Below are 55,965 nucleotides of genomic sequence, written 5' to 3' on the forward strand. Positions count from 1 at the left end.
GAAGTCCACTACTCTTACGAACAGCCAGCCCTGGCAGCGTAGAAAACCACCAATTCCGCTGTCCGAAATCTCCGCAGCAGCTCAGTACCGCGCCGGCGATGGTCTGGCCCCTCGATGGGGCGGCAAACGCGCCCGACGGGGGAGTCCACGCAATGGCACCGGAACCGGAAGGTCTAACCCCATGAAGTCAACCCACACGATCGCGCACGCAACCGCGGCGATTCTCAGCGCAGCGCTGTTGGCGGCTGCTGCGGTGACGCCGGCCATCGCCGACGATGGCGACGCGAAGCACTCCAAGCATGTCCTGCTGCTCTCGGTGGACGGGCTGCATCAGAAGGAGCTCGATTGGTACGTAGGCGCGCATCCGACCTCGGCGTTGGCCGCACTTGTCGCACGGGGAACCAGCTACACCCACGCGCAGACTCCGGTGCCATCCGATTCGTTTCCCGGCCTCATCGGGCAGGTGACGGGGGGGGAAACCCCGGCACCACCGGTGTCTACTACGACGACACCTACAATCGAGCGGTACTCCCCGCCGGAACCACGAATTGCTCGACCGCAAAACCGGGGGCGGAAGTCGCGTTCACCGAGTCGGCCGACAAGAACCCGGACGCGCTCGACGCCGGCGCTGGCCTGAGCGGCCTGCCGGGCAGCATCCTGTCGATGACCGGCCGGCCGCAGAGCCTCCTCGACCCGGCCACCCTTCCCGTCGATCCGGCCACCTGCACGCCGATCTACCCGCACCAGTACCTGAAGGTGAATACCATCTTCGAGGTCGCCAAGAGCGCGGGCCTCACGACCGCCTGGTCGGACAAGCACCCGGCCTACGAGATTCTCAACGGCCCATCGGGCAAGGGTGTCGATGATCTCTTCACCCCCGAGATCAACAGTCAGGCAGCCGCGCCCTCCAGCGCGGGGGACTGGACCAAGGACAACGCGGCCACCCAGCAGTACGACGGCTACAAGGTGCAGGCAGTGTTGAACGAGATCGCCGGCAAGGATCACTCGGGATCCACCGCTCAGCCCGTGCCGGCGATCTTCGGGATGAACTTCCAGTCCGTGTCGACCGCCCAGAAGCTTCCGACCTCGGACGGTCTGACCGGCGGCTACCTCCCGGGCGGCGCAGTCCCCGGCCCGCTTCTGAGCAAGGCCCTCGACTTCGTGAACGCGTCGGTGGGCAAGCTGGATGCCGCGATCACCGCCGACGGCCTCGCCAAGACGACCACGATCATCCTGTCGGCCAAGCACGGCCAGTCGCCGATGGACCCCGGCGCTCTCACGCGCGTGCCGGACGGCCCCATCATCGACGGCCTGAACGCGGCGTGGAAGTCCACCCATCCGACGAGCGCGGATCTGGTCGCCTTCGCCACTGACGACGACATCATGCAGTTGTGGCTGTCCGATCACTCCCAGGTCGCCGCCGAATTCGCCAAGAGCTACCTGGCCGCGCACTCCGCCGCCGCGAACGACATCACCGGCGCCGCAAAAAGCACGCCTTCATCCGGACTCGGCACGATCTACGCCGGTGCCGCCGTCGCCTCCTACTTCGGCACGACTGCCGCGGATTCGCGCTACCCGGACATCCTCGGCATCGCTAGCTCCGGTGTGGTCTACACCGGCGGAAAGGCCAAGATCGCCGAACACGGCGGAGCCAGCGCCGAGGACCGCGATGTGCCTCTGGTAGTCGCCGGTCTCCGCACAGAACACCGCAAGACCATCGCGACACCCGTGGAGACCACACAGATCGCGCCGACCATCCTGAAGCTGCTCGGGCTCAACCCGAAGGCCCTCCAGGCCGTGCGGATCGAGGGAACACAGGTGCTGCCCCAGCATTGATCGCGGGACGACCACCCCGCCGCCGCTCTGGTGGCGGGGTGGTCGGCTCGTGATCGCCGCGTCCGTTTGCCAGTACGCATGGTCCTGGAGTTGCGGTCGGAACTCAGGGGTCAGTTGCAGATGCCGACAATCTGGCGGGAGTATCGATGGCGAGACAGTTCGGTGATGAGAAAGTCGGCCACGTCGGCTGGCGCAGGCTGGACGCTCACACGATCGCGTCAGCGACCGCGGTCCTCAGCTCAGGCACCAGGTCGGTCTCGAACCAGGGATTGCGCGCCTGCCAACGGAAGTTCAGTGGCGACGGGTGCACCACGGGAAACACATCGGGTAGGTACTCGCGGAACGCCCGGACAGTCTCGGTGAGGTTGGTCTTGGTGCTGCCGGCCAGGTAGTGATCTTGCGCGTACTTGCCGATGAGCAATGTCATTCGAATGCTGGGCAGCTGGCCCAGGATGATCGGATGCCAACGTCGCGCGAAGTCTTTGCGTGGCGGTAGGTCACCGCTGGCACCTTTGCCCGGGTAATAGAAGTCCATGGGGAGGATCGCGAACAGCGAAGGGTTTCGGAATTGATCCTCCGTGACCCCGAGCCACCGCATGAGCTTCGCACCGCTTGCGTCGTCCCAGGGGATTCCGGAGGCTTGCGCTTTCTGTCCGGGCGCCTGGCCGATGATCGCGATTCGAGCGGCAGGGTCCGCAACGAACAGGGGTCCCTCGCCGCGCTTCGCCCAATCCGCGTTCGCGGGATCGGTGTCGATGTCCTTCCGAATCGCGTCGATGATCACGCCTTCCTCCGAACTCGGCTTTTCGGGCTACAGGACGATTGCAGCATGCCGCAGACGATAACAGTAGGCGCGCCCCCGAGCCGGGCGGGGTGCCTCGGCCGCTTGTTCGTAGGGCACTGCTTGGTCTCCGTCACGAAAAGCTCGCTCGCGACTTCGGCGTTGGAGCGCCCCGCCCCTACGAACTCGAGCACGTCCATCTCCAGGGCGTTGAGGCTCACCTGCGGCGCGCGCATCCGGCTGCGCAGTCGTGCTGGATTTGGCACGGCGGACTTGACTAGGGGCCCTAGGTAAACCTAGGGTAATCCTAGGAAATGAAAGAGGGGGAGATCATGGCACGCGCGGGACTTACTCCGGCTCGCGTTATCGCCGCTGCCGCAGACTTGGCTGACGCGGACAGATTCGACAATTTGTCTATGTCCGCCGTCGCTCGGCACTTCGATGTCAAGGACGCCAGCTTGTACGCCCACGTGCGCAGCCTGCACGACCTGCGTTCCGGGGTAGCCGTCCTCTCGTTGGCCGAGCTTGCGGATCAGGTGAGTGCGGCACTTGCGGGCCGAGCCGGACGAGACGCTCTCGTGGCATTCGCCAACGCGTACCGCTCGTACGCGCTGAACTATCCCGGGCGGTATGCGTCGACACAGATGATCCTGGAGCCAGATGTTGCCGAGCAGAGCGCTGCTCGCCGCCACGCGGACATGACGAGAGCCATCTTGCGCGGCTACGCATTGCGCGAGCCCGACGAGACGGACGCCGTGCGGCTTCTGCACGCCACTTTTCACGGTTATGTCCTGCTGGAACGAGGCGGAGCGTTCAGCCACGGCACCCGCTCCACCACGGCTTCGTGGGACAGCGCCCTCAACGCGCTGCACTTCACGCTGGGTCACTGGCCATCCAGCCGAAATCAACTTTCTACGGAATAGGGACCTACCTACTGTGAAACAGCTCACCGCAGCTGACGTGCGCGCATCCTTCATCAACACCTCCCTTCGGGAACGGAAGGCCGTCACGCTGCCGCCCGAATTCGAGACCCTTGACTGGACAAACCTCGACTACCTGGGATGGAGAGATCCCAAACTCCCCACCATTGGTTATGTCGTGACCCACCTCGACGAGGGCCCGACCGGCATCATGCTGCGGCAGTCCGCCGGCCGCACCCGATCTCGCGCGCAATGCTCCTGGTGCGAGGACGTCACCCTCCCCAATGACGTTCACTACTTCACGGCTAAAAGAACAGGGCCCGCCGGTCGGGCCGGCAATACGGTGACAACCCTGGTCTGTGCCAACTTCGAGTGCTCGGCGAACGTGCGCAAGCTCCCTCCGCTGGCCTACACCGGCTTCGATCGGGAGTCGGCGCGACTCAAACGAATCGAGACACTCGAACAGCGTTCGGGGACATTCGTCGCGGACATCCGCTCCGACCTCTGATCGGGGGTTCGGTGCCGCACGGGCATCGCCCTGTCCCCGAGTCTCGATCACCACCCCTCATCGCCTGGCAATCACTGCCGCCAGGCACAGCGATGCCTCCGCCGTGCCCACGCGAACTCTTCGTTGACCAAACGTGCTCCGATCCGACCGAAGCCCTGTGGAAGGTCTGCGGGTACCGGTCGGTCCTGGGTTGTGTCGCTTAGTCGAGGATCGCGCAGGCCTCGAGTTCGACGAGCACGTCGGGTTCGAAGAGGAAATCGACGCCGATGGCCGATACCGGGGGTCGGGGAGTCGGCAGGCCGAGTTCCACCGCGACGGACTCGATGCCCGCCATGAATTCGCCGAACATCTCCGGTGTCGAGTTGGTGAGGAAGAAACGCAGGCGCACGACGTCGGCGAATGTGGCGCCGGCCGCTGTCAGTCCGAGGGCGGTGTTGCGGAGCACCTGGGCGACCTGCCCGGCGAGATCACCGGTCGCGATGCGGTTCGCGTCGCGGCGGGCGGTAGAGGCCAACTACAGGAATAGCTGCGTGAGCGGGTGGACGAAGTACCGCAATGAGTACGCCTCCCACACGGCGCCCACGATGAGCAGCACCAGCGCGGGGAGCGCCAGAAGACCGAGTTGCTTCAGGCCGTGAAGGTAGCCCCTGCGACGATTCTGCGCGCCGACACTGCGCGGGAACAGCCATCCCCGGCCCAGGCGGTACGCGCCGAGCACCACGAGGGCATAGCCCTGGAGTTCGATAACGAAGGTGAGCGAATGGGGGATGAGCGCCACCCATCCCTCGGGGGAGGTCGGCACGAGAGTGATGCCTACCTGGACTGCCCAGTATCCGAAGGACGCGAGCCCCGCGAAGGGCACTGCAAGCGAGGGCAGCACGATGGTCAGCAGGCTGAGCCGGAAGACATTCACGCCCAGGATCGTCAGCGCGAACAGCGGCGGGATACCCACCAGCCAGCTCACGAGCGCCACGGTGCCGTCGTCCTTCAACGCCTGTCCAGCCGCGGCATTGAGCGCGGGAAAGGCGAGTCCGATCAGGAACCCGATGGCGGCCAACCCATACGTGGCGAGGTTGATGATGAGGTACGCACGCTTGTTCTCGCGGATGATTGAAAAGGGGCGGCGCCAGAACGGCGTGCGTGCGGGAACCTCGGTGATATTCGTTAGGGATGTCATGAGTCCCATCCCATCTCGCGGTCCCGCTCCTGTGCAGTGGTCTGACGTCATGAGATGATGTGACACAGCGTCACTACCGTCGGCACTCCGGCGGCGCAATCGTGGAGATCATGAAAATCCTCGATCTGGCGCTCAGCGCGACCATTGTCCTCGGCGCGACCGTCTTCCTTGCCTACGTCGGGTACTTCTATTTCGATTTCGGCCTATTCAAGACACTTCCGGCGAACATCGCGGAATTGTTCCTCCGGATCGGGGCGTTGCAGTATGTGGCGCTCGGCCTGGCCAGTGCGGCGATGATTGCGAAACGCCCGGTCGGCCGGGCGATCAAGCGGCAGGAAGCCGAGGAGCGGAGCTGACCATCGATGACCGGGTGAAGGACGAGGCTCCCACCACCACGCGGATGCGTCGGGTGGCGATGGTCACGGCCGTCGCCGCGATCGCGCCCCTGAGCATCGTCGGTATCGTGCTCACCTCGACATCCTGGTGGGAGGGGTCAATCGTCGTTCTCGGGTTTCTTGTCACCCTCGCTCTGCTGCGCAAGTGGAGCCTGGACGGGTACCCGCGCCAGGCGGTGCTTGCGTTCATGTTCACCACGGCGTCGTGGATCATCGGCGCGCTGACGATCTCGAGCCCCATCGGTTTCGTGCCGATGTCGCTCATCGGCGCGCTCCTGCTCGCGCGGAGAACACGGCGGCGGTTGTGGATCGCGGCGCTCACATTCGTGGTCGCGGCGATCGGAGCGAGTTCATTGCTCTTCCACCCGGCGAGCCCAGCGCTGGCCGCCGAGTACGTCGCGCTCCCGGCCGGCGGCACACTCTTCATCGTCGCGGTGATCCTGCTCAGCGAGCAGGCCTGGCAGGTCGTTCGGCGGCTCGAACGCGCGCAGGAGACAGAGGCAGAGCTTGCCATCGCGCGCGAGCGAATGCGATTTGCGGGTGACCTTCACGACATCCAGGGCCATTCGCTCCATGTCATCAAACTCAAAGCCGCACTGGGTCGACGCGTGGTGCACACGGATCCCGACCGAGCCGAGGGGGAATTCACCGAGATCCGCCGTCTCGTCGACGAGACCATCGCGGAGACGAGAGCGCTGACGTATGCGCGCTATGAGCTGAATCTGGTCGCCGAGCTGGAGAACGCCAAGCGGCTCATCGAGGCGGCGGGCGTCGCCGTCGAGGTGACATTCGACGACGCCACCGGCACAACCGCGAATCCCCTGCTGGCGCAGGTGCTGCGGGAAGCCACCACCAACCTCCTTCGCCATGCGCGTCCGACCATCGTCACGATCACCGCGTCGCCGCGGTCCGTGGAGGTCGCCAACGATGGCGCACTCGATACCGCCGACTCCGCGCCGCGGGGGCTTGCTCGGCTGCGGGAGCGAGTGGAGAGCGTCGGCGGCGCGCTGCGGGTCGAGCGGCCGCCGGGTAGGTTCATCGTGTCGGCTCGGATCGATGCGGAGATCACGAGCAGTGGGACCGGGGGCGGCAAATGACGGAGGCGGGTCCGATCAGGATCATCCTGGCCGATGACGAGCACCTGTTGCGCGCGGCGCTGTCTGCGCTCCTGGTCCTCGACGGGACCATCGTCGTCGTGGCGCAGGCCGAGAACGGCCACGAGGCGGTGATCGCGACCCTCCGGCACCGCCCGGATGTCCTTGTCATCGACCTCGAGATGCCCGAGATGGACGGCCTGGACGCGGTCGCGTCGATCATGTCGACAAGCCCGGGACAACGCGTGCTGATGCTCACCCGGCACGCCCGTCCGGGTGTCCTCCGGCGCGCGCTCAAGCTCGGCGTGATGGGTTTCATGAGCAAGAGCGCGGACCCGGAAGAGATCGGCGAGGTCATCCATAAGGTGAATGACGGTCAGCGCTGGATCGCGCACGATGTGCTCGAGGCCTCGGTCGTCGACGACTCGCCGTTGACCGAACGCGAAGCCGATGTGCTCCGGGAGACGCGTGAGGGGTACTCGGTCAGAGACATCGCCCGGCGATTGCACCTCGCCCCAGGCACCGTTCGAAACTACCTCTCGAACGCCTCGCAGAAGACCGCGACCACGACGCGGCACGACGCGGCGAGGGCGGCCAGGGATCGCGGTTGGCTCTGACCCGTGGTCGGCGAAGCCGGTTGCGCCTGACCCGGCGTGCAATCCCATCGTGGTCGTTGTTCTGCTCGGCCGAGATTCGCGCAGAGCTGTGCGAAGGGCGGCTGCCTTCTCGGGTTGAGCCGAACGACATTCGCGACGACCACAGGTGAGGACGCCCCGTGCCGCTGACCGATTCCTTGGCGTGCGACCCCTCTGTGGCGCCGTGGTGCGACCGGCCGAGTCAGCCACATCGGAGGTAGTCCCGATTCGCACGAATTGCCACAAATCATGGCGCGACAGCGGCTGATCGCGCCATGATATGCACATGAATGGGCCCGTCAGGCCCGTGATCCGCACACCCGATCAGCGGATCCGGGTGTTCGTGAGCTCGACCCTTCGTGAGCTTGCGGATGAGCGGCGCGCGGTGCGTGCGGCGATCGAGCGACTCCGCCTCGCGCCGGTGATGTTCGAATTTGGGGCGCGTCCGCACCCACCGCGAGCCCTGTACCGCGCCTACCTGGCGCAGTCCGACGTGTTCGTCGGCATCTATGGCGACAGCTACGGCTGGGTGGCTCCCGACGAGGAGGTGTCGGGCCTCGAGGACGAGTACAACCTCGCGGCGGAATCGATGCCGAAGCTGATCTACATCAAGGCGTCTACGCATCGCGACGAACGCTTGACCACGCTGATCGACCGCATCCGATCCGACGACACCGTCGCCTATCTCTCCTTCGAGAGCGCGGCCGACCTCGAGGATCAGGTTGCCGGCGACCTCGCGGCGCTGTTCGCGGAGAGGTTCGACGAGTCATGGTCGGCGGCGACGCCGAATTGTCGGCGGCGACGCCCTCGGCGATCGAGAAGATTCCCGTCGCCTACACCGCGACGATCGGCCGCGAGGGCGACCTCGAGCGCCTGCGAGCCCTCCTGCGCCAGGGGGAGAGCCGGGTAGTCAGCTTGATCGGACCGGGCGGGATCGGCAAGAGCAGACTCGCCATCGAGACGGCGCGCGCCGCCGAGGATCTCTTTCCAGACGGCATCTATTTCGCGCTGCTCGAGGGTGTTCTCGAGCCGGGCCTGCTCGTCCCAACCATCGCCTACACCCTCGGCATCCGCGACAACGGCGAAGCCGCCCTCGAAGAGCGCATCGCACACGCGCTGGCCGGGCGCCGAGTGCTCATCGTGCTCGACAACTTCGAGCAGATCGTGGATGCCGCCCCGATGCTGGTGCGTCTCTACGCGGCGGCACCGCAGGCCACATTCCTGGTCACGAGCCGCATCGTGCTGCGGATCCGTGGCGAGCAGGTCTACGAGGTCGGAGCGCTGCCGACGCCGGAAGGCGTCGGCGCCGCCACCCTCGACCGCACGCTGCGCTCCTCCGCCTGCATGCTCTTCGTCGACCGCGCGACGGCGGTGAAGCCCGGCTTCGCGATCACCGAGGAGAATGCGCCGGACATCGCCGACATCTGCCGTCGTCTCGAGGGCCTGCCGCTGGCCATCGAATTGGCGGCGGCAAAGGTCAGGATGCTGACACCCCGCGGCATCGCCGAGCGCCTCGAGCGAAGCCTGCCGCTGCTCACCGCCTCGGTGCGCGACATGCCTGAGCGGCACAGCACCATGCGCGCGACGATCGACTGGAGCGTGAGCCTGCTGCCCGATGCCCACCGCGGTCTGCTCGAGGACCTCGGCGTGTTCGCGACGCGCTTCACGCTCGAGGCGCTCGAGGCGCTGGGTGCCGGCCGGTCGTGGGACGGGGCGGCGCTGGACTGTCTCGAGGCGCTCATCGACGCGTCGCTCGTGAACCAGACCGAGATCGACGGCCGCGTGGTCTTCTCGCTGCTCGCCCTCGTGCGCGAATATGCCTTGGACCGCCTGAAGATCGCCGGCGACGCGGATGTCATGCGAGCGGCACACGCGGACTACTACCGCGCCTTCGTCGCCCGTACCGCTCCGCAGCTGCGCGGACTCGAGCAGGCCGATGCCGTCGCGCAGCTGGGCCTCGAACTGCCCAACCTGCGCGCAGCGGTCCGCCACCTGATCTACACCAACCGCCTCGACGACGCCGGCGACTTCGCGTGGAACCTGCTCATCTACTGGTGGATCGCGGGATTCTTTGCCGAGGTGCGGGCCTGGATGCTGGAGCTGCTGGGCAAGGAGTTGCCGATCACACAGCACACCAGGGCGGTGGCGTGGTTCCTCGCCCTGTGGGGAGAGATGTGGCAGAGGCCATCGGAGGGCGTGGTGGCGGGCCTGGCCGAGTGCGTGCGCCTGTTCAGCGAGAGCGGCGATGAGGACGCTGCGGCGATGGCGCTCGCGGCGCGCGCGACGGCACGCCTGCAGCTGCCCACGCCCGACGTGACAACGGCGGAACGCGAGCTCGCTGACGCCGCCGAGCGCCAGCACGCGGTCGGCAACACGTGGGCCGAGGCGATCACCGAGGTGTCGCGTGGTCGCCTGGCCTGGTTGCGCGGCGTGCCGGACGATGCGCTGAAGCGCTTCAACCGGGCCGCCGAGATCGCTGAGGCTAGCGGGGACCTCTTCACGCTCTCGGTGGCCGGCAATCATCAGGCCCGGCTGCTGCTGGTGCGTGGAGATGTGGATGCCGCCGAGGACGCGCGTGTGCGAACGTTGCTGGTCTCGATCCGCCTGCATCACGAAGAGGGCATCGCCTACGGGCTCGAGGGACTCTGCGCCGTCGCGGCGGCACGCGGTGACGGAGAGCGAGCCGGCGCGCTCTCGGCCGCCGCGGCTGTCATCCGCCAACGCATCGGCGTCTTCGACGCGGAGGCATTTCGGGTGCACACCCCGCAGCTGGACGCGGCCCGCGAGGCCGACCCGGCCGCGGTCGCGGCCGGCGAGCGCCAGGGCGCCGACCTCACGATCGGCGAGGCCATCGCGCTCGCACTCCCCGACTCCGACATGGATGCGCTGCGGCGGTCACTCGCAGAGTGGTGAGAAACGGACCGAGGTCACGGTCTTCAGCGTTTTTGGCAGGAGCATCCGTTGACCTACACGGGTTGTTGTTCGAATCTCCCCGGGCCTGCTGTCCGCCTCATTCGGCGGCGGAGACTGAGGCGATCCAAGGTCTCGGAAGGTCGGTTCCCGGCCTCGCCAGGGTAGCGTTCAGTGTTCCGTGGGCCCCATTTGCGGCTTTCGAACTATCTAGATGCACGTCTCGATCACAACGAATTCGTGCGACCCTTGCTGCATGGACCTTGAGGTGTCGCCCGCCCTCACCATCCCCGCCTCGGAACTCCAGTGGAGGTTCTCGCGCTCGTCCGGCCCGGGCGGGCAACACGTCAACACGTCGGATAGCCGGGTGCAGCTGACGTGGAACGTGGCCGACTCGGTTGTGCTCACCGATGACCAGCGGACCATGGTGCTCACTCGACTCGGTCGGCAAATCGTGGCGGGAGCGATAACGATGACAGCGTCACAACAACGCTCCCAGTTGCGCAATCGCGAGACCGCCCTCGCCGCCCTCGCCAGTCTCGTGCGCGGTGCACTGGCACCCCCCGCAGCCGTCCGCCGCGGAACCCGGCCGACGCGCGGCTCGGCGAGGCGTCATCTCGCGGCGAAAAAGCAGCGGTCCGCGACCAAGCAGCAGCGGCAGCGGCCGACTGGCGAATAGCCCCGACGGGTTCCGGCGGCGACGTTGGCGAGCGTGGCCGGCCGCCCAGCCACACGCGGGCAGCCCATGGAGCTGGGGCGCTGACCCTCAGTCCATGACGAGAACGCTCGCGCGGGGCGCGAGGAAGTGGTCCATCACCAGCTCGGCGGCGCCCTGGGCGGCGATCTGCTCGCCCACCGCGGAACCGACGACGGTGAATGCCTCGCGCGAGACGACGAGTTCGCGGCGCACCGCATCCTCTAGCACGGGGAGGAAGGCGCCGCTAAGGCGGTTCCAGGTGGGGCCGCCCAGAACGACGCGGGGCACGTCGATGAAGTTCACGAGCACGCCGATGCCGACCGCCGCCCGGCGCGCGGCGCGGTGCAGAATGGCGGACGCCACGGCATCCCCGCCGACGGCAAGCTCGCAGAGCGCGGTGCAGGCGTCGTCGATGGCCAGGTAGTCGGTGAGGTCGGGCAGCGGCATCAGCCCCGCCTGCACCGCCTGGATGACGAGCGCCTCGGGCACGCAGGCCGCGGCGAGCCCCCCGCGTCGACCGCTCCAGCCGAGGTCTTCGGCCGCCGCATCGACCAGGATGTCGCCGATCTCGCCGATGTTGTTGCTGGCGCCACGAAGAACCTGCCCCTGGGTGACGACGGAGGCACCGACGCCCGACCCGAGATAGATGAACAGGAAGTCGGGGTCGGCGGACTTGCGCAGTTCGGCGGCGGCGGAGGCGGTGACGTCCTTGTCGAGCAGCACCGGCATGCCGGTGGCGTCGTGGAGGTCGGCGCGGAGCCGAACGTCGCGCCACATGGGAAGCTGGGGCGGGTCGAGCACGACGCCGGTGATCACGTCGAGGGGACCGGGCACCGCGATGCCCAGTCCAAGCACCCGGTCGCGGTCGATGCCCGACTCCCGGATGAGGCGGCCGGTGCTCACCGCGATGAGCGCCGTCATTTCGTCGGGGTTGGTGGCCTGCGGCGTGCGCAGCTGCTGGCGGTGACGCACCTCGCCGGCGACGTCGAGCAGCAGGATCGTGAGGCGTGCGGGGTCGACGTGCACTCCGACGGCGAAGGCACCGTTGCCGTTGACGGCAAGAGGGATGCTCGGGCGCCCGCGAACCGCGTCGCTCGGCTCGCTCTCGCGGATCATTTCGGCATCGATGAGCCGCCGGGTGATGTTGGAGATCGTCTGCGACGCGAGTCCGGAGGTGCGCTGCAGGTCCGCCCGGCTCCTGCCCGGCTCCCGACGGATGAGATCGAGGATCACCGCCTGGTTGTAGTCGGCCAGACGGAGCAGGTTGCTGCCTCGGAGCATGTCACCCCTTCTTGTCGGCCGGCCGGATGCGCTGGCCACAGTCTGACGTGCACCTGTAATTCTATCAAATAGACAAATTGTGACACTGTCGATGTGCGGGTGTGGACTGCATCGAGCCGTCGGGCGCCATGCCGGACTTTTCGATGGTTGACGCCGCCCAATCCATGTCCTAACATAGGCCTCACGCTTTATCCCATTGAATAGGCAAAGTGGCCGACGGGAGCAAGCGGGGAGAGGCACCGCAATGAAGCGCACTCGTGTGATCGCCGCCTTCGTCACCACAGTTGTCGCCGCTGCAGGGCTTAGCGCTTGCGCGGCAACCGGCAGCAGCAGTGGCGGAGCGGTCACGGTCTCCATCATGGAGACGAAGCAGATCGGCATCGACTCGGTCAAGAAGCAGATCCCCGGCTTCGAGGCCGCGATGAAGAAGCAGGGCAAGAACATCAAGGTCAAGCTGGTTGGTGACGTACTGACCGACCCGCAATTCGTCACCAAGATCACGCAGCAGTTCATCGCCGGCGAGGCACCGGATGTCATCGACCTCGGCGACAGCATGGTGCCGGGCTTCGCGGGCGCCGGCTACCTGGCTCCGCTCGACGACGACCTCGCCAAGTGGGACGGCTGGAATCACTACTTCCCGCAGATCAAGAAGGCAATGGTGCGTCAGGACGGCAAGATCTACGCCCTCGTGCACGACACGGGAGTGCAGAACTTCTTCTATCGCAAGGATCTCCTGACGCAGTACGGCGTCGACACCAAGCAGCCCGCAACGTGGGATGACATGATCGCGCGTCTCGAACAGGTCAAGGCCAAGAACGGCAACCTCCCGCCCATCGTCATCCCCGCAGGCACGGCATGGGGCGGAGGCTCGTGGGGCGAAGGCTTCCAGCCGATTCTCGCGGGCGTCGACCAGAAGTACTACAGCCTGAAGACGGGTAAGTGGGACCTCAAGAGCAGCGGATGGCTGCCCACCTTCAACCTGTACAGCGAGTTGGTAACCAAGGGCCTCGTCCCGGTGCAGGATCTGGAAAACCCGAACCCGTGGGAGCCGACAAAGTACGACAAGTTCCCGGCCGGCAAGCTCCAGGTTTCGGCCCAGGGCACGTGGGGATGGAAGTTCGACTGGGGCCCCGGCGGTGCCAAGCCGATCGCCGGCCTCGAGACGAAGGTCGACACCTGGCAGTACCCGGCGATGAAGGCCGGCGGCAAGACCTACGGCTGGAGCGGTCTCGGGTCGAGCTACGGCATCGCGGCGAAGTCGACGCACAAGGAGGCAGCCGTGCTGCTCGCCGAGTACCTGTCGTCCGGCAAGCCCCTCGCCGAACAGCTCGTCGCCTCCGGCGCAGCGCCGGTGCGCGATGACATCGCCGATGTGAAGCCGTTCTCCGGCGAGCCCAAACTGGTCCAGGCCGGTAAGGACCTCGCGTCGAGCCTCTACGTTCCGACCGGCGACGGTTCGGAGCAGATCGCCCAGGCCGTCGCCAACGCCACGGAGAAGATTCTCCAGGGCAAGGCGACCGGTCAGCAGGCCTACGACGCGTTCGTGAAGGATGCGACAGACCTGCTCGGGCCGACCCTGGTCAAGTAGTGACTTCCATCACCAGCACACCCACCCGGGCGGCGGCGGCTCAGTCGTCGTCGCCCGGGCGGCGTCGCTCCAGGCGCACGTGGCCGTTCGTTCTTCTCCTGCTCGGCCCCGGGGCCGTGCTCATCGTCGTCTTCATCATCGTGCCGGCGCTGTACGGCGCCTACCTCAGCTTCACCAATACCCAACTCACCGGGTTTGCCGCGCGCGATCCCAAGTGGGTGGGCATCGACAACTACACCTACCTGTTGTCGAGTTCGGACTTCCTCGCTTCCCTCGGACAGACCGGCCAGTTCGTGTTGTTCTCGGCCATCATCGGCCAGACCGTGCTCGGCATGGTCGCGGCCATCCTTCTGAGCCGGCCGTGGGTTCGCGGCAAGGGCCTCTGGGGTGCCGCCGTTCTGATGCCGATGATCGTGCCGGAGGTCGTCGCCTCGCTGACCTGGGCAAGCGTGCTCTCGAACAACTCCGCGGGCACCCTCAACCGGCTGACCGGACTCTTTGGAGCCGACCCCACATCCTGGCTCCAGGTGGTTCCGATGGTGTCGATCATCCTCGTGAACATCTGGCGCGGGGTCGCGTTCGCCATGATCATGTTCCAGGCGGCGCTCGAAGAGGTGCCGGCCGAACTCATCGAGGCCGCCCGGATAGACGGGGCCCGTGCCGTGCAGATCTTCCGGCACATCACTCTTCCCCTGATTCGGGGTCCGGTGTTCCTCTACCTGCTGCTGACCACCATCAGCACGGTGGGCGTCTTCGGGCTCGTCTACTTCCTCACCCAGGGTGGCCCGGGGGGCGCGACGCGCCTCGCGGCGATCTACATCTACCAGCGGGCCCTGCAGTTCGCCCAGATCGGCATCGGAAGCGCTGCCTCGATGATCCTCCTGGTGTTGGTTCTGGTTCTCGGCCTCGTGTACGTGCGGCTTTCGAAGGTCGAGGTCTGAGATGACAACGTCAGCAATACCGCAGGCGATCGCGCCGGCACGACGATACCGCCGTCGTCCGCTCAGTGCGCTGGGCGTCGTGCAGCGGGTTCTGGCCTACACGCTTCTCGTGCTGATGGTGCTGTTCTGCCTCGTGCCGTTCGCGTGGGTCGTCTTCAGCTCGGTGGACGGCCACGCGGGTCCGAACGTTCAGCTTCCGAGCCTGTCGTTCGAGAACTTCGTGCGCTTCTTCACCAGCGCGGGAACCCCGATGCTGCTGGTGAACAGCCTCATCATCGGCATCGGAGGGACGGCGCTCAACCTCGCCCTCGGAGTGGCGGGCGGCTACGCTCTCGCCCGTTTCGAGTTCCGGGGTCGTCGAGCCTTCATGTTCGGCATCCTGCTGATCAGGGTGATCCCCGCCCCCGCGACCATCGTCGCGCTCTACCTGATCATGGTGAACCTGAAGCTCACGAACACGCTCTTCGGACTGATCCTCGTCGAGGCCGTGCTTCAGCTCCCGGTGACGCTGTGGCTGCTCAAGGGCACCATCTCGTCGGTTCCCATGGAACTGGAGGAGGCGGCGTGGGTCGACGGCAACAGTCGGCTCCAGGCGATCCGGCGGATCGTTCTGCCGCTCATCGGTCCGGGGCTGGGGGCCGCGGCCATGCTGACCTTCATGGGAATCTGGGGTGACTTCCTCACCCCGCTCGTGATGCTGCAGAGCCAGGAGCTCTATCCGCTCTCGATCGGGCTGTTCCGGGCGTTCAGCGATCACAACCACGTCGACTGGGGCCTTCTTGCCGCCAGCGCGATCGTCTACGTGGCTCCTCCGGCCGTGCTCTACATATTCGTGCGCAAGCACTTGCTCCGCTCCAGCCTCGGCGGCGCGGTTAAGGGATGACCTCCACGATGATCGATTTCACGAACCATCCGAACACGCCAGGAGACCGCCTGCCGGTCGTCGTGGTGGGTGCCGGCGCAATGGGCACCGCGTGGATCCGCATGCTCGCGACGTCGCCGCACGCGGTGCCGGTCGGAGTTGTGGACCTGGACCTCGACCTCGCGGCCTCCGCGGTCGCGACACTCGGTCTCGACGGAGCGGTCGTGGGGGATTCGGTCGCCGACGTGGCGGAACGCGCCGGGGCGGCGGCGGTGGTCAATGTGACCGTGCCGCAGGCCCATCGGATCGTGAACGAGCAGGCCCTGCGCGCCGGCCTACCCGTGCTGTGCGAGAAGCCGCTGGCCCCGACTGTCGCCGAGGCACTCCGCCAGGTCGCGATAGCCGACATCACCGGCGGCCTGCTGATGGTGAGCCAGTCCCGACGCTACTTCAACCACCTGTCGGCGTTCCGCGGCGCCGTCAAGCAGCTCGGGCCACTGGCCGCGGTGCACGCGCAGTTCTTCCACTCCGATCACGAGCCGGGGTTCCGTGAGCAGATGGCGCATCCGCTGCTCGTGGACATGTCCATCCATCACTTCGACATGCTCCGCTACCTCACCGACGACGAGCCGGTGGCGGTGCGTTGCAGCTCGTGGAACCCGCCCTGGAGCTGGTTCGCCGGCGACGCCGCGGCGACGGCCGAGTTCGAACTCGACTCGGGTGCACGGTTCGTCTATTCGGGCAGTCGGTGCACGCCGGGCCTGCAGACCTCGTGGAACGCCGACTGGCACGTCTACGCCGAGCGTGGCGCCGCGGCCTGGGACGGCGACGACGTGGTGCGGGTGGACTCCGACGGGATCGGGATTGCCCTGCCCACCGGGCGAGAGGGCATCGAGGCGTCCCTGGAAGAGTTCGTGCGCTCCCTGCGCACCGGCACGACACCGCAGAACGAGGTGCGCGCGAACGTGCTCAGCCTCGCGATGGTCGAGGGAGCGATCCGCAGCAGCGAACGCGGAGGCGAGCGCGTGGTCGTCGCCGAGCTGCTGGAGGAGTCGCTCGCCCGGGCCATCGCCGACGAGCAGAGCGATGACGTCGTGGAGCGGTTGCGTTCCTGGACCAGCGCCGCGGACGGCATCGCTACCCCGGCCTGGGGATCCACCCCGGCCACTATCGCGTCTGGAGGCGCCCGATGACCAGTACAGAACCGATCCGAGTCGTCGTCTGGGGGGAGAACCGGCACGAGAAGGTGAACCCCGTCGTGCGCGGGATCTACCCCGACGGGATGCACAACACGATCGCGGACGGCATCGCCGACCTGCTCGGCGGCGACGTGACGGTGTCGACCCGGGTGCTTGACGACCCGGAGCACGGCATGACCGAAGAGACGCTCGCGGCCACCGACGTGCTGCTGTGGTGGGGGCACACCGCCCACGAGGAGGTCTCCGACGAGGTCGTCGACCGTATCCAGCGTCACGTGCTCGAGGGCATGGGCATCATCGTGCTGCACTCCGGCCATCACTCGAAGATCTTCCGACGCCTGATGGGCACCACCTGCAGTCTGCGCTGGCGCAACGATGGCGACAGCGAGCTGGTCTGGACCATCGCGCCGCGGCATCCGATCACCGAGGGCGTGGCCCAGCCGATCGTGATCCCCGGGCAGGAAATGTACGGCGAGTTCTTCGACATCCCGGAGCCCGACGAGCTGGTGTTCATCAGCAGCTTCTCCGGCGGCGAGGTGTTCCGCAGCGGAGTGACCTACCGGCGCGGCTACGGACGCGTCTTCTACTTCAGCCCCGGCGACGAGGTCTACCCGGTCTATCACCACCCGGACGTGCGGCGGGTGATCGCGAACGGAGTGCGGTGGGCGCGCCCGGAGCGGGCACGTGAGCCGTACGTGGTGACGCCGATGTACCTGAGGGGCGAGTTCGACCGTCCGGTGCTGACCTCGCCCGACGGACTTGTGGACTACTACACCCGCGAGCCCGTCACGCCGCGCGAACGCTGAGCGGGACTGGTCGATCCGCACGGATGGTCCCGGGTCTGAGGGCGGCTTCGCTGTGCTGCGATGATGGCGGTATGGGCGATTCGCTGGGGACGTGGGAACCGCTGACGCCCGCCGAGGTGGCCGACGAACTTCGCGGCATGACCTGCCGATGGTGGATCGCCGGTGGCTGGGCCATCGACCTGCACCTGGGCCGACAGAGCCGTGCGCACTCGGACGTCGACGTTCTCGTCCTTCGCGCCGACCAGTCATCGGTTCAGCGTCACCTCGCTGGGTGGGACCTTCACGCGGCGGACCCCCCGGGAACTCTTCGCCCCTGGGCCGAGGGGGAGTACCTCACTCCGGGGATCCATGACATCTGGTGTCGGCGCTCGCCGTCATCACCGTGGTCCCTGCAACTCATGATCGACGACACCGACGATGGCCAGTGGGTGTACCGCCGTGATCAACGCATCCGTCGCCCGGTCTCAGAACTGGACGGCCCGGCGACGAACTCCGATCGTCGCGTGCTCGGCCTGGAGGTGCAGCTGCTCTACAAGAGCGCCAACCCCCGCGCAAAGGACGAGGCCGACTTCGAATGCGCCCGGGGGCACCTTGACTCGACCCAAACCCGTTGGCTGAGGGAGTCGTTGACGGTGGTGTCCCCGCGTCATCCCTGGCTGGCCCGGCTCTAGGCCGCGGCGACCAGCCTCGGCAGTGCTGATTTCAGCGCGCGCCGGCGGGCCCACCGGCATCACCGAACGTGAGGACGGCGCTTCCCCTCTTGTGTCCCGTCTCCACGTGGCGATGGGACGCTGCCGCGTCCTCCATCCGGTCCGTGCGGCCGATGAAGGGGACGAGCGCGCCGGACTCGGCGAGTTCGCCCAGGAAGCCCAGGTTCTTCGCCATCTCTTCCGGCTTGGCCAGGCCCGTGAACAGGATCGCGGCCTTGCGCCGACCGAACCGGGAGGTCCACAGCATCCGGAGCAGGATGGCCGGCGAGGGCACCGTCGTGAGGTACAGGCCATCGCGGGTGAGCGCCCGTCGGGAGCGGGCGAAGGAGCTCTTGCCCACGGCATCGAAGACGACGTCGTAGCGGTCCCTGGCCGTGGTGAAGTCCTCCGCGGTGTAGTCGATCACGTCGTCGGCGCCGAGGGCCCTCACCGCGTCGACATTGCCCGTGCTGCACACCGCCGTGACGCGCGCGCCAGAGTGTTTCGCGAGCTGGACCGCCGCGGACCCGACCGCTCCGGCGGCGCCGTTGATGAGGATCGACTGACCGGGGGAGAGCCGCGCGCGGTCGCGCAGGAACGGCAGGGCGGTCATGGATCCGTCGAACACTGAGACGGTTTCGGCGTCGCTCAGGTTCGCCGGCGTCAGCGCGATCACTCCCGCCTCGGCGACCACGACGTATTCCGCGTGGGCGGCGAGACCGGCGGTGTTGACTCCGGAGACCTGGTCGCCGACGGCGAATCGGGTCACCGCCTCTCCCGCCGCCTCCACGGTGCCGGCGAAGTTCGTGCCGAGCACCGGCCACTTGGGCTTGGTGAGGCCGAAGTAGAGCCGCGCCATCAGGGGGCCGCGTCTCGCCTCGACCATCGCCGCGGTCATCACGGATGCGAAGTTGCGCACGAGCACCTCGTTCGCCCGGGGGACCGGTTTGGCGATCTCCTCGATCTCGACGCACTCCGGCGGACCGTAGCTGCGCGAGACGACGGCCCTCATACGGTCGGCGGTGTGGGTGGTTTGCATGGTTCGGGTTCCTGTTCTCTGAGTGGGCGTGACGGTGGGGGAGCGTTCAGCGCGGGTCAGTTGCGCGGGAGGCGGCGACCGCCGATGAGGAGCCAGAAGATCATCGCGGTCTCGCCGACGAATCCGAACAGGCCGAAGGTGGGCGCGAAGCCGGGGGAGAGCAGCGTGCCCACGAGGTCGGCGATGTAGCCAAGACCGGCGATGCCGATGAGGATTCCGAAGACCTTCGGCACGAAACCGGAGCGGATCGACAGATAGCCGACCAGGAGGAGGTGCACCCCGAACAACGCGAGCGCGGTGTGCCAGATCGAGGTGAACGCCGCGATGTTGGAGAGCGCCGCGTCGGGGGCGTCGAGGTGGGTGAAGGCGACGACGAGTTGGCCGAGCGCGACCATGAACCAGACGGCGAAGGCGATTCTCGTCACCCCGGCCCCCGTGGACACCGCCCGGCTGACGGGGGCGAAGACCACCGTGGTGCCGACGGCGGCGACGATGTCGAGGAGCGCAACGATGTACATGGCGGCGATGCCGGCGATCCAGAGCATCGGCGAGCCTGAGATGGCATCGGCGGTCTTGCGCGCATCGTCCACGGTCACGAGACCGTTGATGGCGACGAAGTTGGCGAACACGGCCAGGAACACCATGGCGGTGAGGGCGGTGCCCGTGACGAGGGCTCCGGTGCGCTGGGACCAGCGGACGGGGTTGAGGGCGAAGCGGGTGGCCCGAGCGGTGGGCGCGGGGAGAAGGTGAGTGGTCATTGCCCATTCCTTACGTTGTATATTGGGGGTGCTTACGCTGTAAACGTATGATGTAAGCAAGTTATATGTACGTGGTAAGGTTTGTCAACCAGGAGAGTTCAGGGGAGCGAAATGGCATCACCGAGCGAATCGGCACCCGAGGCGCGAGTGCGTCTGAACCGCGAGCGGGTGATCGCCGCCGCCGTGCGGCTCGCCGACACCGCGGGTCTCGACGCCCTCACCATGCGGCGCCTCGGCGAAGACCTGGGCGTGGAGGCGATGTCGATCTACAACCACGTCGCCAACAAAGACGACCTCATCAACGGCATGGCCGATGCGATCTTCGGGGAGATCGAGCTGCCGTCTCACAGCGACGGCTGGAAGGCGGCCATCCGCAAGCGCTCTATCTCGTTCCGCGAGGTGCTGGCCCGCCACCCCTGGGCGACCACGGTGCGCGACTCCGGCACCAATCCGGGACCGGCAACCCTCCGCCATCACGACCGGGTGATCGGCACGTTCCGCAACGGCGGTTTCTCGATCGAGAAGACGGCGCACGCGTTCTCGGCTGTCGACAGCTACATCTACGGGTTTGCGATGCAGGAGAAGAGCCTGCCGTTCACGACGCCGGAGGAGACGGCGGCGATGGCCGAGATCATGCTGGCGCAGTTGCCGCGCAGCGAATACCCGTACCTGGCCGAGCTCACCGCCGACCACGTGCTGAAGCCCGGGTACTTCTACGGTGACGAGTTCCTGGTGGGGCTGGATCTCGTGCTCGACGGGCTCGAGAGTATGCGGGACGCCGACTAGGAGCGACGCGCGATCGTTCCGTGCTACGGCGTCTACGCGGCGGGGCGGGCCCGCGATCCCGAACCCGCCCCGGTGATCGTCCCGATCAGAACTGCAACACGGGCGCGAGCGTCTTGGTGCGCGCGCCCTCATAGGCCGCGAGGATCATGCCGAGCACCTCCACACCCTCCTTCTCGGTGTGCAGCGGGCGGGTTCCGTTGATGAGGCTCTCGGCGAAGTGCCCGATCTCCGCGGAGAAGGTCTCGACATCCTCGAACTCGAAGGTCTCGACGGTGCCGGCGCGCAGCGACAGGGTCAACGAGACGCCGTCGCTCGAGAGGGAGCCGAGGTCGCCGACGGCGGAGAAGCGCTCGGTGGCCGGAGTGGGGTCGTAGGCCCAGCTCGTGGCGAGGTGGCCGACGACGTCGTTGTCGAAGCGCACGAGCACCTGCGCCGAGTCCTCGCCCTCCATGAACTTCAGACGATGGGTGGACAAGAGCGCGGTGGCCTCCACCGGCACGCCGCCGGCGAGGTGCAGCATCAGGTAGGTCGGGTGGTAGCCGGTGTCGATCAGCTCGCCGCCGCCGCTGGTCTTGGCGCTCGCTCGCCAGCCCATGTTCGCCGGGTCGAAGTGGTTGTAGAAGCTGTCGGTGGTGCGCACCTCGAAGACCGTTCCGATCGCGCCGGAATCCAGCAACTCCTTGGCCTTGGCCACCGCCGGCATGAAGAGCTGGTTGTGGGCGCACATGAGAGTCACGCCGTTCTCGGTCACGGCGGCCTGCACCTCGCGGGCCTCCTCCGGGGTCAGGCAGAGCGGCTTCTCGCAGAGGATGTGCTTGCCCGCGCGCGCCGCGGCCACAATGGCATCCTTGTGCAGGTGGTGGGGGAGGCAGATGTCGACGGCATCGACGTTCTCGTCCAGCACGAGCTCGTTGAAGTCGGTGTACGACGTGGCGTTCAGCTCCCTGCCGCGCTGCGCGGCGGTCTCCGGCACGGCGTCGGCGACGGCCGTGATGGTTGTCGTGTCGGGGTGGGCCAGGTAGCCGCGAATGTGCTCGGTGGCGATTCCGCCGGCGCCGATGAGACCGATTCGTACGTGGTTGAGAGGCATGGTGAAGGTGATCCGTTCTATGAAGCGAAGATGAAGGGGGTGATCAGAGCGAGACGGATGCCCCGGATGCGGCCGCCGCGTTCGCCGCGACCACCAGCCTGGTGAGCTCCACCGCGCGGGAGAGGTTCTCGTCGGCACGCGTGCCGTCGGCGATGTGATCGACCCACTGGGCGAAGGCGCCCGGCACGGCATCCGGCACGTCGATCGAGTGCCAGCCTTCGCCACCGAAGGCGGCGCCGGACACGGTGAGGGTGTTGCCCCAGTCGGAGTAGGCCAGGCTGCCCTCCGTGCCGAAGATCTCGACGGTGAAGGGATTTTCACTCACGAATCCGGCCTCGATCACGCCGATGGCCTGGTTGTCGTACCCCACGGTGACGACGGCGGAGTCGTCGACCACACGGCCGGTCACCGACCGGTAGGTGGCGGACACCGTCGACGGCGCGGCCCCGAGGAAGAGCTGGGTGAGGTAGACGGGGTGGCAGCCGAGGTCGGTAAGCGCGCCGCCGATGGCGGTCTGCCGGTCGAAGAAGCGCTCGGGCAGCCAGCCCGAGACCGCGCCGCCGTGCGAGAGCCTGACCCGTGAGTAGGTGATCCGCCCGAGCCCGCCGCCGTCGATCACGGTGCGGATGGCCTGCGTGTACCCGTCGTACAGCCGGGGGAGCGACACCACGACCTTCACGTCGTTCGCGTCGGCCGCGGCGAGGATCTCCTCGGCCTCCGCGACGGTGGGCGCGAGAAGCTTCTCGGTGAAGATGTGTTTGCCCGCGTTTGCTGCCTTCACCATGATGTCTCGATGCACGTTCGTCGAGGTGGTGACCGTCACGGCATCGATGTCCGGGCGAGCCAGGAGTTCATCCAGATCGCCGACGAATTCCACGCCGAACCGGGCGGCGCCCTCCCTCCCGCGATCGGCGTCGTCGTCCCAGACGGCCACCAGGGTGGTGCCCGGATCTTCCTGTGCCTGGCGGGCGTAATCGCCCGCATGAACGTGCCAGAAGCCGAGTACGGCCACGTTGAGCGTCTTTGCCACGGTGTTTCAACCTCAAGTCTTGGGGAACAGATTCCCCAATCCGAACAGACCGCCTGCTATTAATCAAGGGTTTTGACTAAATCGGAAAAGTTCCCCCTTTTGGGGTAGAACCTCCTGTATGGTCGGTCGGAGTTGCCGCCGAGATGGCGTCGACAGTGAGGCACGCGGAAGTGCCAAGACGTTGGAGGCTCGATGGCGAACTCGATTGACGTGGTGGGCGCTGGCGCAAGGCGCCGCTCACCGGAAGCAACGGCGGACGCGGCTCGCGGCGCCCGAACGGTGTCGCGAAGGCTGACGATTCGCGACAAGAAGAACCTCGGCCTAGGGCTGCTGTTCATCTCGCCGTGGATTGTCGGCCTGGTCATTTTCGTGTTGTATCCGCTGGTCTATTCGCTCATCATCAGCCTGACCCGATACTCGGGAATGTCGAAGCCGACCTTCGTCGGGCTGCAGAACTACCTGACCGCCTTCACCGATCCGCTCGTGAAGATCTCGGCGGGCAACACGCTCTTCTACGCGGGGCTCGCCGTGCCGATCGGGCTCGTCGTGGCCGTGCTGCTTGCCCTCGCGATGAACCGGAACGTGCGCGAGGTCGCGTGGTACCGCACCGCGCTTTACATCCCGTCGCTCGTGCCGGCGTTCGCGCTGTCGTTCATCTTCGTGGTGTTCGTCAACCCCCGGTTCGGCGTCTTCAACCAGTTTCTGACCCTGTTCGGGGCGGGCAACACCAACCTCCTCGGCGAGCCGACCTCCGCCAAGATCGTGATCGTGCTGATGGCGCAGTTGGCGGCGGGAAACGCCGCCATCATCTTCCTCGCGGGCCTGCGCAACATTCCGGTGACCCTCTACGAGGCGGCGCGCGTGGACGGTGCCGGCCCGGTGCGGCAGTTCGTCTCGATCACGCTTCCGCTCCTCACGCCGGCGATCCTGTTCAACCTCATCACGGGGATCTCGGGCGGCCTGCAGGTGTTCACGCAGGCCTACGTGCTCACGAACGGGGTGGGCGGACCGGACAACGGAACGCTGTTCTACATGCTCTACCTCTACAAGAACGCCTTCAGCTACGCCTCGCTCGGTTATGCCTCCGCGCTGGCCGTGCTCCTCTTCGTGGCGGGCATGCTCCTGGCGTGGCTCGTGTACTTCATTTCCAAGAAATTCGTCAACTATGACGTTGCCGCGGGTTGAACAGGAGAAGCAGACGTGACATTGACAACAACAACACCGCAGCAGCAAGGCCCCGAAGACGAGGCCGTGCTCGATGCCCCGAAGCGGGAGGAGGTGGGGCGCGCCAGGGACGGCAGCCGGCAGAGGTGGTACAGCTCCGTGATCGCAAGGGTGCTCATGATCGGCCTGAGCCTGCTCTTCCTGCTTCCGCTGTATTGGATGATCGCCTCCGCGCTCAAGAGCGGCCAGGAACTCTCGCACTACCCGCCCACCTGGTTCCCTCAGGAATTCCACTGGGAGAACTTCGTCAACGCGGTCAACGCGATGCCGTTCTGGAGCTTCTTTCGCAACACCGCGGTGATCACGGTGCTCTCGGTGGTGTTCTCGGTCGTGTCGAACTTCATCGTGGCGTACGGCTTCGCCTGCATCGAGTGGAAGGGACGTGACCGAGTGTTCTACATCGTGCTCGCCACGCTCTTCATCCCGTTTCCGGTCACCCTCATCCCGATGTTCGACCTCTACGCCAATCTCGGCTGGGTGAACACCTGGCTGCCGCTGATCGTGCCCAACCTGTTCGCCTCGGCCTTCTTCGTCTTTCTGCTTCGCCAGTTTCTGCTGCAGATTCCGAAGGACATGTTGGATGCGGCCCGCCTGGATGCGGCGAGCGAGTGGGCGATCGCGTGGCGGCTGGTGTTCCCGACCGCGCTGCCCGCCCTCACGGCGGTCGCCATCTTCTCGGCGGTCGGCGCGTGGAACGACTTCATGGGCCCGCTGATCTACCTGCAGGACGTGAGTGTGCAGACCCTGTCCATCGGGATGCAGGCCTTCCGTCAGACCAACCAGCAGGACATCCAATTCAACGAACTGATGGCCGCGTCAGTGCTGGTGATCGCGCCGCTCATCATCCTGTTCTTCGTTTTCCAGCGCTACTTCCTCAAGGGGATCACGTTAGGTGGATTCAAATAATGATGCAACGACGCACCTTTCTCGGCGGCGCGGCCGCCGTGGGCGCCCTCGCGGGCCTCGGAATGTTGGCTGGCTGCACGGCCGGTACGAAGGATCCGAACCAGATTCGGCTGTGGGGCGTGGGCGGTGACCAGCGACCCGTCGAGAAGAAGATCATCGAGGCCTACGGCAAGGTGGCCCCAAACATCTCGGTGGTCAACAGCACCGTGCCGAGCAACGGCACGGGTGACGCGACGAGCATCATCACCGCGGTTCGCGGCGGCACTGCCCCCGACCTCTGGTACATGGACGCCTTCAGCTGCGCCCAGTACGCCTCTCTCGGCCTGTTGGAATCGATCACGCCGCTCATCGAGAAGTACGAGGACAGCACCTTTCTCGACCAGTGGCTGCAGTTCTCCACCGACTCGCTCAGCCTCAACGGCCAGGTCTACGGACTGCCGATGGACACCGACACTCGCGTGCTTTACTACAACAAGAAGCTCCTCCGCGCCGTGGGCGTCGACCTCGACGAGTTCGATCCGAAGAACGGTCCGCCCACCATCGAGCGGGTGCTCGAGATCAGCCAGAAGATGACCAAGAAGGACGGGCGCGGCAACTACACCCGGCTGGGGCTCATCCCCTGGGACGGCGAGGCCTGGGCGTACACCTGGTCACTGGGCAACCAGGCGACCTTCTTCGACGACTCCAATTGCTCGATCGATCTCACGGCGAAGCCGATCCTCGATGCGTACACCTTCCTCTACGACCAGGCCCGGGAGATGGACTTCGGCAAGGTCGACGCCTTCAAGGCGACCTACGAGCCTCCGAATCATCCGCCGGCCCAGACATCGTTCCAGGGCGAACAGCAGGGCTTCCTGATCGCCCAGCCGATCGTGAACTCCCTGAAGAAGTACGTGCCGAACCTCGACTATGGGTACACCTACCTTCCCGTGCCCAAGAAGGGGGCCAAGCCGTACACCTGGTCGGGAGGCTTCTCGCTCGTGGCGCCAAAGGGCGCGTCGATGACCAAGGAGATGTGGGACTTCATGAAGTTCTACTGCGGCAAGCCGGGTCAGGAGATCTACATGCCGGCCGTGGGTGCCGTGCCGACCCAGCGCGACGTGCTGAAGAGCACCGACCCGGCCATCACCTCGCTCGGGTTGCTCGTCGACCAGCTGAAGTTCTCCACCTCCCGGCCGCCGTTCCCGGTGAGCCAGATCTGGTGGGACTCGATGGCGCAGGCCCAGGACAGCGTCAAGCTCGGCACGAAGACTCCCATCGAGGCGCTCGAGACCGCGCAGGCCCGAGTTGCTCCGCAGATGGAGTTGTACTGTCCGTTCAAACTTCCGAAGGGCTTCGGACGCACGGGCGTGTGACCGGTGGGGGGCGGCCTTCGCTACATGACCTCGCCGATGTAGGAGTACTTCACGAACACCTCGGAGGCGAGGCCGGCCTCCTCGAGCACGCCCTGAACCGCGGTGAGCATGTATCTGGAATCCCAGCCCAGGTAGAGGAAGTGCGTGTCGTCCAGCGCGTGCCACTGCCCGTTCCAGGCCTGCGCCTCGAAGATGGGGCCGCCGCGGCGCGCGCTGAACTCCACGACGTGCTGCCGTTCATCCGCCCAGAGCCGTTTGAACACGCGGTCGAACAGGTACTTCACGTCCTGCACCTCCCAGTGCTCGCCGCGGTACTCGACGTAGTCGAACTCCCGTTGCCAGCCCCGCGGCCACCCGCGCCTGCGCTGGGCGTCGAGGATCGGGGTGAGGCCGTCATCGTCGATGCCCACCGTGCCGGGACGCGCCCAGATCCGCAGGAAGTCGGCGGTGAGCCGGGCCGTGCGCTCCGCGATGGCGGACGTTCCCCAGGCGACGGTGTCGGCGAGTTCGCGAGTGGTGCGGATGGCGCTCCGGGCGTAGACGGACGCGCGCTTGTCGGGAAATGAGGTGTTGGCCGCGCGCTCCGCCAGCGGTTGCTCGAGGAGGGCGAGGTTGCCGAGGGTGTGCGCGAGGGCCCGGTGGCTGTTCTGCTCGTCCTCGCTGTATTCGACCCACTCCCGCGTTCCGTCGCCGCTCCAGGTGTCGCCCGGTGCCAGCGGAAAGATGTGGTCCACGTCCAGGTCGGCAATGCCGTCGACGTTCGCGAGGCGCCCGAGCACGTAGGCGGGGTGGGGGAGTTCCCCGTACTTCACGGCAACCCGCACGCGCTCATCCGAGGGGGTGATCCTGGCGATCGCGTCGATCAGGGAGGCGGGCCCCTCTTCCCGTGCGCGGCACAGCCGGGCCACCAGTCGATCGGTGGACACACCGACCACCGTGCGGCGCAGGAGCAGTGCCTGCACGTGCTCCACCGTGGCGAGGAGGGAGTGCTTGTCCACGGCGCCCCGGGAGAAGTCGCGGTAGGCCCGCATCGCCAGTGGGTACATCGCCCGCCCGAAGGTGTTGACGTGGGCGAGCTGGCGGGCGATGTCCGGGTCCGACGCCTCAGTCGGCTCCAGCAGCGTGCGATAGATCGCCGAGTACTCCCGCCATTCGGCCGCGTGTGCGCGCAGCGTCTCGAGATCGAGCCGCGGAAAGCGATGCCGAAAGGCGTCGTACACGCCCCGACCGCCCACGGTGTCGACCTCGCGCCCGGTCGTGCCGACGAGATAGTGACGCCAGAAGGTACCGATGGACTCGCCGGTGTTCTGTTCGATCGGCAGCCAGAACGAGTCCTCGATCTCGCTCTGTTCGGCGTGCGACAGGCCCATGAGCACGTAATTGTGGATCAGCTCGTGGTCCTGGAGCGGTTCGCCCGTGGAGTTGAGGCTCTCGAAGATCTGCTGCGCGTTCGCGTCGGCGCCAAGGGTGATGGCGACGTGCTCCAGTCGCTGCAGGCCGGTCCAGATTCGTCGGGCCTCCGCGGCGGGAATCTGGCTGCGGAAGAAGGCATAGTTGTCGTCGAAGCGGGAATCGCGGGCCTCGTCATCCGCCAAACGACGGTCGAGCACGACGCTCTCGAAGACCTGCGCCCAGGCGCGGTGCGGGCGGAGCTTGGTGCGCGCGGCATCGGCCCCGGTGCCTCTCACGAGCACCCTCTCGAGATCGGCGGAGAGCGTGGGGTCGGCGGCCAGCACCGGGTCGTTCAGCACGCTGTGGTGCAGCGCGGCGATCAGGAGCATCAGCGTTGTGATGCGTTGCTGGCCGTCGATGAGCACCAGTTCGGCGCCGTCTCCCCCGGTGCTGGCGGAGGAGAGGATGGAGCCGATGAAGTGCATCTGCCGGTCGTCGGCGTCGGCGACCTCGCGGATGTCGGAGAGCAGCTGCTCGCAGGCTCCGATGTCCCAGCGGTACTGGCGTTGGTACACCGGAACGACGATGGTCGTCTGCGCGGCGGAGAGCCAGCCGATCGTGTTGACGGCGGTCGCATCGATATTCGTGGCGGAGCTCATAGTGAATCCAGCCTATTCGCCCGCGAGCGTGGCTCGATCGCCCTCAGGCGCCGAATGTTAGGCTCGCCTAAGTTGGGCGTGTAAAAACGTGCTCGCCCTCGACGAAAGGACATGGTTTCGATCATGGGTTACATCAAATCTGCCGCACTCGAAGAGACCGGCTACGTGGTTCTCGACCGCTACAACCAGGAGCTCGACCCCAAGGAATGGCTGGACATCGAGTACGTCGACTGGAAGTCGTCTGGCGAGACCCGCTTCGCGCCGCTCGCCAGCGCCTTCGGCGAGATCGAGGTCAACGGCTTCTGGAACCACAAGCCGCCGCGCACCGACAAGGACGGCGTCTGGATTCCGAGCCAGGTCGAGAAGGCGCCGAACCTCACCCGACGGGCCCAGGAGCCCGGCTCCAATGTCGGTCGCTGCCGCGTGATCGAGCTGCTGCCGAACACCTACGCGGACTGCCTGTACAACCTGCACCAGGACGACAACAACCGCCTCAACCCGGACGGCACCGGCTGGGTCGTTCGCGGATTCTTCAACCTCAGCGACGACAAGGACAGCTACTTCGTGCTGCGCGAGAACCGCACAGACCCGAGCGTCGAGTACCGCATCGCCCTGCCGGCCGGTGCCCAGCTGATCATCGACACGCAGCGCCTCTGGCATGCAGCCACCCACGTCGGCACCGAGCCGCGCTACTGCCTGATCACCTCCTGGGAGTCCGGCCCCGAGCTGGACGCGTACATGGAGAAGCACCACGCCCAGAGCCGCGTGCCCAACGTCGAGGTGCCGCAGGACATCCTCGACGCCGGACAGGCCGAGCAGACGCGGCGCATCGCGGCGCGTGCCGCGTACTACGCCGCCAAGGGCCAGGCCGAGAAGACGGCGATGAGCGAGGCCTGATCCTCCGCAGCATCTGAACAGGGGCCCCGGTCGTGCGACCGGGGCCTCTGTCGTTGAGGCTCGACCGCGTGCCGGGCGGACGCCACAATCATCAGCGAAGCCCGCCGACCGGGGGAATGTCTATCGCCGTGATGATGCGAGTGGATGCCTCCGGGTCGGCCATCAATCGCTCCGCTTGCCGTTCGATTGTGGACTCGAACTGCGTGCGGGCCAGCCGCCCATTTCCGAAGTCCTCCCCCCGCGTGCTCCAGAGGGCATCGAACATGGCTCGCGCCGCAGAGTGCGCGTCGGGCGCCACCTCCATCCCTGACTTCTCGCAGAGCGCAACGAAGATCGACGTGAGCTCGTCGGGTGTGAAGTCTGCGAACTGAAGCACACGTGTGAAGCGAGACTTGAGGCCGGGGTTCGACGCGATGAATTCCTGCATCCTCGTGGTGTAGCCCGCAGCCACCACGGCGAGGCGATCGCGGTTGTCTTCCATCGCCTTGAGCAGGGTGTCCACTGCCTCACCGCCGAAGTCGTTGGGCTGGCCGGCTCCCACTGTGAGTGAGTAGGCCTCGTCGATGAAGAGGACACCGTCGAGGGCCGAGTTCACGACTTCTGTCGTCTTGAGTGCGGTCTGACCGACATACCCCGCCACCAATGCGCTACGGTCCGTTTCCACGGTGTGACCGCGTCGCAGCAACCCGAGTCCGAGAAGAATCTGACCGACGAGGCGCGCCACGGTTGTCTTACCGGTGCCCGGGTTGCCGGAGAAGACCATGTGCAGACTCACCGGGAACGGATCCTGTCCCTCGCGCTGCCGTCGCTCGTTGAGTCGCACGAGGTTCACGAGCTTGCGGATCTCCCGTTTGACGTCGGCAAGTCCGATCATCCCGTCCAACTCGGCCAGCAGCAGGTCGACATCGGCCACGATCGCGGCCCGATCGCCGGGGATGTCGTCGGCGACGATATGCTGCAGGTCGGCGGGTTCCGTGGCCGGCAGGGATGCCAACCGTCGTGCCTGGCGCTCCATGATCGTTTCGAACAGTTGGCGCATCGCGCGCCCGTTTCCGAAGGTGTCGCTGCGATTGCGATGAAGGTCGGTGATGACCCGGGTGAGCTTCTCGGCGGCCTCCGTGCTGAGATCCACGTCGTTCTTCCGCAACATGACGTCCAGGATCTGCCGGAGCTCGTCGACCCCGTAGTCGCGGAATTCGATGTAGCGGGTGAATCGTGAGTGCAGTCCGGGGTTCGAGTCGATGAACTTGCGCATGGGCGCGGTGTACCCGGCGACGATCACGGCGAGGCGATCGCGGTTGTCCTCCATTGCCTTGAGCAGGGTGTCGATGGCCTCGCCGCCGAAGTCGTCGGCCCGGCCGGCTTCGCCCGTGAGCGTGTAGGCCTCGTCGATGAACAGCACGCCGTCGAGGGCGGTCTGCACGACTTCTGTCGTCTTGATCGCCGTCTGGCCGACATAGCCGGCCACCAACGACGCGCGATCGGTTTCCACCATCTGGCCCCGCCGCAGTAGCCCGAGTCCGTGAAGGATCTGGCCGACGAGGCGCGCCACGGTTGTCTTACCGGTGCCCGGGTTGCCGGAGAAGACCATGTGCAGACTCACCGGGATCGGTTCCCTTCCCTCCCGCACCCGTAGTTGATTGAGGCGCACGAGGTCGACGAGCTGTCGGATTTCACGTTTGACATCGGTGAGGCCGATCATGCCGTCGAGTTCGGCCAGCAGCAGGTCGATGTCGGCCACGACCGCGTTCCGATCCTCGGGGATGTCGTCGGCGACGATCTGCTGCAGGTCGGCGGGTTCCGTGGCCGGCAGGGATGCCAACCGTCGTGCCTGGCGCTCCACGATCGTCTCGAACAGCTGGCGCATCGCCCGCCCGTTGCCGAACGCCTCACCGCGGCTTCGATGAAGGTCGGTGATCACCTTGGCAGCCCTGACTCTGGCGTCGGGCGTCACGGTGAACTCGTGGTCGGTCAACTACGTGGTCAGAATCTGCTGAAGCTCCTCGACCGCGTAGTCCTCGAATTCGATGTAGCGGGTGAATCGTGATTGCAGCCCGGGGTTCGAGTCGATGAACTTGCGCATCGGAGCCGTGTAGCCGGCGACGATCACCGCGAGGCGATCGCGGTTGTCCTCCATTGCCTTGAGAAGCGTGTCGATGGCCTCCCCGCCGAAGTCGTTAGCCTGGCCGGCTCCTCCGGTGAGCGAGTAGGCCTCGTCGATGAACAGCACGCCGTCGAGGGCGCGTTCGATCGCGGCCATCGTCTTCGGCGCCGTCTGGCCGACGAACTCGCCGACCAAGGATGCCCGATCTACCTCCACGACATGGCCCGACTTGAGCAGTCCGAGCCCGGCATAGATCTCGCCGACGATCCGCGCGACGGTCGTCTTGCCGGTGCCCGGGCTGCCAGTGAAGACCAGGTGGAGCGAGGTACCGGATGTCGCGAATCCCTGCTCTCTGCGCTGCCGTTGAACCGCCGCGAAGTCCACGAGGCTCCGCAACTCCTGCTTGACGCCGGCAAGACCGACGAGCGCATCGAGCTTCCTGAAACTGACCCTGTCTCCCACCGGCCCGTTCGGTATCGGCTCCCCGTTGAGGCGGCAATTCTCGACGCTGACGGCCCCACGCCCATCGAGTCGGAATGCACCGGCGAGGTCCCTGGCCACGAAGCGGACGTCCCTCAGGCGCGCCTCGCCGCTCTCCGAGAACAGGAGCGCCCCGCCGCAGTTCTCGAGATCACAATTCTCCATGTCGACCCGCGCATCCCGGTGAAGGTGCACCGCCGGCCCCGCACAGTCGCAGATGCGCGTACTCGATAGCCGCGCCGTGGGCGTGTCGCCGTCGCCCATTCCGACCCCGACGCCCCAGTATCCCTCCCCGCCGCACCGCTGGATCAAGCATTGCTCGATCGTGGCACTGGTTCCCGTGCCGGAAACGGCAATGGCCGGGTAGCTGGTGTCCAGGAAGGTGCAGGCGGTCGCGATCGCCTGGGACTTGGACCCGACAAGGATGCCGTTACCCGCGATGGACTGGAATTGCGAGCCGTGCACCGTCGCCGAGGCACCCTCCAGGAGCACAATCGCCGCCGAGCCGACGTCCCAGAAGCGGCACTCGCTAACGTCGATATGGCTACCCTGAGTCGCGTACACCGGATTGTTCTGGATGCCATGGATCGACGAGTTTGTGACGACGAGCTTGCCTCCGCGGCCGACATACAGGCCGAAGTTGCCGCATCCCGTCAGGTCGCAGTCTCGCACCTCGAGCACGGCGTTTTCGAGTGCCTCGGCCCCGTTCTGGGGAATGTCGTGCAGCCTGCTGCCAGACAGGATGATTGTGCTCCCGCCCTCGGCGAAGACGGCGGGATGTTCCGTGGACGATCCGGAGAGATCACAGCCGGTGACGGTGACCTGGCTGTAGTCCCGAGCCACGATCAGGTTGTCAGCGGAGTTCCGCAGGGTGCACTGCGCGACCTCGAGACGCGCCTGCTTGATGGTGTTGATCCGGCCGTCGATGGCTAGCCCGACGATGGACGCCTGCCCGCTGTACTGGAAGTGGCCCTTGACGGACGCGGTGCCCGGTATCGCGGCCCTCATCGACACCGAGGTGAAGCTGACGTCTCCGACCACGTGATCGCCGGCGGCGAATTCGAGTACGTCTCCGACTTTCAGCTCGGCCAGCACCGACTGCACCGTGGATGATCGCATCATCCCGCTGCCGATCTTGAAGGTCGTCACGAGCACTCCTTGCGATGTCCGCGTTCTGAGTGAAGATACTCCCATCCCGGTGCCCAGCGACAGAGCTGGGGCATTCGGCTCCATCGACGCGAACTCCCTCGGCTTTCGTCTCTCGGTGGTCGGGAGTACCCTGCGGACCATGGCCACCGAACCCGCCCTTCTCGACTGGATGCTCGATGCCGATCCGGCCCTCCGCTGGCAGGTCGAGCGCGACCTGGCCGGCGCGCCGGCGGAAGTGTGGCAGGCGACCCGGGCGCGCGTGGGAAAGGAGGGATTCGGCGCTCAACTGCTCGCGCTCCAGGACGTCGACGGCCAGTGGGCGGGCGGCGCCTACTTCCCCAAAGGATTTGACTTCGAGGGTCCGGAGGCGGCCGAGGGCGCCGGGCAGCCATACACCGCCACCACCTGGTCGGTCAACGCCCTTCGCGAGTGGGGCGTGGATGCGGCGCTGCTCGCCGGCACGGCGGAACTGCTCGCCGCGAACAGCCGCTGGGAATACAACGACCTGCCGTACTGGGGCGGCGAGGTCGACTGCTGCATCAACGCATACACTCTCGCCAACGGGGCGTGGCTCGGCGCGGATGTCTCCGGGCTCGCCCAGTGGTTCCTCGAGCACCGGATGGCCGACGGCGGCTGGAACTGCGAGTGGGTGGAGGGCTCGACCCGTTCGTCGTTCCACTCCACGCTCAACTCCCTCAAGGGACTGCTGTACCACGAGGTCGCGACCGGCGGCAGCGTCGAGCTGCGCGAAGCCCGGCGATTCGCCGAGGAGTACCTGCTCGAGCGTCGGCTGATGCGCTCCCTCACCACGGGGGAGCTCGTCGCGTCGTGGGCGACCCGTTTCGTCTACCCGTTCCGCTGGTTCTACAGCGTGCTCAACGCGGCGGACTACTTCCGCGCCGCCGCGCTCCAGGATGGCACCCAGCCCGATCCGCGGATCGCCGACGCGATCGACGTGATCCGAGCCGCCCGTCTGCCGGACGGCACCTGGCTTCAGGAACGCCGGCATCCGGGGCGGGTGTGGTTCGAGGTCGACGTGCCGGCTGGGGAGCCATCGAAGTGGCTGACGTTCTACGGCACCCGCGTGCTCGACTGGTGGGACGAGGCGAACCGCGGGTAGCCCGCCCGCTTGATGCGGGTCAGATGCCGAGAAGCTTGGCCTTCGCCGCGGCGAACTCCGCGTCGCTGATCACGCCGGCGGTCTTGAGCGTGGCCAGCCTCTCGATCTGTGACGTCTAATCTCCCTCAGCGGGAGTCGCCGAGGGGACCCCCTCCCAGTTGGAGTTCTTCTCGCCGCGGAACGGCGTCATCCCGGCGTTCGGTCAGGAGTTCATGTGCGGCCCGTTGTCTTTGGAGTAGACCACGATCGTGTTGTCCGCGGTCTTCGATCCGTTGGGTGCCATCCTCCTGTGCCCACGAGTGAATGACTCCGCGCGGGCCGAAGTTCTTGCGGAAGTTCGGGAAGTCCGCTTCCGTGGGGTAGTCGTCGAGCTCCGGCTCCTCCTCGGCGTTGAGGTGGTAGAGGTTGCCGAAGAACTCATCGAACCCGTGCCTGGTCGGCAGGTGCTCGTCACGATCGCCGAGGTGGTTCTTGCCGAACTGTCCTGCGGCATATCCGTGGGCGCTGAGCGCCGTCGCGATGGTCGGATCCTCCGGCCGAATTCCTGTGTCCGCGCCGGGGATCCGACCTTGGTCAGGCCGGTCCGGTAGGGGTTCTGCTCGGTGATGAACGCGGCTCGTCCGGCCGGGCAGCTTTGCTCACCGTAGTAGTCGGTGAAGCGAGCGCCTTCCTCGGCGATCCGATCGATATTGGGCGTGCGGTACCCCATTAGCCCGTCGCTGTAACAACTGAGATTCGACTGCCCGATGTCATCCCCCCGGATGACAAGAATGTTCGGGTTGGCTGACATGGACACTCCCTTGGCCAACAGATTTCCAAAGCAGAGGCTTTCCGTTTTGGGACTTTCGACCCGTCGCTCTCTACCACCGCCGCCCCAGTGACCGTGTGGAGCCCGACGGCGGGTCACAAACCAAACACGACCATTTGAGGCCCAACGGATCGTCTCTCTGCACTATCGCATACAACCGTGTATGAGTTATGGTGGAGTAATTCAAACAATTGTGTTTGAGTTATTCGACCCGAAGGGCTTGAAATGACCGTCGACACCGCGCAGACAATCGCTTCACCACCATCCGACCGCCCGACGTCCGAGGGGCGGACGCACCGACGGAGGAGAGGGGCGCGCACCCTCGGCATCGTCGCCCTCGCCCTGATCGGGCTGCTCTTCGGCTCGACCGCCACCAACCTGATCCAGGAGCGTGTCGAGCGGTCTGTCACCGCGCCGTACGGCCATCGGGTGAAGGTTGACGGCGGCTCTCTCAACGTCTATCGCAACGGCCACTCCGGACCGCCGCTCGTGCTGCTCAGCGGCCTGGGCACCGCCGCTCCCGCGCTGGACTTCGCCCCGCTGATCAGGCGACTCGGTGCCTTTGACGTGATCGTGGTCGAGGGATTGGGATACGGCTACAGCGACATGACAGCGAGGCCACGAACGGTGGAGAACATCTCCGCCGAACTGCACGAGGTACTGTCGAGGCTCGACATCGAACGGCCGTACACGCTCGTTGGCCACTCGATCTCCGGCTTTTACACGCTCTACTACGCCAACAAGTATCCGAAGGAGGTGTCCGCGGTGATCGGCATCGATCCGACCGTGCCGGCGGGCAAGGTGGACGCCCCCAGCGTCCCGAGCGGTGGTGTGAATCCGGCTCGGCTGGCCTCGACGACGGGCCTTGCCCGGGGTCTGAGTGCCGTCGCCCCCGCGCTTCTCGGTGAGCCGGAGGGCGGAGCGTACACGGCGAGCGAACGCCGCCGGATCCACCTGATGACCAGCTGGAACTTCGGCAACGACGCCGTGGCGAACGAGATGGCTCAGATCGGGCGGAACGCCCGCCGGCTCCAGGGGATGACCTACCCCGATGGACTGCCGGTGCTCACGTTCCTGGCCGCCGACAGCGTCGCCACGATCCCGCGCTGGCGTGAGATGCACGACGACCAGGTGAAGAACGTGGAGCGCCACGAGATCATGGTGCTCCGGGGCCAGCACTACCTGCACTGGACCCAGTCGGCGGCGATGGCGGCGAAGATCACCGACTTCCTGGGCGGGGGCAAATGAACCCCGTGGGCGGCTCGACGCTGAGGAGGCGCGTGGGGCTGGCCGTGCTCGTCTCGGCACAGTTCGTTGTGATGCTCGACACCGCCGTGGTGAACGTGGCGCTGCCGTCGATCCAGCACGACCTTCACCTCACGCAGACGGGTGTGGCCTGGGTGGTCAACGCCTACTTCCTCGCCTTCGGCGGGTTCCTCCTGCTCTCCGGGCGGGCGGCGGACCTCTTCGGCCGCCGCCGGATGTTCATGGCCGGTGCCGCGCTCTTCACCGCCGCGACCCTGCTGGCGGGCATCGCGCCCACCGAGACCGTGCTGGTCGTGGCCCGCGCCCTGCAGGGACTCGGCGCGGCGGTCTTGAGCCCCTCCGCCCTCTCGGTGATCCTCGTGGAATTCCCAGGTGCATCACGGGCGAAGGCGATGAGCGCGTGGGGCGCGGCCTCGGCGGCCGGCGGTGCTGTCGGGGTCTCCGTGGGCGGACTGGTCACCGCATCCCTCGGCTGGCAATGGGTGTTCTTCATCACGATCCCGATCACCCTCCTCGCCCTGGTCTCTGCGCGGTTTCTCTTCTCCGCCGACTCGGGGGAGCGCATTCGCCGCACCTTCGATGTCTTCGGGGCGATCACGATCACCGGGGCGGCCCTCGCCCTCATCTACGCGACCCTCTCGGTCGTGGACCGAGGCTGGTTCTCGGTGGAGACCATCGGGGGAGCGCTGACCGGGGTCGCGCTGCTCGTCGCCTTCGTGTTCATCGAGCGGTCCGCGGCGGACCCGATCGTTCCCCTCGCCCTCTTCCGGCAGCGGTCGGTCTCGGCCGGCGTGATCATCGGACTGCTCGGGGGAGCGGCGCGGGTCTCCACCTTCCTCCTCAGCGCCCTCTACCTTCAGCAGGTTCTGCTGCTGGCCCCCAATGCGGCAGGGATCGCGATGCTGCCGACCTCGGTCGCCGGATTCGTCGTCTCTCTGCTCCTGCTGCCCCGCATCCTCCGTGCCATCGGGCCGGAACGCACGCTGATGCTGGGCCTGCTGTTGCTCGCGGCCGGGCACCTGTGGCTCGCCCGGAACCCCGCCGGGCCGACCTATTCCCTGGACGTGCTGCCCGGGCTGTTGGTGGCGGCGGCGGGAGTCGCGCTCAGCTTCACGCCGTCGACGATGGTGATCGCCTCCGGCGTCCCGGCGGCCCAATCCGGGCTGGCGTCGGGCCTGGCGAACGCCAGTTCCCAGGTCGGGGGCGCCATCGGAATCGCGGCGTTCAGCGCCGTGGCCGCCGCCCGGGTGCAGGAGCAGGTCTCGGCCGGAGCCACGGCAAGCGAGTCGATTGCCTACGGGCTTCAGGGCTCATTCGCCGCGGCGGCGATCGCCGCGCTCGTGGCCGCGGCGTTTGCGTTTCGGGTGGTGCGCGGACGACCGCGGCCGCTCACCACGCCCGTGACGGAGAGCGCCGTCCGGCGGTAGGGGCGTTGACCGCGAGCCCTCGCGGGCCGCGACTCGGCAGATACGCCGACGACGTGGACGAGGCCGCGCGTCCCAGATCCGCCGTGTCAGGCCTCGCTCGCCCTCGCGGCGGGAGGTAGCGCACGCTCCGGCGGGGAAACGTGCCCGCGGACGGAGATTCGCCTCCCGCCGCGACGACATTTCTCCCGCCGTGACGGGAAACGCGTCGTGACGGGAATCCCGCCGCGACGGGAATCACGAGAGGGATGACTCTGCGGGGAGGGGCGCCTGTCAGGCGAAGACGCGGAAGCCCAGCAGCCGGTAGACCGGCGTCATGATGGCGAGAAACGGCGCCAGCAGGCGGAGCAGGTACACGATCACCGGGGCGCCCAGATAGTGGCCGGCGGCGAACAACACGATGCCGAGGAGGGCGAGGATCACGGCGGTGACGAGCCCGTTCCTGGTCTCCAGGAAGGGCGCGGCGGAACCGACGCTGACGGCGAGGATGCCGATGTCCACGATGAAGCCCCCGGTGGTCGCATCCGGCGCCAGGTGAGCGACGGACCACAGGGTGATGCCGATCGCCCAGCCGAGTACGAAGACCAGACCGGCAAGCGGCTTGGTGAGTTCGCGTGAGACTGGCATGTGATCGCTCCTTTTCCCGGTGGACGCGAGCGCTCCCACCGCACACGATCCTATCGCTGGGGCGACCGGTCCGGCGGCAACCGGGGGGACCTAAGCCCCGCGGGCCGGGGTCACGAGCAAATACCGTGTGGTCAGCCGCATGAGGCGGCCAAACGGAGGAATCGGCAACCATGCTGCGCGCCCTTGGTGTCGCGATCGCTCGGCACCGGCTCATCGCCGCCCTCGCCTGGGCGATCGCCCTGGCGGTCTGCCTCGCGACCGCCGTCTTCGGGCTGACGGGGGAGAACCTCTTCCAGCGGCTCTCGAGTGCCGGGCCGTCCGTCGCCGGTGAGGCGAGCCACGCCGACTCCCTGCTCAAGAGCTCCAAAGACAAGAACACGGAGTCGCTGTCCCTGCTTCTCCACGGCGTGGACCTGAATTCCGCCGAGCTGGCCACCATCCTCTCCGACGCCAGCGGGAGTCTCTCGAAGATCGACGGCGTCACCGAGGTGGTGAACCCGCTGGCCATCCCGCCGCTCCCCGACGGCACGCCGTCGCCCGCCGCCGGCGCGCTGCTGGCGTCCGACGGCAAGGGGCTGCTTCTCACCGTGTCGATGTCGAAGACGGGCGGCAAGGTCAGCGACTCCGTTCTCGGCCCGGTGCAGCGAGAGCTCGAGGCCACCGCGTCGAAGGTGCGCAGCCTGGTGCCGGGCGCGACGGTCGAGGTGGGAGGGACGCCCCTGCTCGTGCAGTCCCTGGTCGCGGTCGCCGAGTCGGACCTGCAGCGCGGGGAACTGATCTCGTTGCCCATCGCGCTCTTCGTGATGCTCATCATCTTCGGAGGGTTCCTGGCGGCGGGCATCCCGCTCGTCGGTGCGGTCGCGTCGATCGTGGGAGCGCTCGGCGCGCTCTATGGATTCAGCTACCTGATGGACATCGAGACCACCGTGATGAACGTGATCACCGTGATCGGGCTGGGACTCTCGATCGACTACAGCCTGCTGATCGTGAGCCGCTTCCGTGAGGAATTCCGAGCGATGGTAGAGCAGATGCCGCCGGAGGGCATGCCGGCGACCGGTCACGGGAGGCGCGCCCTCCGGGTCTCCGACCGCCACGAGGTGATGCTCCAGGCCGTCGGCGTGACGGTCAACACGGCCGGCCGCACCGTGCTGTTCTCCGGGCTGACGTTCGCGATCGCCACCCTGGGCCTGTTCGTGTTCGAGCCGTCCATCATCCGGGCCATCGCCATCGGGGCGAGCACGGTCGTGCTGATCGCCGTGCTGACCGCGCTCGTCCTGGTGCCGGCGCTGCTCGGCTTTCTCGGCGAGCACCTCTACAAGCCCGGCCTGCTCACGCGCATCCCCGGCCTGGGCCGGCTGCTGAGCCGCTTCGGCGACGTGGCGCCGAAGGAGGGCGTCTTCTCCAAGCTCACCCGCGGCGTGCAGAAACTGCCGTGGCTCGTCGCGGCCGCCGGCATCACCGTGCTGTTGCTGCTCGGCAGCCCGGCGCTGGCCATCACCATCTCGAACAACGCCGACGACGCGATCCCCAAGTCGTCGTCGCAATACGGATTCGTGACAGCGCTCCAGACCAACTTTCCCCTGGCGACGACACCGAGGGTACAGCTGGTGGCCTCCGCCGACGAGGCATCGGTCGCCGCCTGGGTCGACCGGGTGAAGGCGCTGCCCCACGTGACAGACGCGACGGCGCCCGCCAAGGTCAACGGCTACTGGGTGTCGCGGGTGAGCGTGCAGAAGTACCAGGGCACCGCCGTCGTGCGGGAGATCCGGGCGAATCGGCCGGCCTTCGCCAACTGGGTGGGAGGCTCGGATGCCGCCTCAGTCGACTACACCGCGTCGCTGCTGCGCGGTGCGCCGTGGGCCGCCCTCATCATCGCCGTGGCCACGTTCGTGCTGCTCTTCCTCATGACCGGTTCCCTGATCATCCCGCTCACGGCGCTGGTGATCAGCGCCATCTCCCTCGGCGCCGCCGTCGGAGTGCTGGTCTGGGGTTTTCAGGATGGAAACCTCGCCGGACTGCTCAACTTCGATGCGACGACGGTGTCCGGGGTCGATGCCCTCGTGCTCACCCTGGTGCTGACCTTCGGGTTCGGCCTGGCCATGGACTACGAGATGTTTCTGCTGGCCCGCATCAAGGAGCACTACGAGCAGGGTGAGAGCACCCGGCTGGCCATCGAGACGGGGTTGCAGAGCTCGGGCAGGATCATCACCTCGGCCGGACTGATCATCGTGCTGGTCTTCATCGGCTTTGCCACCGGGCAGCTGATGCAGATGAAGCAGATCGGCATCTCCCTCGCGGTGGCGGTGCTGCTCGATGCCACGCTGGTGCGCACCATCCTCGTGCCGTCCGTGATGACCTCGCTCGAGCGCGTGCTGTGGTGGGCGCCCCGGTGGATGAGGCCCATCCACGCGCGTTTCGGCCTTCACGAGTGAGGCCGGAAGTCTTTCGGGGCGGGCGGGAATGAAATCCGACACCCGTTGTTAAGTTGAGTCAAAGGCACTCAAGTTTCACCGGGAGGTCCAATTGCCTAACAACTCCGAGCCCGAGGACGTCGGCGGAAACTCGTTCGACGAGTTCCTCGCTCGTTACCTCGAGGGCGAACGCTCCGCACAGTCCGGGCGTTCGATCGACATCAGCCGACTGCTCAGCCGTCGTTCCCGTGAGGTACTCGCGGAGGCCGGGCGATTCGCGCTCGAGCACGGCCAGAATGAGCTCGACGCGCTCCACATCCTCCGGGTGATCGCCGAACGCGAGCCAGCCGCCGAGGTGATCAGGCGCGTGGGTTCCGACCCGGCCAAGGTTGCGCACGCCGCCGAGCAGCGGCTGCCCGCGACATCCGCCGAACGCGCCACCGCGGCGCCCGCACTCACCCAGTCCGGGCAGCGCGCGCTGTTCCACGCCTATCAGGTCGCCCGGGCATCCGGCTCGACCTACATCGACCTTGAGCACCTCTTCTTCGCCCTCGTGATCAACCAGGACTCGCCCGCCGGCCAGGTTCTCGCCGCGGCCGGTGTCACGCCGGAGTCGCTGCAGTCCGGCATGCGGGAGACCGTGAGCTCCGGCGAGGCCGAGCAGTCGAGTGCCGAGGCGGAGTCCCAGACTCCGACGCTCGACAGATTCGGCGTCGACCTCACCGCGATGGGCAGGTCGGGTGAACTCGACCCCGTGATCGGCAGGGCCGATGAGATCGAGCAGACCATCGAGATCCTCTCGAGGCGCACCAAGAACAACCCGGTGCTCATCGGCGAGGCCGGGGTCGGTAAGACCGCGATCGTGGCCGGGCTCGCCCAGGCCATAGTCGACGGCGCCGTTCCCGAGCAGCTGCGCGACAAGCGCGTGGTCACGCTCGACCTGCCGGCGATGCTGGCGGGCACCAAGTACCGCGGTGACTTCGAAGAGCGCCTCACCACGCTCATGGACGAGATCAGCGCGCACAAGTCCGAACTCATCGTGTTCATCGACGAGTTGCACACCGTTGTCGGCGCCGGCGGCTCCGGGGACGGCGGCATGGACGCCGGCAACATCCTCAAGCCCCGGCTGGCCCGTGGCGATCTGCACCTCATCGGCGCCACCACGCTCAAGGAGTACCGCTCGATCGAGAAGGACCCGGCCCTCGAACGCCGATTCCAGCCCGTGCAGGTGGGCGAGCCCGGCATCGAGGATGCCGTGCTGATCCTCTCCGGACTGCGCAAGGCGTACGAGGAACACCACGGGGTGACCTACACCGACGACGCGATCCGCGCCTCGGTGGAACTGTCTGCCCGCTACGTGACCGACCGTTTCCTGCCGGACAAGGCCATCGACCTCATCGACCAGGCCGGCGCGCGACTGCGCCTCAGGCTCGGGTCTCCGATGGACGTCTCCGCCCTGCTCGAGGAGCTCGCCACGCTCGAGGGCGCGAAGAACTCCGCGGTGGCCGGTGAGCACTACGAGGAGGCCTCGAGGTTGCGCGATGAAATCGAGGCGGTGCACGGCAGGCTCGCCGCGGCGACGCCGTCGACTTCCGACGCCGCGGCGGTGGTGAACGAGGCGGAGATCGCGGCGGTCATCTCGCGCGCCACCGGCATCCCCGTCAATAGGTTGACGGAGGTCGATCGTGATCGCCTGGGCCGACTCGAGGCCGACCTGCACGAGCGCGTGATCGGACAGGATGACGCGGTGACCGTCGTCGCCAAGGCCGTGCGCCGCAACCGCACGGGCATGGGCGACCAGAATCGACCGGTGGGCAGCTTCCTGTTCCTCGGGCCGACCGGAGTCGGAAAGACGGAGCTCGCGAAGTCACTCGCCGAGTCGCTCTTCGGCGACGCCAAGGCGATGCTGCGCTTCGACATGAGCGAGTTCGGCGAACGGCACACCGTGAGCCGGCTGGTCGGTGCCCCTCCCGGATACGTCGGCTACGACGAGGCCGGGCAGCTCACCGAGCGGGTGCGACGCAACCCGTACGCCGTGGTGCTGTTCGACGAGATCGAGAAGGCCCACCCCGACGTCTTCAACCTGCTGCTGCAGGTTCTGGATGACGGGCGGCTCACCGATGGCCAGGGGCGCACCGTGGACTTCCGCAACACCGTGATCATCATGACCTCCAACCTCGGGTCGGAGTTCCTGGCGAGCCGGGGAGGGCCCCTCGGGTTCGTCGCGAGCGACTCGGCGAACGGCTTCGGGTCCGACAAGGACCTGCGGGACCGGGTCATGGGCAAGCTGCGCGAGGCCATGCGGCCCGAGTTCCTCAACCGCATCGACGAGATTGTGCTGTTCCGCAAGCTCGAGACCGCCCAGTTGCACGACATCGTCCGGCTGCTGATTAAGGCCACCGAGGCGCGGCTGCTGGCCCGCAACATCGGCCTGACCGTGTCTGATGAGGCCGTCGACTGGATCGCCGACCACGGCTACGAGCCCGAGTACGGCGCTCGCCCGCTGCGTCGGGTGATCCAGCGAGAACTCGACGATCGGATCGCCGATCTTCTCGTGAGCGCGCAGCTCGAGGACGGCGGGGGCATCAGCGTAACGGTGAACGACGATCGCCTGACGGTGCTTGTGCGCCGAGAGGCCGGGCTGCCGCTCGCCGCCTGACGACCGACAATCGAAGCCGCTCGCGCGGGGATGGTGTGCGCACCACCCCCGCACGAGCGCTTTTGTGTTTCGGCGCAGATACCGCGTCGTCTCGTTACGTGCGCCCGGCGGCCCCGGGCGCCTTCGCGAGCCAGAGCGCGAGGAGAGCGGGAACGAGCCCGAGGCCGACCAGCGCGAGGGTGGGGATCCTGGAGAGAAGCAAGAGCCAGGTGATCATGACCACGAGGCATCCGGCTGCCGCGAGGGGCCGGCGGGCCAGGACTGCCCAGCCGCGCCGCGCCGTCTGCCGCACCCCGGCGCCATCCGGGAGCGTCGGGGCGGCGGCGAGGGTCGCGAGGTAGGCGCAGAAGGCGAACCCGCCGAGGGGGAGGAGCAGGGCGAGCGCGGCCGTTCGACCCCAGCCGTTGGCGGAGGCCCAAAACAGCAGCGAGAAGACGTACATCACCGCGAGTATCGGCGCGACGAGGCCGGGCACCCAGTAGGTGCGCCACGATCCGCCGAACCGGGAGAAGAAGACCCGCGCCGTGTCCGACCGGCGCTCGACGAGCACGTCGTGGATCGCGCGCTGCAGGGCGACGGACGCGGGCAGCACGGTGACGATGGCCGCGGATACCGCCAGCCAGTAGAGATGCAGCAGGAGCAGGTCGCCGACAATCGTGGTGGCGGAGAACAGCCGGCCGCGCAGGCGCGCGCCCCTGGCCGACGCGGAGGACTGCGCTGGGGTGGCCATGACGTCGCCTCCCTTCTGCACCGCGGGAGCCGCAGCGGTGACTCACCATGCTAGCGAGGGAGAACCCCGATCGCGCCAGATTCGGAAGACGTTTTCCGAGATCGGGGCAAGTCCATGGCAACGGTGTTGACCGGCGGCGGAAACCACCCTAGGGTCAGGGATAGCGCTTTCCCACGGCCTGTCAAAGGAGACAATGATGAAACGCAGCACCACTCTCGGCGTCGTCGGCACGGCTCTCGCCGTGGCCCTCGTGCTCGCAGCCTGCACCTCGACCGGCGGTGCGAAGGAGGGGGCGAAGAGCGTGGATCCGGCGAAGGCCACCGGCACCATCCGCGTTCTCACCCCGGCGTACCCGGCCAGCAACGAAGGCAAGGCGGCATTCCAGGCGGTCGTCGACAGCTTCAACAAGACCTACCCCAACGTGAAGGTCGAGCCGGACTTCGCCACCTATGCCACCCTCAACGAAAAGATCTCCACCTCGATCGCCAGTGGCGCCGGATACGACGTGCTGGTGACCGGGGTCGGCTGGGTTCAGCCCTTTGCCGCCAAGAACGTCTTCGAAGACCTGGGCAACCACGGCGTCACCAAGAAGACCCTCGGCGAGAAGTCGACGCCCGCGCTCATCCCGGCATCCACCTACAAGGACAAGATCTACGCCTGGCCCCTGACGGCGGATGCCCGCGCCATCGGATTCCGCAAGAGTGCGTTCATCAAGGCCGGGCTCGACCCGAAGAACCCGCCGACCACCTTCAAGGGCATCAAGGCGGCGGCCGAGAAGCTCACGGAGCGGGACTCCGCCGGCACCATCACCCGACCCGGCTTCGACTTCAATACCTCGCCGGGAAACTACCGCCAGGCCTTCGTGCAACTGCTGGCGGCCAACGGCAAGGACCTCTACGTCAACGGCAAGCAGAACTTCGACAACAAGCAGGGGGTCGAGACCCTCAACTGGATGAAGAGCATGATCAACCACGTGCAGCCGTTCGGCCAGCAGAACGCCGCGCTCAAGCCCATGACCTACACGAACGATGCGCCGATGGGCTTCGTCGGCGGCAGCATCGACTGCTCGGACGCCGGAGTCGGCCAGGCCAACTGCGACGACCTCGGCTTCTTCCTGCTCGACAACACGAGAGAAGTTGAGATGGTGGGCGGCAACCTCGCCTCGGTGGGCGCCAACAGCAAGAACAAGGACCTGGCCTGGGCGTTCATCAAGTCGATGAGCACGGATCCCGCACTCGAGGCGATGGCCAAGCTCAACAACCAGATTCCGGCCACGGCGAACGCCGCTGACTCCGCCATCGTCAAGTCGAACGCGCTGAGCAAGTTCGTGGCCAAGAACCTCGGCAAGGCCATCTACGAGGGTGGCGCGACCAACTGGCTCGAGGTGCGCACCGACTTCAACTCGTCGGTCGACGACGTGCTGCTCGGCAAGCGGGACGCCGCCCAGGTGCTCGGCGAACTGGCGACGAAGTCGCGATGACCACGACCCTGTCGAAGCCCTCGGCGGCCGGGGTGGCGCAGCCGCCCCGGCCCGGGCGCTCTGCGACGCCTCGGCGTCGCAGTTCGGTGGTCTCACGCCAGAAGCGGGCCGGCTGGTGGATGATCGCCCCGGCCCTGGTGCAGTCTGTGGTGTTCATCACCGTTCCCACGATCGCCGCGGTGCTTCTCGCCTTCACCGACTACAGCTTCTCGGGCGCGCCGAACTTCATCGGCGGGGCCAACTTCGTCGAACTGTTCGGGGACATCCGCTTCAGGACCGCCCTCGTCAACACCGTGCTCTATGTGCTCGTGGTGGTTCCGGTGTCGATGGCCATCGCCCTCGCCGTGGCGATCGCCCTCAACCAGAAGATCCGGGCGCTCGGCGCCTTCCGCACCGCGTATTACTTACCGGTGGTCACGGCCACCGTCGCCGTCGGCACCGTGTGGCTGTGGATCTTTAACTCGGGCTCCGGCCTGGCGAACGGGGTGCTCGCGCTCTTCGGCCTCTCGCCGGTCGGCTGGCTCACCGACCCCGACCACGCGCTCACCTCCCTCATGGTGGTCGGCATCTGGCAGGGGCTCGGCGCCAAGATGATCATCTATCTGGCGGCCCTTCAGGGGGTGTCGCCGCAGCTCGTCGAGGCGGCGAACCTAGACGGAGCCAACCGTTGGCAGGTGTTCCGCTTCGTGACCTGGCCGTCGCTCGGCCCCGCGCAGTTCTTCGTGCTCATCACCTCGATCGTCGGCACCTTCCAGGTCTTCGACCTCGTCTACGTGATGACCAAGGGCGGCCCGGGACTCGCCACGAACGTGCTTGTCTTCGACGTGTACAACAACGCCTTCGGGAGTCTGCGGCTCGGCTATGCCTCCGCGGAGACCGTGATCATGATGATCCTGATCGGCGGCTTCATCATCATCGGCCGACGACTGCAGGGAGCGAACACCCATGACTAGCCAGTCCACCGCGGTGCGGGCGATGCCGGGCGCCGTCATCCCCCCGCGGCGCCGCAAGAAGAAGATCACGATCGGCCGGGTGGTGCTCTACCTCGTGCTCACCGTCGGCGCGTTCCTCATGATCGCCCCATTCCTCTGGATGATCCTCACGGCGTTCAAGAGCGAGCTCGAGGTGGCGGAGTTTACCTGGCTGCCCGCCGTGTGGCGGTGGGACAACTTCGTGGGGGCGATGCAGACCGCGCCCTTCCTGCAGTACTTTCGCAACAGCCTGTTCATCGCCGTGGGGGAGACGGCGGTGACTCTCGCGATCTGCACCATGGCAGGCTATGTGCTGTCGAGCATCCCGATCCGGGGCAGCAAATTGCTGCTCAACTACTTCATCACGCTGCTCATGGTGCCGTTCCAGATCATCCTGGTGCCACTCTTCCTGATCGTGAAGTCCGTGCCGCTGTTCGGCGGCAATGACATCTTCGGCCAGGGCGGAACGGGCTGGTTGAACTCCTGGTGGGGGCTCATCGTGCCGCTCGCCGCCGCGCCGATCTTCACCTTCCTCGCCCGCCAGTTCTACGTGTCGCTGCCGTCCGAGCTCGCCGATGCGGCGCGCATGGACGGGGTGGGGGAGTTCGGCATCTTCTGGCGCATCATGACCCCGCTCGTGAAGCCTGCCCTCATCACGATCGCGGTCTTTCAGATCGAGGCGGCCTGGAACGGGTTTCTCTGGCCGCTCATGATCACGACCACAGACGACCTGCGACCCCTCCAGCTGGGCCTGGCGATCTTCTCGCAGAACCCCGCCAGTATCCAGTGGCCGTATCTCATGGCGGGAACGGCTCTCGCCACTCTTCCCATGGTGCTGCTGTTCGTGTTCGCCCAGAAGCAGTTCGTCGAGGGCATGGCCAACGTGGGACTGAAGGGCTAGACGCGGTGGCACAGGGCAGGGAGAGGCCGCGCGTCGCGTTCGCGATGAGGTCGGATGAGCTGGCCGCGACGGTCTTCACCGCCCACGCTCTCGCGCGCCTCGCGCGGGTCGCCGATATCGTGGACGACCGGGTGCTCACCGAGTTCTCGAGCGAGCGCGCACGGCGGGTGCTGGCCGACATCGACGTGCTGATCACCTGCTGGGGCAGCCCGGTGATCGACGCGGGAGTGCTGGATGCGGCCCCGCGGCTGCGCCTCGTCGCCCACTCCGCCGGCACCGTGAAGGGCCACCTCGAGCGGGCGGTGTGGGAACGCGGGATCGCGGTGACCACGGCGGCGCAGGCGAACGGCGAGCCGGTGGCCGAGTACACGCTGGCCTTCATCCTGCTCTCCGCCAAGGGCGCGCTGGCCTCGGCGCAGGACTTCTCCCGGCTGCAGGACATGACGGCGAAGACGCGGATGCCGGGGCAGGTGGGAAACCTGGGCAGCACCGTGGGAATCATCGGGGCATCGCGGATCGGGCGCCGCGTGCTCGAGCTGCTCGCGCCGTTCCACCACCGACGGCTGATCTCCTCGCCCGATCTCTCGCCGGCCCAGGCGGAGGCCCTCGGCGCCACCCTCGTGTCCCTCGAGCGGCTGATGGCGGAGAGCGACGTCGTGTCGCTGCACGCCCCGGTTCTGCCGTCCACCATCGGCATGATCGGCCGCGCCCAGTTCGCCGCCATGAAGACCGATGCGACCTTCATCAACACCGCGCGGGGAGTGCTCGTGGACCACGATGCGCTGCGCGAGGAGGCGGGGAGCGGACGGATCAACGCGGTTCTCGACGTGACCAACCCCGAGCCCCTGCCAGCCGGAGACCCGCTCTACGACCTGCCGAACGTCGTGCTCACGCCGCACATCGCCGGGTCGATGGGCAATGAACTGCCGCTCATGGGCGACTTCGCCGTGGCGGAGGTCGAGCTGTTCGCCGCCGGTGCGCCGCTCAACTACCCCGTGACGCTGGCGGATCTCGAGCGGATGGCGTAGCGAGCGAGTCGACCAGGGCGCGGTACGAGAGAACCTGCAACAGAGGAGCGGAACATGACACGACCGAACGAAACACGACTGACCGCATCGACGCTGGGCACGCCGGGGGAGCGGCTGGACACGGTTCTGGGCTGGCTCGGTGACGCGGGCATCCGCGCAATCGAACTGCGGCTGAGCGCCGGAGAGTTCGCGGACCCCGCGATGACCGGGCGCGAGCGTCTCGACCTTCGCGCCAGGCTCGACGATGGTGGTGTGGCCGTCTCCGGCATCGCGAGCTACGTGCGCGTCGCCTCGGACGCGAACGACGAGATGGTGACCGGCGCGCTCGCCCACGCGCTGCAGTTCGCCGCCGACCTCGGCGCGCCCGTCGTGCGGGTGTTCCCCGGCGCGCCGACCCACCCGGCGGCCTACGACCGCCTGCCCGAATTGATCGAGCCGCAGGCCGTGGTGGACGAGCGCGCCGCGCGCCGGCTCGACTCGGTGTCGGCGATCGCGACCGACCTGGGCGCGTATCCGGTGCTCGAGACGCACGATTCGCATCCGAGGGGCGAAGACATCCGGCGAATCCTCGACGTGGTGCACGGCCCGGTGGGTGCGGTGTGGGACCTCATGCACCCCTGGCGGGTCGGCGAGCCAATCGAGCGCACCTGGGAGTTGCTCGCGCCCTGGATCGAAGACGACCGCGGGGGCGTGCAGGTGAAGGACGCGAACCTCCCCGGCGACGCGACCCCGCTCGCCATCGGCGCCGGGACGCTGCCCACGGAGGAGTTCGGCCGCCTGCTCGGCTCGTCCGGATTCCGCGGGACCGTCTGTCTCGAATGGGAGCGCACCTGGCATCCGGATGCGGTCAGGCTGGACGAGGCGCTCGTGTCGACGAGGGCGTGGTACGACCGCCACTTCGCCGCCGTCGCGGTCTGAGGGGACGATCGACGGTGTCCGACCACCACGATCTGCTCCTGCACTACAACGGCTGGCTCTTCTGGCGCGAGGCCAGCGACGACGAGAAGCACCGTCAGCTGTCCTACCAGCGGTCGATCGCCGAGCGCTCGGCCGCGCGGTTCGGCGAGGCCGTCTTCGTGTCAGAGCTCGCGATGATCGCACCGGATGCGCTCACGCTCGGCGCGCGGTCCTACGTCGCCGCGCACGCGTACCTGACCGGCACCATCGAGGCCGGGGACGACTGCACGATCAACGTCTTCAGCGTCGTGCGCGGCACGATCACCCTCGGCGACGGGGTGCGGATCGGCGCCCACACCTCCCTGCTGGGCTTCAACCATTCGATGGACCCCGATCTCCCCGTCTTCCGTCAGCCCATCGTCGAGCGCGGCATCGTGATCGGCGACGACGTGTGGGTCGGCTCCAATGCGGTGATCCTCGACGGGGTGACGGTGGGATCGCACGCCGTGATCGCCGCGGGAGCCGTCGTCACTCGCGACGTCGCCGAGTGGGCCATCGTGGGCGGAAACCCGGCGCGGTTCCTGCGGGACCGCCGCGTGCCGAAGGCCCCGGAGTCGGGCGGGCTCGCCGGGCGTCTTGCCGACTTCGGCGACCGCGCGCGAGCCGACGCGGACGCGATCCTCGCGAGGAGCTGGGAACCCGAGGCCCTCTCCGCGGACGGCGAGAGCCCCGGACGCTACGTCGATGCGCCGGGGGAACCGGCCGCGCTGCGCCCGCACGCCGACGCCGTGGAGATCGGGATGCTGCTGACCGGCCGCCCGCCGCGGCAGCTGCCGGCCGCCGAGCACGCCAGAAGGCTCCGCCAGAACCAGGACCCGGCCACCGGTCTCACGCCCGAGGTCGACGTGGAGGGACGCCACGGCACGGCTCCGACCGCGTTCACCGATGGGGCGGCCCAGTACCACGTGCTCAGCCTCGGCTACGCGCTCGACCTACTCGGGTCGAGCCTCGAGCATCCGATCGCAGCGGTCGCGCGGATGACCCAGGCCGACATCGTCGACTTCTGCGAGACCCAGCCCTGGGCGTCGGCCGGCTGGTCGGCCGGTGCCGCGATCGACAGCCTGGGCACGTCCCTGTTCCGCAATCTGGAACGCGACGGCGCCGATCGGGCCGCCCGGCGCAACCTGGACACCCTGATCGGCTGGCTGCACACGCACGCCTCCCGCGACACCGGGATGTGGAGCGCCGCACGACTGTCGGACGGCCTGCTGCAGCCCGTGAACGGCTTCTACCGAGCCTCGCGGGGAACGTTCGCCCAGTTCGGCCTGCCGATTCCGCACGCCGAGCGGGTGATCGATACGGTGTTCGGCCAGCTCGCCGACGACCGCCACTTCGGGCCGGGGCGCACCACCGCCTGCAACATGCTCGACGTGGCGCATCCGCTCTGGCTCACGCGGCACACGAACCATCGCCGCGGGGAGGTTCGCGCCTTCGCCGCGGAGGGCATCGACCAGATCCTCGGGCGGTGGGTACCGGGCGCCGGTTTCGGGTTCCGGTTCGCCCCGCCGAGCGGGCCGAATGCGGTCGAGCACATGCCTGGTCTCCAGGGCACCGAAATGTGGCTCGCCACTCTCTGGTACCTCGCCGATCTCCTGGGAATCTCCGAGTCACTCGGCTATCGGCCCGGCGGGGTGCATCGTCCGGAACCCGGCCACGACCTCGGCGGGTGACCGGCGGCTCAGTCGCCGCGCAGCTTTTCCTTGGCCTCGTTGCGGCGGTCGACCGACTCGCGCTCCGCCTCGGCCTGCTTCACCTTCGCGTCCGCCTTGAGCTCGGCGGCCTTGTCCTTCACCGTGTCAACGGCGTCTTCCACTGCGCGGGCCGCACGGTGGGCAGCGGCCTCCGCGGTCTCCTTGGCGTCTTCGATGAATCCCATGGCGATCTCCTTCCGTCCCTCGGGCACCCGAGGTCGGGCCCTCGGTAGAGGGTAGGACGCCGGCGGCACACTGAGACGTGCCGAAGGTCCCACCCTCTGCCCGAGTGCGGTCGCGACAGTGCCGCCGGTCAGCCCTGGTCGCTGATGGCGAAGTGCACGGAGCCGTCGTCCTCGGTCTTAGCGTCGAGGATCTTGCCATCGAGGGCGATTGCCGCGTTCTGCTCGAGGAACACCTTGGCCCCGTCGCTCTCCACGACGGTGTCGTCTGGCTCCGGTGCGGGCGTGATCGCGACGGAGAACTCCGAGCCGCCGATGGGCTCGGTGCTGATGCGCAGGCCCGCGGCGTCTGCGTCGGCGTTGCGCTCGGCGATGGTCTTGACGGCGGTGCTGGCTGAATGCGTGAGTGTAAGCATGGTTATTCCCTCTCGGTTGCCTGCGTTGAAGGGGGCCACGCTTCCGCATCCGCCGCGGGCATGCAAGCCCTGAGGAGGACTGTGCGGCAATTCACACCTTCGCCGCAGCCTCGAAATCGCCCACCGACGGCCACCCGGATCGTCTCCGCGGCCCGCGCACCAGTACCCTCGATAGGGTACCGACCGATGGGAAACCGACTCTGTGACTGATTTCAGCTTGCGCCTGCCGAGCACGCGGTTCCGCGCCGTGCTCAACCTCGGCGAAAAGCGTGCGGCATCCATCGCCCTGCCGCCTCGCTTCTCCACGCCGGAGCTTTTCGCCGACTGGGATGACGACGAGGCGACCAGCGCGATCTACGTCGCCTTCGACGACGGTCAGCTTCATCTGGAGTGCCGAGGGACGGACGTCGCGTACCACTTCCACCGCGGGGAGGACGAGGCCAGCGACACGAGCCCCTGGCCCGCGGCAGACACCGCCGTTCTGCTGGAGTGGGGCACCACCCTCGCGCTCGGTTTTCACGAGCTGATGCCGGACCTCATGGACGAGATCGAGGAGGCGGGCGCCTGGCACGACGCCGGCTACTCGATCTACGTCTGCGAGACCGAACCCGCCCAGCTCGACCTGCTGGAGGTGGAGGTGGAGGGGGAGCTGCTCACCCTGCCCTGGCTCGGGGCCGGACACGTCGACAACGAGCACATCGACGGCGACAATCATCCGATCGCGCTCTTGTGGACCCCGGGATCGGATGACCCGGACCAGCCGATCGCCGAGGCCTGGCTGGACCCGAAGACCGAACACCCGGTGACCCGCGCCCTGCCCGGGGTGGACTGGAACGCCGTTGGGCTGCCGGCCGACGAGGTGCAGTCCTGGCTCGAGGGGATCTACCTCAACCACCACGTGATCCCCGACGCCCAGAGCGCCCTCCTCGCCGCGGTGCTCGAACGGATGGCGGGGGTCGACGGCGTCGACGCGTCCTGAGTACGTTGGTCACATGGCCAGCGAAGCAGTCACCCTCACCGTCGACGGACCGCAGGGCGCGCGGGAGGTGCGCATCTCGAGCCCGAGTCGCGTGCTCTGGCCAGAGCCCGGCATCACCAAGCTCGACCTCGCCCACTACATCGTGGACGTCGGCGCCGCCTTCGTCGCGGCGAACGGCGACCGCCCGGTGTCCCTCCAGCGCTTCCCGGACGGCATAGGCGGCGAGCAATTCTTCTCCAAGAACCCGCCGAAGGGCGCCCCGGAGTACGTGCGCGCAGTGCCGGTGGTCTACCCGAGCGGGCGCAGCCATCCGCAACTCGTGATCGACGAACCGGCCGGTGCGGTCTGGGCCGTGCAGATGAACACCGTGGTGTTCCACCCGTGGCCGTCACGCGCCGAGAACTCGGACAACCCGGACGAGCTGCGCATCGATCTCGACCCGCAGCCCGGCACCGACTTCGATGATGCGATCCCCGCGGCGATCGAGCTGAGGTCGCTCCTCGCCGAGGTCGGACTCACCGCGTTCGTGAAGACGTCGGGTAACCGCGGCCTGCACGTGTTCGCCCCGATCGAGCCGGTGCACGAGTTTCTCGAGGTGCGCCACGCGGTGATCGCCGCCGTGCGCGAACTCGAGCGGCGGATGCCGAAGAAGGTGACGACCGCCTGGTGGAAGGAGGAGCGCGGCGAACGGGTCTTCCTCGACTTCAACCAGGCCAACCGGGACCGCACGATGGCCGGCGCCTACAGCCCGCGCGCGCTCGCCCACGCTCCGGTGTCCTGTCCGCTCGACTGGGAGGAGCTGGAGAACACCGACCCGAAACTCCTCACCATCGGCACCGTGCCGGAGCGGCTGAAGAACACGGGCGACCCGTGGGCCCGGATCCACGACGAGCCGGGCACGATCGACGGCCTGCTCGGCTGGTGGGCCAGGGACGTTGCCGCGGGCCTCGGCGAGCTGCCGTTCCCGCCCGACTTCCCGAAGATGCCGGGGGAGCCGCCGCGTGTGCAGCCCAGTCGGGCGCGAACGCAACCCTAGGCGATGACCTCCGCGAGGTCGTAGGCGATCGGGCACTCGAGCTGGTCGAAGGTGCAGGAGCTCGCGTCGCGGTCCGGGCGCCAGCGGAAGAACTGCGCGGTGTGGCGAAAGCGAGCGCCCTCCATCTGGTCATAGCGCACCTCGGCGACGAGAGTGGGCCGCAGCCGCACGAAGGACACGTCCTTGCCGGCGGAGAACCGGCTTCGCTCCGTCTCGCCCCGCACCACCTCACCCGCGTCGTCGCGCTCCACGAGCGGCGCGAGTTCGTCGATGAGTTCGAGCCGGCGGGCGTCGCTGAAGGCGGATGCCCCGCCCACGTTGCGCAGGACCCCGTCGTCGTAGAGGCCGAGCAGGAGCGACCCGACCCCGCTGCCGCTCGCATGCACGCGGTAGCCCAGCACCACGACATCCGCCGTGCGGTGGTGTTTGGCCTTGAGCATGATGCGCTTGCCCGGGGCGTAGGCGGCGGTCAGCGGCTTGGCGACGACGCCGTCGAGGCCGGCGCCCTCGAATTCCACCAGCCAGCGGCGGGCGGTGTCAACGCTGTTCGTGGTGCGGGTGAGGTGGATCGGGTCGCGCAGTCCGGCGGCGAGCGTCTCGAGCGCCTCCCGTCGCGCACCGAACGGCTCGTCGAGGAATTCGCGGTCGCCGAGGGCGAGCAGATCGAACGCCACGAAGGCGGCCGGCGTCTGCCGCGAGAGCGTGAGCACGCGGCTCGCGGCCGGATGGATGCGGGCGGAGAGCGCCTCCCAGTCCAGCCGCTCATGCCCGGGCGTGCCGGTGCGCACCACGATCTCGCCGTCGAGCACGCACGGCGCCGACAGCTGTTCCAGGAAGGCCGCCTCGAGCTCCGGGAAGTAGCGGGTGAGCATCTTGGATCCCCGGCTGCCGATCTCGCAGGTCTCGCCGTCGAAGTAGACGATCGCGCGGAAGCCGTCCCACTTCGGCTCGTAGCTGAGCCCGCCCGAGACGGACGCGGGGTCAGGCACGCCGTCGACGGCCTTCGCGAGCATGGGAGAGATCGGGGTAGCGGACGAGAGTCTCATGGTTCGATCCTGCCCGAGCGGCGAGCGCAGCGACAGGGGTGACGTGAGGCCGAGGCTCAGTGGCCGGTGCGGCGCCGGAACTCCGCCTCGCTGACCTGGTGGCCCTCCAGCCACCACTGGTGGTGACCGTCCGGGCAGAAGACCGCCGGTCCGTTTTCGCGGTGCTCGCGCCCGTTGCGATGCCAGCTCCTGGAGCCGTCCGCGCCGACGAAGGACGGCCCGTCCTCCCGATGCAGCTGCCCGCGCAGAAGGTAGGACACGTTGCCGTTCGGCCACGTGACCATCTGGTCGTACCCGCCCGTCGGGTGCGGTGATTCGAGTCGGTTGGCACGGGGTCTGGGCGCCGACGAGTCGATCGTCATTGTCACCAGTCTGCATCGAGTGCGAATGTTTGTCATGTTCCAGTACGGGGGTCAGGATGCTTGTGCTGACGGCGAACATCGGCCCGTGGGCCCGCCGCGAGGCGCATTAATAGACCGTGGCGAATGACGAGGTGATGGATGCGTACTCCCGCACGGTCGTGGACGTGGCCGAGCGGGTGCTGCCGAGCGTCGCGAGCCTGAGGGTGAGCGGTCCCCGTGGGCAGGGAGCCGGCAGCGCGAGTGTGATCACCGCGGACGGCATCCTGCTCACGAGCGCGCACGTCGTGGTGGGCGCCCGCACCGCCACCGCCTCCTTCTCCGACGGCACGCAACGGGAGGCCGAGGTCGTGGGTCGGGATCCGCTCTCCGATCTCGCGGTGCTCCGGGCGGACGGCCCGGTGCCGCCGGCGCTCGTGCTGGGCGACGCGGCCGGCCTGCGCGTCGGCCAGCTCGTGGTCGCGCTCGGAAACCCGCTGGGGCTGGCGGGGAGCGTGACGGCGGGAATCGTCTCCGCGCTCGGGCGATCGCTGCCCACCCGGGCCGGCCGGGTGATCGACGAGGTGATCCAGACCGACGCGGCGCTCAACCCCGGCAACAGCGGGGGAGTGCTCGCCGACGGTTCCGGGCGGATGGTCGGCGTGAACACCGCGGTCGCCGGCATCGGACTCGGCCTCGCCGTGCCG

53 protein-coding genes and 2 pseudogenes (1 of these 55 only partly in view) are annotated in these 55,965 nt (G+C 67.3%); 36 read left to right on the top strand and 19 right to left on the bottom strand.

Features of this window, described 5'->3' with window-relative positions; genetic code table 11:
- Positions 1-181 precede the first annotated feature (181 nt).
- Both ACHZD8_RS02295 and ACHZD8_RS02300 read left to right on the top strand, forming a co-directional pair.
- Entirely contained in the window at positions 182-637 is a 456-nt protein-coding gene (locus ACHZD8_RS02295; RefSeq protein ID WP_394768504.1) for an alkaline phosphatase family protein, read from the top strand.
- A gap of 26 nt (positions 638-663) precedes the next feature.
- Positions 664-1,836, top strand: coding sequence for a hypothetical protein (locus ACHZD8_RS02300; RefSeq protein WP_394768505.1), 1,173 nt, complete (start codon positions 664-666; stop codon positions 1,834-1,836).
- Positions 1,837-2,041: 205 nt separating this feature from the next.
- Here the strand turns inward: ACHZD8_RS02300 and ACHZD8_RS02305 are convergent, their stop codons facing one another.
- Positions 2,042-2,620, bottom strand: coding sequence for a uracil-DNA glycosylase family protein (locus ACHZD8_RS02305; RefSeq protein WP_394768507.1), 579 nt, complete (start codon positions 2,618-2,620; stop codon positions 2,042-2,044).
- Positions 2,621-3,033: 413 nt separating this feature from the next.
- Here ACHZD8_RS02305 and ACHZD8_RS02310 point away from each other — a divergent pair, with 413 nt between their 5' ends.
- Positions 3,034-3,540, top strand: a complete 507-nt coding sequence (locus tag ACHZD8_RS02310) for a TetR-like C-terminal domain-containing protein (RefSeq protein ID WP_394768508.1) — start codon at positions 3,034-3,036, stop codon at positions 3,538-3,540.
- A gap of 13 nt (positions 3,541-3,553) precedes the next feature.
- Complete coding sequence (locus ACHZD8_RS02315) at positions 3,554-4,045, top strand: FBP domain-containing protein (RefSeq protein ID WP_394768509.1); 492 nt, start codon at positions 3,554-3,556, stop codon at positions 4,043-4,045.
- Between the two features lie 199 nt (positions 4,046-4,244).
- Here ACHZD8_RS02315 and ACHZD8_RS02320 read toward each other — a convergent pair whose 3' ends face one another.
- Complete coding sequence (locus ACHZD8_RS02320) at positions 4,245-4,559, bottom strand: RidA family protein (protein ID WP_394768510.1); 315 nt, start codon at positions 4,557-4,559, stop codon at positions 4,245-4,247.
- Complete coding sequence (locus ACHZD8_RS02325; RefSeq protein WP_394768512.1) at positions 4,560-5,222, bottom strand: hypothetical protein; 663 nt, start codon at positions 5,220-5,222, stop codon at positions 4,560-4,562.
- Positions 5,223-5,332: 110 nt separating this feature from the next.
- On the opposite strand from ACHZD8_RS02325, the gene ACHZD8_RS02330 reads away from it, so the two are divergent.
- From ACHZD8_RS02330 to arfB, 6 genes are all read left to right on the top strand, one after another.
- Positions 5,333-5,578, top strand: coding sequence for a hypothetical protein (locus ACHZD8_RS02330; RefSeq protein ID WP_394768513.1), 246 nt, complete (start codon positions 5,333-5,335; stop codon positions 5,576-5,578).
- 14 nt (positions 5,579-5,592) lie between these two features.
- The gene (locus ACHZD8_RS02335) at positions 5,593-6,714 is read left to right on the top strand and encodes a sensor histidine kinase (protein WP_394768514.1); all 1,122 of its coding nucleotides are present in this window, start codon (positions 5,593-5,595) and stop codon (positions 6,712-6,714) included.
- Positions 6,711-7,328 (top strand): response regulator, encoded by a 618-nt coding sequence (locus ACHZD8_RS02340; protein ID WP_394768515.1) that lies wholly within the window; start codon positions 6,711-6,713, stop codon positions 7,326-7,328. The genes ACHZD8_RS02335 and ACHZD8_RS02340 overlap by 4 nt, the downstream gene beginning before the upstream one ends.
- Positions 7,329-7,632: 304 nt before the next feature.
- Positions 7,633-8,256: a DUF4062 domain-containing protein gene (locus ACHZD8_RS02345; protein ID WP_394768516.1), complete on the top strand. Its 624-nt coding sequence runs from the start codon at positions 7,633-7,635 to the stop codon at positions 8,254-8,256.
- A 5-nt stretch (positions 8,257-8,261) separates the two neighbouring features.
- The gene (locus tag ACHZD8_RS02350) at positions 8,262-10,259 is read left to right on the top strand and encodes an ATP-binding protein (RefSeq protein WP_394768585.1); all 1,998 of its coding nucleotides are present in this window, start codon (positions 8,262-8,264) and stop codon (positions 10,257-10,259) included.
- A gap of 253 nt (positions 10,260-10,512) precedes the next feature.
- Positions 10,513-10,935: an alternative ribosome rescue aminoacyl-tRNA hydrolase ArfB gene (gene arfB / locus ACHZD8_RS02355; RefSeq protein ID WP_394768517.1), complete on the top strand. Its 423-nt coding sequence runs from the start codon at positions 10,513-10,515 to the stop codon at positions 10,933-10,935.
- An 87-nt stretch (positions 10,936-11,022) separates the two neighbouring features.
- Here the strand turns inward: arfB and ACHZD8_RS02360 are convergent, their stop codons facing one another.
- On the bottom strand, positions 11,023-12,234 hold the full coding sequence (locus ACHZD8_RS02360) for an ROK family protein (protein ID WP_394768518.1): 1,212 nt from the start codon (positions 12,232-12,234) through the stop codon (positions 11,023-11,025).
- Between the two features lie 244 nt (positions 12,235-12,478).
- On the opposite strand from ACHZD8_RS02360, the gene ACHZD8_RS02365 reads away from it, so the two are divergent.
- From ACHZD8_RS02365 to ACHZD8_RS02390, 6 genes are all read left to right on the top strand, one after another.
- A complete protein-coding gene (locus ACHZD8_RS02365) occupies positions 12,479-13,822 on the top strand; it encodes an ABC transporter substrate-binding protein (RefSeq protein WP_394768519.1) in 1,344 nt (447 codons plus the stop codon).
- Positions 13,822-14,763, top strand: coding sequence for a carbohydrate ABC transporter permease (locus tag ACHZD8_RS02370; RefSeq protein WP_394768520.1), 942 nt, complete (start codon positions 13,822-13,824; stop codon positions 14,761-14,763). Before ACHZD8_RS02365 ends, ACHZD8_RS02370 begins: the two co-directional genes overlap by 1 nt.
- Before the next feature lies 1 nt (position 14,764).
- The gene (locus ACHZD8_RS02375) at positions 14,765-15,646 is read left to right on the top strand and encodes a carbohydrate ABC transporter permease (RefSeq protein WP_394768521.1); all 882 of its coding nucleotides are present in this window, start codon (positions 14,765-14,767) and stop codon (positions 15,644-15,646) included.
- Between the two features lie 8 nt (positions 15,647-15,654).
- On the top strand, positions 15,655-16,818 hold the full coding sequence (locus ACHZD8_RS02380; RefSeq protein ID WP_394768522.1) for a Gfo/Idh/MocA family protein: 1,164 nt from the start codon (positions 15,655-15,657) through the stop codon (positions 16,816-16,818).
- The gene (locus ACHZD8_RS02385; RefSeq protein WP_394768524.1) at positions 16,815-17,630 is read left to right on the top strand and encodes a ThuA domain-containing protein; all 816 of its coding nucleotides are present in this window, start codon (positions 16,815-16,817) and stop codon (positions 17,628-17,630) included. Before ACHZD8_RS02380 ends, ACHZD8_RS02385 begins: the two co-directional genes overlap by 4 nt.
- A 71-nt stretch (positions 17,631-17,701) precedes the next feature.
- Positions 17,702-18,301, top strand: a complete 600-nt coding sequence (locus ACHZD8_RS02390) for a nucleotidyltransferase domain-containing protein (RefSeq protein WP_394768526.1) — start codon at positions 17,702-17,704, stop codon at positions 18,299-18,301.
- Between the two features lie 31 nt (positions 18,302-18,332).
- On the opposite strand, the gene ACHZD8_RS02395 is transcribed toward ACHZD8_RS02390, so the two are convergent.
- Together ACHZD8_RS02395 and ACHZD8_RS02400 are read right to left on the bottom strand one after the other, a co-directional pair.
- Positions 18,333-19,358, bottom strand: a complete 1,026-nt coding sequence (locus ACHZD8_RS02395) for an NAD(P)-dependent alcohol dehydrogenase (protein WP_394768527.1) — start codon at positions 19,356-19,358, stop codon at positions 18,333-18,335.
- A 56-nt stretch (positions 19,359-19,414) separates the two neighbouring features.
- On the bottom strand, positions 19,415-20,116 hold the full coding sequence (locus ACHZD8_RS02400; RefSeq protein ID WP_394768529.1) for a DUF4386 domain-containing protein: 702 nt from the start codon (positions 20,114-20,116) through the stop codon (positions 19,415-19,417).
- A gap of 111 nt (positions 20,117-20,227) precedes the next feature.
- Between ACHZD8_RS02400 and ACHZD8_RS02405 the strand changes: the two genes are divergently transcribed.
- On the top strand, positions 20,228-20,902 hold the full coding sequence (locus ACHZD8_RS02405) for a TetR/AcrR family transcriptional regulator C-terminal domain-containing protein (protein ID WP_394768531.1): 675 nt from the start codon (positions 20,228-20,230) through the stop codon (positions 20,900-20,902).
- An 85-nt stretch (positions 20,903-20,987) separates the two neighbouring features.
- On the opposite strand, the gene ACHZD8_RS02410 is transcribed toward ACHZD8_RS02405, so the two are convergent.
- Both ACHZD8_RS02410 and ACHZD8_RS02415 read right to left on the bottom strand, forming a co-directional pair.
- Positions 20,988-21,992, bottom strand: coding sequence for a Gfo/Idh/MocA family protein (locus tag ACHZD8_RS02410; RefSeq protein ID WP_394768532.1), 1,005 nt, complete (start codon positions 21,990-21,992; stop codon positions 20,988-20,990).
- 43 nt (positions 21,993-22,035) lie between these two features.
- The gene (locus ACHZD8_RS02415) at positions 22,036-23,022 is read right to left on the bottom strand and encodes a Gfo/Idh/MocA family protein (RefSeq protein ID WP_394768533.1); all 987 of its coding nucleotides are present in this window, start codon (positions 23,020-23,022) and stop codon (positions 22,036-22,038) included.
- 192 nt (positions 23,023-23,214) lie between these two features.
- Between ACHZD8_RS02415 and ACHZD8_RS02420 the strand changes: the two genes are divergently transcribed.
- Genes ACHZD8_RS02420 through ACHZD8_RS02430 form a run of 3 tightly spaced genes read left to right on the top strand, consistent with a single transcriptional unit; the run spans position 23,215 to position 26,507 of the window.
- Entirely contained in the window at positions 23,215-24,207 is a 993-nt protein-coding gene (locus ACHZD8_RS02420; protein ID WP_394768534.1) for a carbohydrate ABC transporter permease, read from the top strand.
- A 15-nt stretch (positions 24,208-24,222) separates the two neighbouring features.
- Complete coding sequence (locus ACHZD8_RS02425; RefSeq protein WP_394768535.1) at positions 24,223-25,152, top strand: carbohydrate ABC transporter permease; 930 nt, start codon at positions 24,223-24,225, stop codon at positions 25,150-25,152.
- Positions 25,152-26,507 (top strand): ABC transporter substrate-binding protein, encoded by a 1,356-nt coding sequence (locus ACHZD8_RS02430; RefSeq protein ID WP_394768536.1) that lies wholly within the window; start codon positions 25,152-25,154, stop codon positions 26,505-26,507. Before ACHZD8_RS02425 ends, ACHZD8_RS02430 begins: the two co-directional genes overlap by 1 nt.
- A 20-nt stretch (positions 26,508-26,527) precedes the next feature.
- Here the strand turns inward: ACHZD8_RS02430 and ACHZD8_RS02435 are convergent, their stop codons facing one another.
- Complete coding sequence (locus tag ACHZD8_RS02435; protein ID WP_394768537.1) at positions 26,528-28,558, bottom strand: DUF262 domain-containing protein; 2,031 nt, start codon at positions 28,556-28,558, stop codon at positions 26,528-26,530.
- Between the two features lie 123 nt (positions 28,559-28,681).
- On the opposite strand from ACHZD8_RS02435, the gene ACHZD8_RS02440 reads away from it, so the two are divergent.
- The gene (locus ACHZD8_RS02440; protein ID WP_394768538.1) at positions 28,682-29,455 is read left to right on the top strand and encodes a hypothetical protein; all 774 of its coding nucleotides are present in this window, start codon (positions 28,682-28,684) and stop codon (positions 29,453-29,455) included.
- A 91-nt stretch (positions 29,456-29,546) separates the two neighbouring features.
- On the opposite strand, the gene ACHZD8_RS02445 is transcribed toward ACHZD8_RS02440, so the two are convergent.
- Both ACHZD8_RS02445 and ACHZD8_RS02450 read right to left on the bottom strand, forming a co-directional pair.
- Positions 29,547-31,430 carry an AAA family ATPase gene (locus ACHZD8_RS02445; protein ID WP_394768539.1) on the bottom strand — a complete coding sequence of 628 codons (1,884 nt, stop codon included), beginning with the start codon at positions 31,428-31,430 and terminating at the stop codon, positions 29,547-29,549.
- Positions 31,431-33,188 (bottom strand): right-handed parallel beta-helix repeat-containing protein, encoded by a 1,758-nt coding sequence (locus ACHZD8_RS02450; protein WP_394768540.1) that lies wholly within the window; start codon positions 33,186-33,188, stop codon positions 31,431-31,433. It abuts the gene before it with no gap.
- A 139-nt stretch (positions 33,189-33,327) separates the two neighbouring features.
- Here ACHZD8_RS02450 and ACHZD8_RS02455 point away from each other — a divergent pair, with 139 nt between their 5' ends.
- Positions 33,328-34,308 carry a squalene cyclase gene (locus ACHZD8_RS02455; protein WP_394768541.1) on the top strand — a complete coding sequence of 327 codons (981 nt, stop codon included), beginning with the start codon at positions 33,328-33,330 and terminating at the stop codon, positions 34,306-34,308.
- Positions 34,309-34,327: 19 nt separating this feature from the next.
- Here the strand turns inward: ACHZD8_RS02455 and ACHZD8_RS02460 are convergent, their stop codons facing one another.
- Entirely contained in the window at positions 34,328-34,414 is an 87-nt protein-coding gene (locus ACHZD8_RS02460) for an SHOCT domain-containing protein (protein ID WP_394768586.1), read from the bottom strand.
- A gap of 142 nt (positions 34,415-34,556) precedes the next feature.
- Here ACHZD8_RS02460 and ACHZD8_RS02465 point away from each other — a divergent pair, with 142 nt between their 5' ends.
- Positions 34,557-34,898, top strand: coding sequence for a hypothetical protein (locus tag ACHZD8_RS02465; RefSeq protein ID WP_394768590.1), 342 nt, complete (start codon positions 34,557-34,559; stop codon positions 34,896-34,898).
- 29 nt (positions 34,899-34,927) lie between these two features.
- On the opposite strand, the pseudogene ACHZD8_RS02470 reads toward ACHZD8_RS02465, so the two are convergent.
- Positions 34,928-35,098 (bottom strand): annotated as a pseudogene (locus ACHZD8_RS02470) (sulfatase-like hydrolase/transferase); the annotation flags it as partial.
- Between the two features lie 243 nt (positions 35,099-35,341).
- Between ACHZD8_RS02470 and ACHZD8_RS02475 the strand changes: the two are divergent.
- Both ACHZD8_RS02475 and ACHZD8_RS02480 read left to right on the top strand, forming a co-directional pair.
- A complete protein-coding gene (locus ACHZD8_RS02475; RefSeq protein WP_394768542.1) occupies positions 35,342-36,364 on the top strand; it encodes an alpha/beta fold hydrolase in 1,023 nt (340 codons plus the stop codon).
- On the top strand, positions 36,361-37,809 hold the full coding sequence (locus ACHZD8_RS02480; RefSeq protein ID WP_394768543.1) for a DHA2 family efflux MFS transporter permease subunit: 1,449 nt from the start codon (positions 36,361-36,363) through the stop codon (positions 37,807-37,809). Before ACHZD8_RS02475 ends, ACHZD8_RS02480 begins: the two co-directional genes overlap by 4 nt.
- Before the next feature lie 270 nt (positions 37,810-38,079).
- On the opposite strand, the gene ACHZD8_RS02485 is transcribed toward ACHZD8_RS02480, so the two are convergent.
- Positions 38,080-38,433 (bottom strand): hypothetical protein, encoded by a 354-nt coding sequence (locus tag ACHZD8_RS02485; protein WP_394768544.1) that lies wholly within the window; start codon positions 38,431-38,433, stop codon positions 38,080-38,082.
- Between the two features lie 170 nt (positions 38,434-38,603).
- On the opposite strand from ACHZD8_RS02485, the gene ACHZD8_RS02490 reads away from it, so the two are divergent.
- Positions 38,604-40,865 (top strand): MMPL family transporter, encoded by a 2,262-nt coding sequence (locus ACHZD8_RS02490; RefSeq protein WP_394768545.1) that lies wholly within the window; start codon positions 38,604-38,606, stop codon positions 40,863-40,865.
- 91 nt (positions 40,866-40,956) lie between these two features.
- A complete protein-coding gene (locus ACHZD8_RS02495; RefSeq protein ID WP_394768546.1) occupies positions 40,957-43,503 on the top strand; it encodes an ATP-dependent Clp protease ATP-binding subunit in 2,547 nt (848 codons plus the stop codon).
- 94 nt (positions 43,504-43,597) lie between these two features.
- On the opposite strand, the gene ACHZD8_RS02500 is transcribed toward ACHZD8_RS02495, so the two are convergent.
- Positions 43,598-44,233 (bottom strand): hypothetical protein, encoded by a 636-nt coding sequence (locus ACHZD8_RS02500; RefSeq protein WP_394768547.1) that lies wholly within the window; start codon positions 44,231-44,233, stop codon positions 43,598-43,600.
- A gap of 193 nt (positions 44,234-44,426) precedes the next feature.
- On the opposite strand from ACHZD8_RS02500, the gene ACHZD8_RS02505 reads away from it, so the two are divergent.
- From ACHZD8_RS02505 to ACHZD8_RS02530, 6 genes and pseudogenes are all read left to right on the top strand, one after another.
- Complete coding sequence (locus ACHZD8_RS02505) at positions 44,427-45,713, top strand: extracellular solute-binding protein (RefSeq protein ID WP_394768548.1); 1,287 nt, start codon at positions 44,427-44,429, stop codon at positions 45,711-45,713.
- Entirely contained in the window at positions 45,710-46,666 is a 957-nt protein-coding gene (locus tag ACHZD8_RS02510) for a carbohydrate ABC transporter permease (RefSeq protein ID WP_394768549.1), read from the top strand. Before ACHZD8_RS02505 ends, ACHZD8_RS02510 begins: the two co-directional genes overlap by 4 nt.
- Positions 46,659-47,585 (top strand): carbohydrate ABC transporter permease, encoded by a 927-nt coding sequence (locus ACHZD8_RS02515; protein ID WP_394768550.1) that lies wholly within the window; start codon positions 46,659-46,661, stop codon positions 47,583-47,585. Before ACHZD8_RS02510 ends, ACHZD8_RS02515 begins: the two co-directional genes overlap by 8 nt.
- Positions 47,586-47,590: 5 nt before the next feature.
- Positions 47,591-48,613, top strand: coding sequence for a hydroxyacid dehydrogenase (locus ACHZD8_RS02520; RefSeq protein WP_394768551.1), 1,023 nt, complete (start codon positions 47,591-47,593; stop codon positions 48,611-48,613).
- A gap of 54 nt (positions 48,614-48,667) precedes the next feature.
- Complete coding sequence (locus tag ACHZD8_RS02525) at positions 48,668-49,531, top strand: sugar phosphate isomerase/epimerase family protein (RefSeq protein WP_394768552.1); 864 nt, start codon at positions 48,668-48,670, stop codon at positions 49,529-49,531.
- A gap of 413 nt (positions 49,532-49,944) precedes the next feature.
- Positions 49,945-50,103 (top strand): annotated as a pseudogene (locus ACHZD8_RS02530) (DapH/DapD/GlmU-related protein); the annotation flags it as partial.
- A gap of 1,145 nt (positions 50,104-51,248) precedes the next feature.
- Here the strand turns inward: ACHZD8_RS02530 and ACHZD8_RS02535 are convergent.
- On the bottom strand, positions 51,249-51,446 hold the full coding sequence (locus ACHZD8_RS02535) for a hypothetical protein (RefSeq protein ID WP_394768553.1): 198 nt from the start codon (positions 51,444-51,446) through the stop codon (positions 51,249-51,251).
- A gap of 128 nt (positions 51,447-51,574) precedes the next feature.
- Complete coding sequence (locus ACHZD8_RS02540; protein WP_394768555.1) at positions 51,575-51,859, bottom strand: HesB/IscA family protein; 285 nt, start codon at positions 51,857-51,859, stop codon at positions 51,575-51,577.
- A 202-nt stretch (positions 51,860-52,061) separates the two neighbouring features.
- Between ACHZD8_RS02540 and ACHZD8_RS02545 the strand changes: the two genes are divergently transcribed.
- Both ACHZD8_RS02545 and ligD read left to right on the top strand, forming a co-directional pair.
- The gene (locus ACHZD8_RS02545) at positions 52,062-52,838 is read left to right on the top strand and encodes a hypothetical protein (protein ID WP_394768556.1); all 777 of its coding nucleotides are present in this window, start codon (positions 52,062-52,064) and stop codon (positions 52,836-52,838) included.
- Positions 52,839-52,851: 13 nt separating this feature from the next.
- A complete protein-coding gene (gene ligD, locus ACHZD8_RS02550; RefSeq protein ID WP_394768557.1) occupies positions 52,852-53,874 on the top strand; it encodes a non-homologous end-joining DNA ligase in 1,023 nt (340 codons plus the stop codon).
- Here ligD and ACHZD8_RS02555 read toward each other — a convergent pair.
- Positions 53,871-54,920 carry an ATP-dependent DNA ligase gene (locus ACHZD8_RS02555; protein ID WP_394768558.1) on the bottom strand — a complete coding sequence of 350 codons (1,050 nt, stop codon included), beginning with the start codon at positions 54,918-54,920 and terminating at the stop codon, positions 53,871-53,873. The genes ligD and ACHZD8_RS02555 overlap by 4 nt on opposite strands.
- 56 nt (positions 54,921-54,976) lie before the next feature.
- The gene (locus ACHZD8_RS02560; RefSeq protein WP_394768559.1) at positions 54,977-55,282 is read right to left on the bottom strand and encodes a hypothetical protein; all 306 of its coding nucleotides are present in this window, start codon (positions 55,280-55,282) and stop codon (positions 54,977-54,979) included.
- 134 nt (positions 55,283-55,416) lie between these two features.
- Here ACHZD8_RS02560 and ACHZD8_RS02565 point away from each other — a divergent pair, with 134 nt between their 5' ends.
- Positions 55,417-55,965 carry the 5' portion of a S1C family serine protease gene (locus ACHZD8_RS02565; protein ID WP_394768587.1) on the top strand. Its footprint extends 357 nt past the window's final position, so only the first 549 of its 906 coding nucleotides appear in the window; its start codon is at positions 55,417-55,419; its stop codon lies beyond the right edge, outside the window.

Origin of the sequence: Lacisediminihabitans sp. (assembly GCF_043726815.1) — a bacterium.
Classification (GTDB): Bacteria; Actinomycetota; Actinomycetes; order Actinomycetales; family Microbacteriaceae; genus Lacisediminihabitans.

What these genes read in the sequence shown, in the direction of transcription:
- ACHZD8_RS02455 (WP_394768541.1), top strand. Translation starts at nt 33,328, where the DNA reads ATGGCCACCGAACCCGCCCTTCTCGACTGGATGCTCGATGCCGATCCG.
- ACHZD8_RS02360 (WP_394768518.1), bottom strand. Translation starts at nt 12,234, where the DNA reads ATGCTCCGAGGCAGCAACCTGCTCCGTCTGGCCGACTACAACCAGGCG.
- ACHZD8_RS02405 (WP_394768531.1), top strand. Translation starts at nt 20,228, where the DNA reads ATGGCATCACCGAGCGAATCGGCACCCGAGGCGCGAGTGCGTCTGAAC.
- ACHZD8_RS02385 (WP_394768524.1), top strand. Translation starts at nt 16,815, where the DNA reads ATGACCAGTACAGAACCGATCCGAGTCGTCGTCTGGGGGGAGAACCGG.
- ACHZD8_RS02310 (WP_394768508.1), top strand. Translation starts at nt 3,034, where the DNA reads ATGTCCGCCGTCGCTCGGCACTTCGATGTCAAGGACGCCAGCTTGTAC.
- ACHZD8_RS02395 (WP_394768527.1), bottom strand. Translation starts at nt 19,358, where the DNA reads ATGCAAACCACCCACACCGCCGACCGTATGAGGGCCGTCGTCTCGCGC.
- ACHZD8_RS02435 (WP_394768537.1), bottom strand. Translation starts at nt 28,558, where the DNA reads ATGAGCTCCGCCACGAATATCGATGCGACCGCCGTCAACACGATCGGC.
- ACHZD8_RS02300 (WP_394768505.1), top strand. Translation starts at nt 664, where the DNA reads ATGACCGGCCGGCCGCAGAGCCTCCTCGACCCGGCCACCCTTCCCGTC.
- ACHZD8_RS02515 (WP_394768550.1), top strand. Translation starts at nt 46,659, where the DNA reads ATGACTAGCCAGTCCACCGCGGTGCGGGCGATGCCGGGCGCCGTCATC.
- ACHZD8_RS02510 (WP_394768549.1), top strand. Translation starts at nt 45,710, where the DNA reads ATGACCACGACCCTGTCGAAGCCCTCGGCGGCCGGGGTGGCGCAGCCG.
- ACHZD8_RS02390 (WP_394768526.1), top strand. Translation starts at nt 17,702, where the DNA reads ATGGGCGATTCGCTGGGGACGTGGGAACCGCTGACGCCCGCCGAGGTG.
- ACHZD8_RS02345 (WP_394768516.1), top strand. Translation starts at nt 7,633, where the DNA reads ATGAATGGGCCCGTCAGGCCCGTGATCCGCACACCCGATCAGCGGATC.
- ACHZD8_RS02475 (WP_394768542.1), top strand. Translation starts at nt 35,342, where the DNA reads ATGACCGTCGACACCGCGCAGACAATCGCTTCACCACCATCCGACCGC.
- ACHZD8_RS02505 (WP_394768548.1), top strand. Translation starts at nt 44,427, where the DNA reads ATGATGAAACGCAGCACCACTCTCGGCGTCGTCGGCACGGCTCTCGCC.
- ACHZD8_RS02375 (WP_394768521.1), top strand. Translation starts at nt 14,765, where the DNA reads ATGACAACGTCAGCAATACCGCAGGCGATCGCGCCGGCACGACGATAC.
- ACHZD8_RS02490 (WP_394768545.1), top strand. Translation starts at nt 38,604, where the DNA reads ATGCTGCGCGCCCTTGGTGTCGCGATCGCTCGGCACCGGCTCATCGCC.
- ACHZD8_RS02560 (WP_394768559.1), bottom strand. Translation starts at nt 55,282, where the DNA reads ATGACGATCGACTCGTCGGCGCCCAGACCCCGTGCCAACCGACTCGAA.
- ACHZD8_RS02525 (WP_394768552.1), top strand. Translation starts at nt 48,668, where the DNA reads ATGACACGACCGAACGAAACACGACTGACCGCATCGACGCTGGGCACG.
- ACHZD8_RS02540 (WP_394768555.1), bottom strand. Translation starts at nt 51,859, where the DNA reads ATGCTTACACTCACGCATTCAGCCAGCACCGCCGTCAAGACCATCGCC.
- ACHZD8_RS02380 (WP_394768522.1), top strand. Translation starts at nt 15,655, where the DNA reads ATGATCGATTTCACGAACCATCCGAACACGCCAGGAGACCGCCTGCCG.
- ACHZD8_RS02365 (WP_394768519.1), top strand. Translation starts at nt 12,479, where the DNA reads ATGAAGCGCACTCGTGTGATCGCCGCCTTCGTCACCACAGTTGTCGCC.
- ACHZD8_RS02500 (WP_394768547.1), bottom strand. Translation starts at nt 44,233, where the DNA reads ATGGCCACCCCAGCGCAGTCCTCCGCGTCGGCCAGGGGCGCGCGCCTG.
- ligD (WP_394768557.1), top strand. Translation starts at nt 52,852, where the DNA reads ATGGCCAGCGAAGCAGTCACCCTCACCGTCGACGGACCGCAGGGCGCG.
- ACHZD8_RS02410 (WP_394768532.1), bottom strand. Translation starts at nt 21,992, where the DNA reads ATGCCTCTCAACCACGTACGAATCGGTCTCATCGGCGCCGGCGGAATC.
- ACHZD8_RS02430 (WP_394768536.1), top strand. Translation starts at nt 25,152, where the DNA reads ATGATGCAACGACGCACCTTTCTCGGCGGCGCGGCCGCCGTGGGCGCC.
- ACHZD8_RS02340 (WP_394768515.1), top strand. Translation starts at nt 6,711, where the DNA reads ATGACGGAGGCGGGTCCGATCAGGATCATCCTGGCCGATGACGAGCAC.
- ACHZD8_RS02325 (WP_394768512.1), bottom strand. Translation starts at nt 5,222, where the DNA reads ATGACATCCCTAACGAATATCACCGAGGTTCCCGCACGCACGCCGTTC.
- ACHZD8_RS02420 (WP_394768534.1), top strand. Translation starts at nt 23,215, where the DNA reads ATGGCGAACTCGATTGACGTGGTGGGCGCTGGCGCAAGGCGCCGCTCA.
- ACHZD8_RS02330 (WP_394768513.1), top strand. Translation starts at nt 5,333, where the DNA reads ATGAAAATCCTCGATCTGGCGCTCAGCGCGACCATTGTCCTCGGCGCG.
- ACHZD8_RS02535 (WP_394768553.1), bottom strand. Translation starts at nt 51,446, where the DNA reads ATGGGATTCATCGAAGACGCCAAGGAGACCGCGGAGGCCGCTGCCCAC.
- ACHZD8_RS02480 (WP_394768543.1), top strand. Translation starts at nt 36,361, where the DNA reads ATGAACCCCGTGGGCGGCTCGACGCTGAGGAGGCGCGTGGGGCTGGCC.
- ACHZD8_RS02295 (WP_394768504.1), top strand. Translation starts at nt 182, where the DNA reads ATGAAGTCAACCCACACGATCGCGCACGCAACCGCGGCGATTCTCAGC.
- ACHZD8_RS02440 (WP_394768538.1), top strand. Translation starts at nt 28,682, where the DNA reads ATGGGTTACATCAAATCTGCCGCACTCGAAGAGACCGGCTACGTGGTT.
- arfB (WP_394768517.1), top strand. Translation starts at nt 10,513, where the DNA reads ATGGACCTTGAGGTGTCGCCCGCCCTCACCATCCCCGCCTCGGAACTC.
- ACHZD8_RS02400 (WP_394768529.1), bottom strand. Translation starts at nt 20,116, where the DNA reads ATGACCACTCACCTTCTCCCCGCGCCCACCGCTCGGGCCACCCGCTTC.
- ACHZD8_RS02555 (WP_394768558.1), bottom strand. Translation starts at nt 54,920, where the DNA reads ATGAGACTCTCGTCCGCTACCCCGATCTCTCCCATGCTCGCGAAGGCC.
- ACHZD8_RS02485 (WP_394768544.1), bottom strand. Translation starts at nt 38,433, where the DNA reads ATGCCAGTCTCACGCGAACTCACCAAGCCGCTTGCCGGTCTGGTCTTC.